The 56,966-nt window shown below is 70.1% G+C and carries 53 protein-coding genes and 2 pseudogenes (2 of these 55 running past the window's edge); 41 read left to right on the top strand and 14 right to left on the bottom strand.

From position 1 onward, the window contains the following. Positions 1 to 608, bottom strand: partial view of an IclR family transcriptional regulator NdgR gene (ndgR, locus tag ACI2LP_RS08925; RefSeq protein WP_026278050.1) — the 5' portion only. It extends 109 nt beyond the left edge of the window; the window shows 608 of its 717 coding nt (coding positions 1-608); it begins with the start codon at positions 606 to 608; its stop codon lies off the left edge, out of view. Between the two features lie 144 nt (positions 609 to 752). On the opposite strand from ndgR, the gene leuC reads away from it, so the two are divergent. The 4 genes from leuC (at position 753) to ACI2LP_RS08905 (ending at position 3,903) form a co-directional block, all read left to right on the top strand. Further along, complete coding sequence (gene leuC, locus ACI2LP_RS08920) at positions 753 to 2,177, top strand: 3-isopropylmalate dehydratase large subunit (RefSeq protein WP_404723849.1); 1,425 nt, start codon at positions 753 to 755, stop codon at positions 2,175 to 2,177. Positions 2,178 to 2,182: 5 nt separating this feature from the next. Beyond that, on the top strand, positions 2,183 to 2,776 hold the full coding sequence (leuD, locus tag ACI2LP_RS08915) for a 3-isopropylmalate dehydratase small subunit (protein ID WP_404723848.1): 594 nt from the start codon (positions 2,183 to 2,185) through the stop codon (positions 2,774 to 2,776). A gap of 104 nt (positions 2,777 to 2,880) precedes the next feature. Further along, complete coding sequence (locus ACI2LP_RS08910) at positions 2,881 to 3,108, top strand: hypothetical protein (protein WP_360877554.1); 228 nt, start codon at positions 2,881 to 2,883, stop codon at positions 3,106 to 3,108. A gap of 153 nt (positions 3,109 to 3,261) precedes the next feature. Beyond that, complete coding sequence (locus tag ACI2LP_RS08905; protein ID WP_404723847.1) at positions 3,262 to 3,903, top strand: HU family DNA-binding protein; 642 nt, start codon at positions 3,262 to 3,264, stop codon at positions 3,901 to 3,903. Between the two features lie 72 nt (positions 3,904 to 3,975). On the opposite strand, the gene ACI2LP_RS08900 is transcribed toward ACI2LP_RS08905, so the two are convergent. Continuing rightward, positions 3,976 to 4,179, bottom strand: a complete 204-nt coding sequence (locus ACI2LP_RS08900) for a hypothetical protein (RefSeq protein ID WP_360877548.1) — start codon at positions 4,177 to 4,179, stop codon at positions 3,976 to 3,978. Positions 4,180 to 4,189: 10 nt separating this feature from the next. Then, positions 4,190 to 4,903 carry a 2-phospho-L-lactate guanylyltransferase gene (gene cofC, locus ACI2LP_RS08895; RefSeq protein WP_404723846.1) on the bottom strand — a complete coding sequence of 238 codons (714 nt, stop codon included), beginning with the start codon at positions 4,901 to 4,903 and terminating at the stop codon, positions 4,190 to 4,192. A 148-nt stretch (positions 4,904 to 5,051) separates the two neighbouring features. On the opposite strand from cofC, the gene ACI2LP_RS08890 reads away from it, so the two are divergent. From ACI2LP_RS08890 to ACI2LP_RS08880, 3 genes are read left to right on the top strand one after another with little or no spacing between them, the layout of a single operon-like run. Next, complete coding sequence (locus tag ACI2LP_RS08890; RefSeq protein ID WP_404723845.1) at positions 5,052 to 5,804, top strand: lysophospholipid acyltransferase family protein; 753 nt, start codon at positions 5,052 to 5,054, stop codon at positions 5,802 to 5,804. Then, a complete protein-coding gene (locus tag ACI2LP_RS08885) occupies positions 5,801 to 6,814 on the top strand; it encodes an NAD(P)H-dependent glycerol-3-phosphate dehydrogenase (RefSeq protein WP_404723844.1) in 1,014 nt (337 codons plus the stop codon). The genes ACI2LP_RS08890 and ACI2LP_RS08885 overlap by 4 nt, the downstream gene beginning before the upstream one ends. Positions 6,815 to 6,848: 34 nt before the next feature. Continuing rightward, positions 6,849 to 8,006, top strand: coding sequence for a D-alanine--D-alanine ligase family protein (locus tag ACI2LP_RS08880; protein ID WP_404723843.1), 1,158 nt, complete (start codon positions 6,849 to 6,851; stop codon positions 8,004 to 8,006). Here the strand turns inward: ACI2LP_RS08880 and ACI2LP_RS08875 are convergent. After that, positions 8,003 to 8,485: a DUF3515 domain-containing protein gene (locus ACI2LP_RS08875; protein WP_404723842.1), complete on the bottom strand. Its 483-nt coding sequence runs from the start codon at positions 8,483 to 8,485 to the stop codon at positions 8,003 to 8,005. The genes ACI2LP_RS08880 and ACI2LP_RS08875 overlap by 4 nt on opposite strands. 20 nt (positions 8,486 to 8,505) lie before the next feature. Next, positions 8,506 to 8,739 carry an Lrp/AsnC family transcriptional regulator gene (locus tag ACI2LP_RS08870; RefSeq protein WP_108152814.1) on the bottom strand — a complete coding sequence of 78 codons (234 nt, stop codon included), beginning with the start codon at positions 8,737 to 8,739 and terminating at the stop codon, positions 8,506 to 8,508. Between the two features lie 227 nt (positions 8,740 to 8,966). Between ACI2LP_RS08870 and ACI2LP_RS08865 the strand changes: the two genes are divergently transcribed. Then, positions 8,967 to 9,929 (top strand): thiamine-phosphate kinase, encoded by a 963-nt coding sequence (locus tag ACI2LP_RS08865; protein ID WP_404723841.1) that lies wholly within the window; start codon positions 8,967 to 8,969, stop codon positions 9,927 to 9,929. After that, a complete protein-coding gene (thiD, locus tag ACI2LP_RS08860) occupies positions 9,926 to 10,714 on the top strand; it encodes a bifunctional hydroxymethylpyrimidine kinase/phosphomethylpyrimidine kinase (RefSeq protein ID WP_404723840.1) in 789 nt (262 codons plus the stop codon). The genes ACI2LP_RS08865 and thiD overlap by 4 nt, the downstream gene beginning before the upstream one ends. A 139-nt stretch (positions 10,715 to 10,853) precedes the next feature. On the opposite strand, the gene rpmB is transcribed toward thiD, so the two are convergent. After that, complete coding sequence (gene rpmB / locus ACI2LP_RS08855; protein ID WP_003957616.1) at positions 10,854 to 11,039, bottom strand: 50S ribosomal protein L28; 186 nt, start codon at positions 11,037 to 11,039, stop codon at positions 10,854 to 10,856. Positions 11,040 to 11,345: 306 nt separating this feature from the next. On the opposite strand from rpmB, the gene ACI2LP_RS08850 reads away from it, so the two are divergent. Next, positions 11,346 to 12,953, top strand: a complete 1,608-nt coding sequence (locus tag ACI2LP_RS08850; RefSeq protein WP_404724428.1) for a DAK2 domain-containing protein — start codon at positions 11,346 to 11,348, stop codon at positions 12,951 to 12,953. 100 nt (positions 12,954 to 13,053) lie between these two features. On the opposite strand, the gene ACI2LP_RS08845 is transcribed toward ACI2LP_RS08850, so the two are convergent. Both ACI2LP_RS08845 and ACI2LP_RS08840 read right to left on the bottom strand, forming a co-directional pair. Further along, positions 13,054 to 15,972, bottom strand: a complete 2,919-nt coding sequence (locus ACI2LP_RS08845) for a tetratricopeptide repeat protein (protein WP_404723839.1) — start codon at positions 15,970 to 15,972, stop codon at positions 13,054 to 13,056. Then, positions 15,969 to 17,771, bottom strand: a complete 1,803-nt coding sequence (locus ACI2LP_RS08840) for an HSP90 family protein (RefSeq protein WP_404723838.1) — start codon at positions 17,769 to 17,771, stop codon at positions 15,969 to 15,971. Before ACI2LP_RS08840 ends, ACI2LP_RS08845 begins: the two co-directional genes overlap by 4 nt. A gap of 164 nt (positions 17,772 to 17,935) precedes the next feature. Between ACI2LP_RS08840 and recG the strand changes: the two genes are divergently transcribed. From recG to mutM, 8 genes are all read left to right on the top strand, one after another. Beyond that, a complete protein-coding gene (gene recG, locus ACI2LP_RS08835) occupies positions 17,936 to 20,122 on the top strand; it encodes an ATP-dependent DNA helicase RecG (protein WP_404723837.1) in 2,187 nt (728 codons plus the stop codon). A gap of 110 nt (positions 20,123 to 20,232) precedes the next feature. Beyond that, positions 20,233 to 20,817, top strand: coding sequence for a 16S rRNA (guanine(966)-N(2))-methyltransferase RsmD (rsmD, locus tag ACI2LP_RS08830; RefSeq protein WP_404723836.1), 585 nt, complete (start codon positions 20,233 to 20,235; stop codon positions 20,815 to 20,817). Between the two features lie 26 nt (positions 20,818 to 20,843). After that, entirely contained in the window at positions 20,844 to 21,323 is a 480-nt protein-coding gene (coaD, locus tag ACI2LP_RS08825; RefSeq protein ID WP_360877510.1) for a pantetheine-phosphate adenylyltransferase, read from the top strand. 95 nt (positions 21,324 to 21,418) lie between these two features. Then, positions 21,419 to 22,510: an ATP synthase F0 subunit B gene (locus ACI2LP_RS08820; RefSeq protein WP_404723835.1), complete on the top strand. Its 1,092-nt coding sequence runs from the start codon at positions 21,419 to 21,421 to the stop codon at positions 22,508 to 22,510. A 191-nt stretch (positions 22,511 to 22,701) separates the two neighbouring features. Then, positions 22,702 to 23,307 carry a YceD family protein gene (locus ACI2LP_RS08815; protein WP_404723834.1) on the top strand — a complete coding sequence of 202 codons (606 nt, stop codon included), beginning with the start codon at positions 22,702 to 22,704 and terminating at the stop codon, positions 23,305 to 23,307. A gap of 2 nt (positions 23,308 to 23,309) precedes the next feature. Further along, positions 23,310 to 23,483 (top strand): 50S ribosomal protein L32, encoded by a 174-nt coding sequence (rpmF, locus tag ACI2LP_RS08810; RefSeq protein ID WP_026165248.1) that lies wholly within the window; start codon positions 23,310 to 23,312, stop codon positions 23,481 to 23,483. A gap of 19 nt (positions 23,484 to 23,502) precedes the next feature. After that, entirely contained in the window at positions 23,503 to 24,417 is a 915-nt protein-coding gene (gene rnc / locus ACI2LP_RS08805) for a ribonuclease III (RefSeq protein ID WP_404723833.1), read from the top strand. Positions 24,418 to 24,541: 124 nt separating this feature from the next. Beyond that, the gene (gene mutM / locus ACI2LP_RS08800; RefSeq protein WP_404723832.1) at positions 24,542 to 25,411 is read left to right on the top strand and encodes a bifunctional DNA-formamidopyrimidine glycosylase/DNA-(apurinic or apyrimidinic site) lyase; all 870 of its coding nucleotides are present in this window, start codon (positions 24,542 to 24,544) and stop codon (positions 25,409 to 25,411) included. Here the strand turns inward: mutM and ACI2LP_RS08795 are convergent. Continuing rightward, positions 25,375 to 25,809, bottom strand: coding sequence for a winged helix-turn-helix transcriptional regulator (locus tag ACI2LP_RS08795; RefSeq protein WP_404723831.1), 435 nt, complete (start codon positions 25,807 to 25,809; stop codon positions 25,375 to 25,377). The two genes, mutM and ACI2LP_RS08795, sit on opposite strands and share 37 nt — an antisense overlap. Positions 25,810 to 25,919: 110 nt before the next feature. Between ACI2LP_RS08795 and ACI2LP_RS08790 the strand changes: the two genes are divergently transcribed. After that, positions 25,920 to 26,510 (top strand): flavodoxin family protein, encoded by a 591-nt coding sequence (locus ACI2LP_RS08790; protein WP_404723830.1) that lies wholly within the window; start codon positions 25,920 to 25,922, stop codon positions 26,508 to 26,510. Positions 26,511 to 26,608: 98 nt separating this feature from the next. Here ACI2LP_RS08790 and ACI2LP_RS08785 read toward each other — a convergent pair whose 3' ends face one another. Beyond that, positions 26,609 to 27,490, bottom strand: a complete 882-nt coding sequence (locus tag ACI2LP_RS08785; protein ID WP_404723829.1) for a CAP domain-containing protein — start codon at positions 27,488 to 27,490, stop codon at positions 26,609 to 26,611. Between the two features lie 150 nt (positions 27,491 to 27,640). Here ACI2LP_RS08785 and ACI2LP_RS08780 point away from each other — a divergent pair, with 150 nt between their 5' ends. From ACI2LP_RS08780 to ACI2LP_RS08765, 4 genes are all read left to right on the top strand, one after another. Continuing rightward, positions 27,641 to 27,922: an acylphosphatase gene (locus tag ACI2LP_RS08780; RefSeq protein WP_404723828.1), complete on the top strand. Its 282-nt coding sequence runs from the start codon at positions 27,641 to 27,643 to the stop codon at positions 27,920 to 27,922. Between the two features lie 392 nt (positions 27,923 to 28,314). Continuing rightward, entirely contained in the window at positions 28,315 to 28,533 is a 219-nt protein-coding gene (locus tag ACI2LP_RS08775; protein WP_313943858.1) for a hypothetical protein, read from the top strand. A gap of 157 nt (positions 28,534 to 28,690) precedes the next feature. Then, positions 28,691 to 32,245 carry a chromosome segregation protein SMC gene (smc, locus tag ACI2LP_RS08770; RefSeq protein ID WP_404723827.1) on the top strand — a complete coding sequence of 1,185 codons (3,555 nt, stop codon included), beginning with the start codon at positions 28,691 to 28,693 and terminating at the stop codon, positions 32,243 to 32,245. Positions 32,246 to 32,472: 227 nt separating this feature from the next. Beyond that, positions 32,473 to 33,888 (top strand): sugar porter family MFS transporter, encoded by a 1,416-nt coding sequence (locus tag ACI2LP_RS08765; RefSeq protein WP_404723826.1) that lies wholly within the window; start codon positions 32,473 to 32,475, stop codon positions 33,886 to 33,888. A gap of 120 nt (positions 33,889 to 34,008) precedes the next feature. Here ACI2LP_RS08765 and ACI2LP_RS08760 read toward each other — a convergent pair whose 3' ends face one another. Continuing rightward, positions 34,009 to 34,980 carry an LLM class flavin-dependent oxidoreductase gene (locus tag ACI2LP_RS08760; protein WP_404723825.1) on the bottom strand — a complete coding sequence of 324 codons (972 nt, stop codon included), beginning with the start codon at positions 34,978 to 34,980 and terminating at the stop codon, positions 34,009 to 34,011. 119 nt (positions 34,981 to 35,099) lie between these two features. Then, positions 35,100 to 35,282 carry a hypothetical protein gene (locus tag ACI2LP_RS08755; protein WP_404724457.1) on the bottom strand — a complete coding sequence of 61 codons (183 nt, stop codon included), beginning with the start codon at positions 35,280 to 35,282 and terminating at the stop codon, positions 35,100 to 35,102. 124 nt (positions 35,283 to 35,406) lie between these two features. Here ACI2LP_RS08755 and ftsY point away from each other — a divergent pair, with 124 nt between their 5' ends. After that, complete coding sequence (ftsY, locus tag ACI2LP_RS08750) at positions 35,407 to 36,630, top strand: signal recognition particle-docking protein FtsY (protein WP_404723824.1); 1,224 nt, start codon at positions 35,407 to 35,409, stop codon at positions 36,628 to 36,630. 196 nt (positions 36,631 to 36,826) lie between these two features. On the opposite strand, the gene ACI2LP_RS08745 is transcribed toward ftsY, so the two are convergent. Beyond that, positions 36,827 to 37,489, bottom strand: a complete 663-nt coding sequence (locus ACI2LP_RS08745; protein ID WP_404723823.1) for a bifunctional DNA primase/polymerase — start codon at positions 37,487 to 37,489, stop codon at positions 36,827 to 36,829. Positions 37,490 to 37,914: 425 nt separating this feature from the next. Here ACI2LP_RS08745 and ACI2LP_RS08740 point away from each other — a divergent pair, with 425 nt between their 5' ends. The 6 genes and pseudogenes from ACI2LP_RS08740 to ftsH form a co-directional block, all read left to right on the top strand. After that, positions 37,915 to 39,387 carry a hypothetical protein gene (locus tag ACI2LP_RS08740; RefSeq protein WP_404723822.1) on the top strand — a complete coding sequence of 491 codons (1,473 nt, stop codon included), beginning with the start codon at positions 37,915 to 37,917 and terminating at the stop codon, positions 39,385 to 39,387. 330 nt (positions 39,388 to 39,717) lie between these two features. Beyond that, positions 39,718 to 41,076, top strand: coding sequence for an ammonium transporter (locus tag ACI2LP_RS08735; protein WP_404723821.1), 1,359 nt, complete (start codon positions 39,718 to 39,720; stop codon positions 41,074 to 41,076). Then, positions 41,073 to 41,411 carry a P-II family nitrogen regulator gene (locus ACI2LP_RS08730; protein WP_084904268.1) on the top strand — a complete coding sequence of 113 codons (339 nt, stop codon included), beginning with the start codon at positions 41,073 to 41,075 and terminating at the stop codon, positions 41,409 to 41,411. Before ACI2LP_RS08735 ends, ACI2LP_RS08730 begins: the two co-directional genes overlap by 4 nt. A gap of 21 nt (positions 41,412 to 41,432) precedes the next feature. Next, positions 41,433 to 43,886 (top strand): [protein-PII] uridylyltransferase, encoded by a 2,454-nt coding sequence (locus ACI2LP_RS08725; protein ID WP_404723820.1) that lies wholly within the window; start codon positions 41,433 to 41,435, stop codon positions 43,884 to 43,886. A 98-nt stretch (positions 43,887 to 43,984) separates the two neighbouring features. Then, the gene (gene ffh / locus ACI2LP_RS08720; protein ID WP_404723819.1) at positions 43,985 to 45,535 is read left to right on the top strand and encodes a signal recognition particle protein; all 1,551 of its coding nucleotides are present in this window, start codon (positions 43,985 to 43,987) and stop codon (positions 45,533 to 45,535) included. A 187-nt stretch (positions 45,536 to 45,722) separates the two neighbouring features. Beyond that, positions 45,723 to 47,075: pseudogene (ftsH, locus tag ACI2LP_RS08715) on the top strand (ATP-dependent zinc metalloprotease FtsH); the annotation flags it as partial. 22 nt (positions 47,076 to 47,097) lie between these two features. Here ftsH and ACI2LP_RS08710 read toward each other — a convergent pair. Next, entirely contained in the window at positions 47,098 to 47,940 is an 843-nt protein-coding gene (locus tag ACI2LP_RS08710; RefSeq protein WP_404723818.1) for a methyltransferase domain-containing protein, read from the bottom strand. 211 nt (positions 47,941 to 48,151) lie between these two features. Between ACI2LP_RS08710 and proS the strand changes: the two genes are divergently transcribed. From proS to lepB (ACI2LP_RS08655), 11 genes and pseudogenes are all read left to right on the top strand, one after another. Continuing rightward, positions 48,152 to 49,564, top strand: coding sequence for a proline--tRNA ligase (gene proS / locus ACI2LP_RS08705; protein WP_404723817.1), 1,413 nt, complete (start codon positions 48,152 to 48,154; stop codon positions 49,562 to 49,564). A gap of 248 nt (positions 49,565 to 49,812) precedes the next feature. After that, on the top strand, positions 49,813 to 50,406 hold the full coding sequence (locus tag ACI2LP_RS08700; RefSeq protein WP_360875272.1) for a hypothetical protein: 594 nt from the start codon (positions 49,813 to 49,815) through the stop codon (positions 50,404 to 50,406). Between the two features lie 261 nt (positions 50,407 to 50,667). Next, positions 50,668 to 51,111 (top strand): 30S ribosomal protein S16, encoded by a 444-nt coding sequence (rpsP, locus tag ACI2LP_RS08695; protein WP_404723816.1) that lies wholly within the window; start codon positions 50,668 to 50,670, stop codon positions 51,109 to 51,111. A gap of 2 nt (positions 51,112 to 51,113) precedes the next feature. Then, positions 51,114 to 51,353 carry an RNA-binding protein gene (locus ACI2LP_RS08690; protein WP_005311361.1) on the top strand — a complete coding sequence of 80 codons (240 nt, stop codon included), beginning with the start codon at positions 51,114 to 51,116 and terminating at the stop codon, positions 51,351 to 51,353. Between the two features lie 190 nt (positions 51,354 to 51,543). Next, entirely contained in the window at positions 51,544 to 52,089 is a 546-nt protein-coding gene (gene rimM / locus ACI2LP_RS08685; protein ID WP_404723815.1) for a ribosome maturation factor RimM, read from the top strand. Further along, the gene (trmD, locus tag ACI2LP_RS08680) at positions 52,089 to 52,910 is read left to right on the top strand and encodes a tRNA (guanosine(37)-N1)-methyltransferase TrmD (RefSeq protein ID WP_404723814.1); all 822 of its coding nucleotides are present in this window, start codon (positions 52,089 to 52,091) and stop codon (positions 52,908 to 52,910) included. Before rimM ends, trmD begins: the two co-directional genes overlap by 1 nt. A gap of 131 nt (positions 52,911 to 53,041) precedes the next feature. After that, positions 53,042 to 53,392: a 50S ribosomal protein L19 gene (rplS, locus tag ACI2LP_RS08675; RefSeq protein WP_360875280.1), complete on the top strand. Its 351-nt coding sequence runs from the start codon at positions 53,042 to 53,044 to the stop codon at positions 53,390 to 53,392. 72 nt (positions 53,393 to 53,464) lie between these two features. Continuing rightward, positions 53,465 to 54,277: a signal peptidase I gene (gene lepB, locus ACI2LP_RS08670; protein ID WP_404723813.1), complete on the top strand. Its 813-nt coding sequence runs from the start codon at positions 53,465 to 53,467 to the stop codon at positions 54,275 to 54,277. Continuing rightward, a pseudogene (gene lepB / locus ACI2LP_RS08665) lies at positions 54,270 to 55,326 on the top strand (signal peptidase I); the annotation flags it as partial. The gene lepB (ACI2LP_RS08670) and the pseudogene lepB (ACI2LP_RS08665), both read left to right, overlap by 8 nt. Next, positions 55,244 to 56,200 (top strand): signal peptidase I, encoded by a 957-nt coding sequence (gene lepB / locus ACI2LP_RS08660; RefSeq protein WP_404723812.1) that lies wholly within the window; start codon positions 55,244 to 55,246, stop codon positions 56,198 to 56,200. The pseudogene lepB (ACI2LP_RS08665) and the gene lepB (ACI2LP_RS08660), both read left to right, overlap by 83 nt. Positions 56,201 to 56,273: 73 nt before the next feature. Then, positions 56,274 to 56,966, top strand: the 5' portion of a protein-coding gene (gene lepB, locus ACI2LP_RS08655) for a signal peptidase I (RefSeq protein WP_404723811.1). Its footprint extends 87 nt past the window's final position; the window shows 693 of its 780 coding nt (coding positions 1-693); it begins with the start codon at positions 56,274 to 56,276; its stop codon lies off the right edge, out of view.

Genomic DNA, 56,966 nt, shown 5'->3' with positions numbered 1-56,966 from the left:
GAGACCGCCGCCACCACACGGTTGGACGGGCCCCGCACCGGCGCGGAGACGGACGCGACGCCCGGCTCGCGCTCGCCGATCGACTGGGCCCAGCCCCGGCGCCGTACGCCGGACAGGGCCGTCGCCGTGAAGCGCGCCCCCTGAAGGCCGCGGTGCAACCGCTCCGGCTCCTCCCAGGCCATCAGGATCTGGGCCGATGAGCCGGCCTTCATGGTGAGCGTGGAGCCGACCGGCACGGTGTCCCGCAGTCCGGACAGCCGTTCCGCCGCTGCCACGCAGATGCGCATGTCTCCCTGGCGGCGGTAGAGCTGTGCGCTCTCGCCCGTCACGTCGCGTAGGTGGGTGAGCACCGGCCCTGCCGTGGCCAGCAGCCGGTCCTCGCCCGCCGCCGCGGCGAGCTCCGCCAGCCGCGGGCCCAGGATGAATCGGCCCTGCATGTCCCTCGCCACCATCCGGTGGTGTTCCAGTGCCACGGCAAGGCGATGTGCCGTGGGTCGTGCAAGCCCTGTCGCCGCGACCAGCCCGGCGAGGGTGGCCGGACCGGACTCCAGAGCGCTCAGTACCAGAGCTGCCTTGTCGAGAACGCCGACGCCGCTAGAGTTGTCCATGCAACGATATTCACGTCTCACACTGTGAAACGCAAGTTCAAATTTCCCGGGAACTTGCGACGCTGTAGTGGCGGCCCGCGGACCAACGGGTTCCGCACAAGATCTCTAGTTGTGTCGGCAGGACAGCCGGCCGGAGGGAAAGCGATGGGTAGGACACTCGCGGAGAAGGTCTGGGACGACCATGTCGTCCGGCGCGCAGAGGGCGAGCCCGACCTCCTCTTCATCGATCTGCACCTGCTGCACGAGGTGACCAGCCCCCAGGCCTTCGACGGGCTCCGTCAGAACGGCCGCCAGGTGCGCAGGCTCGACCTCACCATCGCGACCGAGGATCACAACACCCCGACCGTCGACATCGACAAGCCGATTGCGGACCCGGTTTCCCGTGCCCAGCTGGAGACGCTGCGCAAGAACTGCGCCGACTTCGGCGTACGGCTGCACCCGCTGGGCGATGTCGAGCAGGGCGTCGTCCACGTCGTGGGCCCCCAGCTGGGTCTGACCCAGCCCGGCACCACCGTGGTCTGCGGCGACTCGCACACCTCCACCCACGGCGCTTTCGGCGCGCTGGCGTTCGGCATCGGCACCTCCCAGGTGGAGCATGTGCTGGCGACCCAGACGCTGCCGCTGGCCCGGCCCAAGACCATGGCCATCACGGTCGAGGGCGAACTGCCCGACGCCGTCACCGCCAAGGACCTGATCCTGGCCATCATTGCCCGGATCGGCACCGGCGGCGGCCAGGGCTACATCCTGGAGTACCGCGGCTCGGCCATCGAGAAGCTCTCGATGGAGGCCCGGATGACCATCTGCAACATGTCGATCGAGGCCGGCGCCCGGGCGGGCATGATCGCCCCCGACGGGACCACCTTCGAGTATCTGCGGGGCCGCGACCACGCCCCCGAGGGCGCGGACTGGGACGCCGCCGTCGCGTACTGGCAGACGCTGCGTACCGACGACGACGCGGTCTTCGACGCCGAGGTGTTCATCGACGCCACCGAACTGTCGCCGTTCGTCACCTGGGGCACCAACCCCGGCCAGGGTGCGCCCCTGTCGGCCAACGTCCCCGACCCGGCTTCGTACGAGGACGCTTCGGAGCGCCACGCCGCCGAAAAGGCCCTGGAATACATGGGGTTGAGTGCCGGACAGCGGCTGCGCGACATCAAGGTCGACACCGTCTTCGTAGGCTCCTGCACCAACGGCCGTATCGAGGACCTGCGCTCGGCCGCGGCCATCCTGGAGGGCCGCAAAGTCGCCGACGGTGTACGGATGCTGGTGGTCCCCGGCTCCGTACGGGTCGCGCTGCAGGCCGTCGAGGAGGGCCTGAACACGGTCTTCACCGACGCCGGCGCCGAATGGCGGCACGCGGGCTGCTCGATGTGCCTGGGCATGAACCCCGACCAACTGGCGCCCGGCGAGCGCTCCGCGTCCACCTCCAACCGCAACTTCGAGGGCAGGCAGGGCAAGGGCGGCCGCACCCATCTGGTCTCGCCGCAGGTGGCCGCCGCGACCGCGGTGCTGGGCCATCTGGCCTCGCCCGCCGACCTGTCCGACGCCCGCACCCCCGTGGAGGCCTGAGAACCATGGAAGCTTTCACCACGCACACCGGCCGGGCCGTCCCGCTGCGCCGCAGCAACGTCGACACCGACCAGATCATCCCGGCCCACTGGCTGAAGAAGGTCACCCGCGACGGCTTCGAGGACGGGCTCTTCGAGGCCTGGCGCAAGGACGCCTCCTTCGTTCTCAACCAGCCGGAGCGCCACGGCGCCACCGTGCTGGTCGCCGGCCCCGACTTCGGCACCGGTTCCTCCCGCGAGCACGCGGTCTGGGCCCTGCAGAACTACGGCTTCAAGGCCGTCATCTCGTCCCGGTTCGCGGACATCTTCCGGGGCAACTCGCTCAAGAACGGCCTGCTGACAGTGGTTCTGGAGCAGAAGGTCGTGGACGCGCTCTGGGAGCTGACCGAGGCCGACCCGAGCGCCGAAATCACCGTGGACTTGGAGAAGCGTCAAGTTCTGGCCGAAGGAATCACGGCCGACTTCGAGCTTGACGAGAACGCCCGCTGGCGGCTGCTGAACGGGCTGGACGACATCAGCCTCACCCTTCAGAACGAAGCGGACATCGCGGCTTACGAGGCCACCCGTCCGAGCTTCAAGCCCCGCACAATTGAGGTCTGAGCAGCGCTTTTCCCGTACTGCGCCCCCCACCCTGCGGTGGGGGGCGCAGTCGCTTGTTGAGACCCTGTCGGGCGACAACTCGCCCCAGATGGCACAATCGGTGCATGGAACGCGACAGCCAACTCGAGCTCTACGAGGCAGTCGCGGCCCGATTGAAGGAAGCGCACGCAAGGGTGCGCGCACTGCAAGTCCCGGAGGGCGTAAGGATGGCGCTGTCCCGGAAGCTGCTGGTCGTCACGGCAGCGGCGAAGCACGATCTCCCGGATGCGGCAAGGCGTCTGGACCGCTTGATGAAGGACCTCGACGAGGGCCGATTCCCTGAAGGCGACTGACCACCCGGACTTCCGCGAACGTCGACCTTGGTCGACTTCGTTGCGGCACTAGGGTGATTAGCCCGTTTCGTGTTTGATTTGCGGTATATATCTGCCTAACGTGCGAAAAAGCCTGGACGCATTCGTTCCGGCAATGTCTCCGAAGGGGAAGACGTGAACAAGGCGCAGCTCGTAGAAGCGATTGCCGACAAGGTTGGCGGCCGTCAGCAGGCCGCGGACGCTGTCGACGCGGTACTTGACGCGATCGTCCGCGCAGTTGTCGGCGGAGACCGGGTTTCGGTCACCGGCTTCGGCTCGTTCGAGAAGGTGGACCGTCCTGCTCGTTACGCACGCAACCCGCAGACGGGTGAGCGCGTGCGGGTCAAGAAGACCTCGGTTCCGCGGTTCCGTGCTGGTCAGGGCTTCAAGGACCTGGTGAGCGGCTCGAAGAAGCTCCCCCGTGGTGGTGAGGTCGCCGTCAAGAAGGCTCCGAAGGGCAGCCTCTCGGGCGGCGTTTCCCGCACCACCGTCAAGAAGGCCGCGGCGAAGAAGACCACCGCCAAGAAGGCGGTGGCCAAGAAGGCCGTGGCGAAGAAGACGGTGGCGAAGAAGGTCGCTGCCAAGAAGACGGTGGCCAAGAAGGCCGCCGCCAAGAAGACGACTGCGAAGAAGGCCACCGCCAAGAAGGCCACCGCCAAGAAGGCGGCGGCCAAGAAGACCGCGCCGGCGAAGAAGGCCACCGCCAAGAAGGCGCCGGCCAAGAAGGCCACGGCGCGCAAGACCGCCGCGAAGAAGGCCGTCGCCAGGAGGAAGTAAGCGGCACAAGGGCACACAGCCACTCACGCGCCGGGCCGGGCTCCCCCTGGGGAGCCCGGCCCGCGGCGCGTTTCAGAGGGTCTGCAGCGTCACCAGGGTGATACGGCGGGCGTCGCCCTCGCCCTCGGTCTCGATACGGACCCGCTGGCCCGGCCTGAGCAGCCGCAGGCCGCCGGCGTCGAAGGCCGCGGCGTCGAACGCCACCGGGGTGCCGTCGTCGAGCAGCACGCTCCCGCTGCGGGTCTCGGAGTCGTAGGTGTACGAGGTCGCCTGCATGTCTGCCACCTTAAGGCGTCTCCAGAGTGCGGGCACCGGCCTGGCTGTCCGGCGCATGAGCGCCGGCCGCCCAGCGCTCCGCGGTCCGCGGGCCCACGCCCAGGGCGAGCGCGGCCGCCAGATCGTCCCCGGTGTCCACGTCCTGGCGTACCGAATCCACTCCGCCGAGCAGGATTTCCGCGGCCCCCGACGCCAAATGCCGACGCCGGGAGCGGCCGCCGAAAGCGGGGCGCAATTCCACCCCGGGTGCCGCAGAGAGCAATGTCGTACCGATTCCCGCCGCATCCGTCAGAAATGCCCGGGGAAATACCGAAGCCTGTGCAAGCACCCGCGCCAATTCCGCGGGACGCAATGCGGGCAGATCGGCGTTGAGCGCCGCGACCGCCGCGTCGGGCCGCAGCTCCCGCACCGCCTCAGCCCCGTGCGACAGCGCCGCGTTGAGTCCCGCGGCCGGTGAGTCCGGCACGATCCGCGCCCCCAGTGCCGCGAGCTCGGCGGCGGCCGCCGGGTCGTCCGTGACGACTGCCACATCCCGTACCGCCGGGCAGGCCAGCGCCGCGACCACCGTGTCCTGCGCGAAGGCGAGCGCGAGATGCGGCCGCAGAGTGTCGTCCGCGGCCCTGGCGAGCCTGCTCTTGGCCAGAACGAGGGGCTTCAGCGGCACGACCAGGGACCAGTGGTCCATCGCGTCGGTGTTCGTGGCGAGCTCTCCGTCCATGCGCATCGGGCCCCATTGTGGCCCGGGCCCGCGAGGATCCGGCGGTGTTGGCCGGGAGCCGGGGCGTACGGTGTTCTCGACAGACCAGGGGCCTGGGGCGACACTTGACCCCCAGCAGCCGGGCGGCAGCCCGGCAATAGAGGAAGGTGTCCGAGTGTCCCGCCGTAGAATCGGCTTCTGGTACCGCTTGGCAGCGGTCATCGCCAAACCGCCGTTGTTGGTTCTGTTCAAGCGGGACTGGCGGGGAATGGAACACATTCCGGCGGACGGCGGATTCATCACCGCTATCAACCACAACTCCTACCTCGACATGTTCTCCTACGGCCACTTCCAGTACAACACCGGACGTGTCCCCCGATTCCTCGCCAAGGCCGCGCTCTTCAAGGCGCCCGTCGTGGGGGTCCTGCTGCGAGGTACCCGCCAGATTCCCGTCTACCGCGAGTCCTCCAATGCCGTCGGCGCCTTCCGCGCGGCCGTCGACGCCGTCAACCGCGGCGAATGCGTCGCCTTCTACCCCGAGGGCACGCTCACCCGCGATCCGGGCATGTGGCCGATGACCGCGAAGACCGGAGTCGCGCGTGCCGCCCTGCTGACCAAGGCGCCGGTCATTCCGGTCGCCCAGTGGGGCGCCAACTTGGCGATGCCGCCGTATGCCAAGGAGAAGAAGGTCCGCTTCTTCCCGCGCAAGACACTCAAGGTGCAGGCGGGTCCGCCGGTCGACCTCGACCGCTTCTACGGCCAGGACCCCACGCCCGAGGTGCTGAAGGAGGCGACCGAGGCGATCATGGCCGCGATCACCGGCCAGCTGGAGGAGCTGCGCGGCGAGAAGGCGCCCGAGAAGCCGTTCGATCTGCGCGAAGTTCTCGTGCAGCAGCGCCGCAAGGCCGCCGAGGAGGGCACCAAGTGACCCGCGCCGCCACCAAGGCAGCAGTTTTCGGAACCGGCTCCTGGGGCACGGCATTCGCCATGGTCCTCGCCGACGCGGGCTGCGAGGTGACCCTCTGGGGCCGTCGCCCCGAGCCCGTCGACGCCATCAACACCACCCGCACCAATCCCGACTATCTGCCGGGAATTGAGCTTCCCGAGGCGGTACGGGCCACCACCGACCCCGCCGAGGCCGCGGCCGGCGCCGACTTCACCGTCCTCGCCATCCCCTCCCAGACCCTGCGCGGCAACCTCGCCTCCTGGGCGCCGCTGCTGGCGCCCGACACCGTCCTCGTCTCCCTGATGAAGGGCATCGAACTCGGCACCGCCAAGCGGATGAGCGAGGTCATCGAAGAGGTCGCCAAGGTCTCCGCCGAGCGCGTCGCCGTGGTCACGGGCCCCAACCTCGCCAAGGAGATCGCCCAGCGCCGGCCGGCCGCCGCCGTGGTCGCCAGCCGTGACGAAACGGTCGCCCAGCGGCTCCAGTCCGCCTGCCACACCCCGTACTTCCGCCCGTACACCAACACCGACGTGGTCGGCTGCGAACTCGGCGGCGCCGTCAAGAACGTCATCGGCCTCGCCGTCGGCATCGCCGACGGCATGGGTCTCGGCGACAACGCCAAGGGCTCACTGATCACCCGCGGCCTGGCCGAGACCACCCGGCTCGGCCTGGCGATGGGCGCGGACCCGCTCACCTTCTCCGGGCTCGCCGGTCTGGGCGATCTGGTGGCCACCTGCTCGTCGCCGCTCTCCCGCAACCACACCTTCGGCACCAACCTCGGCAAGGGCATGACCCTGCAGGAGACGATCGCGGTCACCAAGCAGACAGCCGAGGGCGTCAAGTCCTGTGAATCGGTGCTCGATCTGGCGCGCAGGCACGGTGTCGACATGCCGATCACGGAAACGGTCGTCGGCATCGTCCACGAGGGCAAGCCGCCGGTGGTCGCACTCAAGGAACTGATGAGCCGCAGCGCCAAGGCCGAGCGCCGCTGACGTGATTCCGGCCAGCGGGTAGTCTCATCGCGATATGAGCACCGAGAACCTGCCCCAGAGCCATGAGCAGCCGCTCCGCAAACCACGCGTAGCCGTCGTCTTCGGGGGCCGCAGCTCCGAACACGGGATCTCCGTGGTCACCGCCGGCGCCGTGCTGCGTGCCATCGACCGTACGAAGTACGACGTACTGCCGATCGGCATCACTCAGGACGGCCGCTGGGCGCTCACGGCCGACGAGCCGGACCGGATGGCCATCGCCGACCGCAAGACGCCCAATGTCGAGCAGCTCGCCGAGTCGAGCGAGGGCGGCGTGATCCTCCCCGTCGACCCGGCCAACCGCGAAGTCGTCTACAGCGAACCCGGCGCCGTGCCCAAGGCGCTCGGCGAGGTCGACGTCGTCTTTCCCGTGCTGCACGGCCCGTACGGCGAGGACGGCACCCTCCAGGGGCTCCTGGAGCTCTCCGGGGTGCCCTACGTCGGCTCCGGCGTACTGGCCTCGGCCGTCGGCCAGGACAAGGAGTACATGAAGCGCGTCTTCACCTCCTTCGGCCTGCCCGTCGGCCCGTACGAGGTGATCCGCCCCCGCGAGTGGCAGCTCGATGCGCCCGCCGCCCGCAGGAAGATCGTCGACTTCGCGGGCGAGCACGGCTGGCCGCTCTTCATCAAGCCCGCCCGGGCGGGCTCCTCGATCGGCATCACCAAGGTCGACGATCTTTCCGGCCTCGACGAGGCGATCGAGGAGGCACAGCGCCACGACCCCAAGATCCTCGTCGAGGCGCTGCTGCGCGGCCGCGAGATCGAGTGCGGGGTTCTGGAGTTCGAGGACGGCCCGCGGGCCAGCGTCCCGGCCGAGATCCCACCGGTCTCGGCCCATGAGTTCTACGACTTCGAGGCCAAGTACATCGACTCGGCCGCCGGTCTGGTGCCCGCGCCGCTGACCGAGGAGCAGACCGCCGAGGTGCGCCGGCTCGCGGTCGCCGCCTTCGACGCCGCGTCCTGCGAGGGCCTGGTCCGGGCGGACTTCTTCCTCACCGAGGACGGCGAGTTCGTCATCAACGAGATCAACACGATGCCCGGCTTCACGCCGATCTCGATGTACCCGCGGATGTGGCAGGAGACCGGCGTCGGCTACTCCGAGCTGGTCGACCGGCTGATCCAGGCGGCGCTGCGCCGCCCGACCGGCCTTCGTTAGCGAACCTCGAGCCTGGCCGGCACCGTCTTCTCGACGGCGTCGGCCAGCTCGGCGAGCGGCGTGATGTCGTGTGCGTACCGCTTCTCCATCGTGACCTCGACATACGTCCTGCGGTACGTGGTGGTGAAGCGGGGCCCTTCGGCGTCCTGCTCCAGCATCCAGTTCACGCCGTCCGCCTCCACGGCCTTGGCCTGTGGATCGCTCATCCGCTCCGGCCGGGGGACGCCACAGCGCAGTACGATCGCGGCGTCGCCCCAGGCGGCGGTCAGTTCGGAAGCCGGTTCAGGGTCGTTGCGGTCCTGTCCGGCAACGGATTCCGGGAGCTCCTTGTGCAGCGCCCGGCACAGCGGGGCCTGATCCGGCGGCGGACTGGGAACCGTGATCGACGCCGCTGCGTCCGTGGAGGAGCAGCCTGCGACGGTCAGCAGCACCAGGGCGGCGGCGGACAGACAGAAGGGCCGGCGACGGGAAGATGTCACCGGCCAAGCGTAGACGGGGGCTAGAGGTGCACGACCGGGCAGGTCAGGGTGCGGGTGATGCCGTCCACTTGCTGGACCTTGGCGACCACCATGCGACCGAGATCGTCGACCGTCTCGGCCTGGGCGCGCACAATCACGTCATAGGGACCTGTCACGTCCTCGGCTTGGATCACCCCGGGAATCTTTCCGATGGTCTCGGCGACGGTCGACGCCTTGCCCACCTCGGTCTGAATGAGGATGTACGCCTGTACCACGGAACCTCCAGGGCGGCCACGAGGATCATGTGGGGGGAAGGGACGCCACGGTATCGCGTCGCCGCGGGCCGAGGGGAGACCTGCGCGCCGGGTGACGCCCGCAGCGTGGCGTACGGACAGCAGAAGTTGACGTGTCTCTTGACGGTACCCACGGCGCAGACGGCTCGCGACCGGGGGCAAGCAGCACTGCCGGGCCATCCGGCAGAACGACGGAGAGGTGGGACTCGGTGAAGGGCACTGTGGGCGAGTTGGGGGAGTTCGGGCTCATCAGGGAGCTCACCTCCCGGCTCACCTCCACCCCCGCGGTCAGGCTGGGGCCCGGCGACGACGCCGCGGTCGTTGCCGCACCCGACCGGAGGGTCGTGGCGAGCACGGACGTCCTGCTCGAGGGACGGCATTTCCGCCGCGACTGGTCGACCGCTTACGACGTCGGCCGCAAGGCCGCCGCTCAGAACTTGGCCGACATCGCGGCGATGGGCGCGGTGCCGACCGCGCTGCTGCTCGGCCTGGTCGTACCGGCCGAACTCCCGGTCACCTGGGCCACCGAGCTGATGGACGGAATCCGCGACGAGTGCCAGGTCGCCGGGGCGGCGGTGGTCGGCGGCGATGTCGTACGCGGAGACGTGATCACGCTCGCGATCACCGCACTCGGCGATCTGCGCAACCACGAACCGGTCACCAGGGCCGGTGCCCAGCCCGGCGATGTCGTCGCGTACACCGGCTGGTTGGGATGGTCGGCGGCCGGACACGCGGTCCTCTCGCGCGGCTTCCGCTCGCCGCGCGCCTTCGTCGAGGCACACCGGCGGCCCGAGCCGCCGTACCACGCGGGCCCCGCGGCGGCCGGTCTCGGTGCCACCGCCATGTGCGACATCAGCGACGGACTGGTCGCCGACCTCGGCCATATCGCGGAGGCCAGCAAGGTCCGTATCGACCTGCGCTCGGGCTCCATCGACATCCCGTCGCAGATGAACGACATCGGCCAGGCCGTCGGCGTCGATCCGCTGCAGTGGGTGCTGACCGGGGGAGAGGACCATGCGATCGTCGCCACGTTCCCGCCGGACGTGAAGCTGCCCGCCCGCTGGAAGGTGATCGGCGAGGTGCTCAACCCGTCGGCGCTGCCGCAGGTGACCGTCGATGGCGCGCCCTGGCACAGCAAGGGCGGCTGGGACCACTTCGGGGAGGACGCGTGACCGTGCCGCCCCGCGCGTTGACGATCGCCGGGTCCGACTCGGGCGGCGGGGCAGGAATCCAGGCCGACTTGAAGACGATGCTGGCGCTCGGGGTGCACGGCATGAGCGTGATCACCGCCGTCACCGCGCAGAACTCACTGGGCGTGCAGGGCGCGTGGGAACTGCCGGTCGACGCGGTACGGGCCCAGTACCGCAGCGTCGTCGACGACATCGGCGTACAGGCCGTGAAGACCGGCATGCTGGCATCCGCGCCGCTGGTCGAGACGGTCGCCGAGCTGCTGGCCGGAACAGCGGCTCCGGTGGTCGTGGACCCGGTGGGGGTCTCCAAGCACGGGGACCCGCTGCTGGCGGAGTCCGCGCTGGATTCGATGCGTACGAAGCTGCTGCCGCTGGCGACCGTGGCGACGCCCAACCTGGACGAGGTGGCGCAGCTGACGGGCGTACGGGTGGCGGCCGAGGCGGATCTGCGGCGGGCGGCGGACGCGCTGCTGGAGTACGGGCCGCGCTGGGCACTGATCAAGGGCGGGCATCTCGCGGGCGCCGCCGTGGACCTGCTGACGGACGGCGCCGAGGAGCACTGGCTGCGCGCTCCCCGGCACGACAACCGGCACACGCACGGGACGGGCTGCACGCTCGCCTCGGCGGTCGCGGCAGGTCTTGCGAAGGGTCGTGAGGTCCCCGAGGCCGTACGGGCGGCGAAGGAGTACGTCACGGGCGCGATCGCGGCGGGGTTCGCGCTGGGCGCGGGGATCGGCCCGGTGGATCACGGCTGGCGCTTTCGCTGAGCCCTGTGCGGGTACGGCACAAGGGCCGGATACGGCACACGGGCCGACCGCGGCTTCGGGCACAGCGAAAAGCCGGTCCACCGAGGTGGACCGGCTTTCAAGGCAACCGCAGGGGCTGCGCTACGACGAACCGTCGCGGTTAGCGCGAGACCTTGCCGGCCTTGATGCACGAGGTGCAGACGTTGAGCCGCTTCGGCGTCCGACCGACCACTGCACGCACACGCTGGATGTTCGGGTTCCAGCGACGGGACGTACGGCGGTGCGAGTGCGAAATGTTGTTGCCGAAGCCCGGCCCCTTGCCGCAGACGTCGCAGTTGGCAGCCACGGGTCACTCCAAAGACTTCAGATGCACTTACAGTGAAATCCGGCGTGCCGGAAATCAGTTGTCTGATCGGTGGCTTTGCCGGGGGAATGGCCCGACTTTCATCGGGCAACCGGAGCAGCATACAACGACTGCGTCCGAGATACGAAACTACCACGGTCTGCCCCGCCCCCGACCGGGCCAGTGCCCCCGGCAGGGGTCTACCCTGCGGTGCAACCCGCTGCCGACGGCCCGTGCCGGCCGACCGAGGAGGATCACCAGGTGCCAGAGAAGGAGGGGCGGCCCGCAGAGCCTCCCTTGACGGCGGCAGTGCGAGACGGGCGGGCCCTGGACGCCGCAGAGGTTCGCGCCTGGTGCTCACTGGCGCTGGAGGCACTGGGACGGGAGCGCGAGGAGATCGACGCGATCAACGTCTATCCGGTCGCGGACGGTGACACCGGCACGAATCTGTATCTGACCGTGGAATCCGCGGCCCAGGCCGTCGAGGCGGTCTTCGCAGCGCACGAGACCGGGTCGTCCGTGCCCGCGGCGGCCGATGTGGTGCGGGCGATGGCCCACGGGGCACTGCTCGGCGCACGCGGGAACTCCGGGACGATCCTGGCGCAGCTGCTGCGGGGCATGGCGGAGCGGAGCAGTGAAGACGATCACCTGGCCGGTGCGCTGCGTCGGGCCTCGGCGCTGGCACGCGAGGCGGTCGCGCATCCCGTCGAGGGCACGATCCTGAGCGTGGCGAGGGCGGCGGCGGAGGCGGCTGCGAAGGCCGCTCCGGGCTCGCTGGGCGATACGGCCCGTGCGGCGTACGAGGGGGCACGGGCCGCGCTGGACGCGACTCCCGGGCAGCTGGCCGTACTCGGCCGGGCCGGAGTGGTCGACGCGGGCGGCCGCGGGCTGCTCGCGGTGCTGGGGGCGCTGGTCGAGGCGCTTTCGGGGGAGGCCCCGGCGGCTCCGGCGCTCGCCCATGTGCGCCCTGCGGCTGCGGCGGCACTTGCGCAGCCGTGTGCGGACGGAGGCCCGGCCTTCGAGGTGATCTACCTCCTGGAGGCGGACGACGCGGCGGTGGCCAGGCTGCGGACCCGGCTCGACGGGCTCGGCGACTCGCTCGTCGTCGTGGGCGGCGACGGCCTGTGGAACGTCCATGTGCACGTCGACGACGCGGGCGCGGCGGTGGAGGCGGGCGTCGAGGCGGGGCGGCCGTACCGGATCCGTATCACGCACTTCGACACCGCGGCGGCTGAATCGCGGGAACAGGTGCAGCGGGCGGTCGTCGTGGTGGTCCCCGGGGACGGTGTGGCGGGCCTGTGCGCGGAAGCGGGCGCGACGACGGTGCTCGCGCGGCCGGGGGAGCCGCCGGCCAGCGGCGAGCTGATCGACGCGATCCGGCGCGCGCATGCCCGGGAGGTCGTCCTGCTGCCGAACTCGGCGGAGCTGCGGCACACCGCCGCGGCGGCCGCGGAACAGGCTCGCACGGAGGGGGTACGGGTCGCCCTCATCCCCACCCGCGCGGCGGTCCAGGGCATCGCGGCGCTCGCCGTCCACGAGCCGGACCGCCGCTTCGACGAGGACGTGGTCGCGATGACGGCGGCGGCGGGGGCGACCCGTTATGCCGAACTGGCCGTCGCGGAACGGCAGTCGTGGACGTCGGCGGGCGTGTGCCAGGCCGGTGACGTCCTCGGCCTGATCGACGGCGACGTGGCGGTGATCGGCGAGGACCTGCCGGGCACGGCGGAGGCGGTGCTGTCCAGGATGCTGTCGGCGGGCGGCGAGTTGGTGACCCTGATCCTGGGCGATGACGTCCCGGACGGGGACGCCGTGACGGCGCGCCTGGAGAGGTATGTGCGCGAGGGCTACTTGGCGGTGGACACGGTGGTGTACCGGGGCGGTCGGGGGGCGTCGCCGCTGCTGATCGGGGTGGAGTAGGGGGAGCGGCCGGCTGCGATGCGCGGGGGGCCTGGGGTTTCCCCCACCCCGCCCTCCCTCAGAGCTTCGCCGGGGGAGGGCGGGACAGGGGAGCAACCCTCTACCCGCGGCCCAGATACTCCAGCACCGCCGCCGCCTCCTTCCTGCGGTCCGGCGCCGCACCCTCCTCCACCGACTCGTAGCGCGCCAGCACTCCCCGCGCCCGGCCCTCCGCCGTGGCCGTGCGGCCCAGGTCCGCCTCCAGCCAGGCCGCCAGCAGTTCCGACTTCGTGCGTAGGTCGGTGTAGTCCGCGCCCGCCTCCGCGAAGGCCGAGACGGCCTTGTCGGCGCACGACACCGCCTCCTCGTACGCCGCACGGGCCGTGCCGTCCGGGTCCTCGTCGCCCGGCTCTCCCTCGCAGGAGTCCGCGATCAGCTCTGCCGTCTGCCGGTACGTGTCGGCCAGCTCCGCACGCAGGCGGTCGCGAGCCTGAGGGTCGGCCGACGGGACGGCCTGCTCGCACTCGTGCGCCGCCGCGGTCATCAGTTCGCGCGCAGCCTCCGGCCCCGCCTGCCCCTCGCGCACCGCGATCCACGCCCGCACCCGCAGGGTGCGCACCAGCGCGTGGATGTCGCCGAGGCCGCGCCAGAGCTCGCCGGCACGCTGATAGGCGAGCTCCGCCTCGGAGTTGAGCTCGGCCCGGTACAGCGCCTGGCCCGCCAGATTCGCGAGCATCGCGTGGTCGCGCTGCTCCGGCCACCCCTGAGCGATGTCCGCCGCCTTCAGCCAGTGCCCGGCTGCCTCCCGCGGCTCGCCCAGCGAGGTCAGGCAGTCGCCCAGCCACCACAGGGTCTGCACGATCATGCCCTCGCCGTGGTCGTCCGCGGTCAGGTCGGGCAGTACGGCCTCCAGCACCGCCGCGCTCTCGTCCACCCGTCCGAGCTCCAGCAGGAACCCGCCGAGCTTGTGCCGCGCGTATGCGCCGATGCCGGTGCCCTCGCCCGCCTCGTCGGCCCAGTGCGCCGCCTCCAGGGCGTGCTCCGCCGCCTCCTCGGGCTTGCCCGCGTCGGCGAGGGTTTCGACGAGCTGGAGGTGGAGCCTGGCGCGGCCGCCCGGCTCCGGGAAGTGCGCCGCGTGCTCCAGCGCGGCCCGGGACGCGCGCTCCGCGGACTCCAGGTCGCCCAGATGGCGGCTCACTCCGGCGAGCTGGGACTCGGGCTCGACCGCGTACCAGGGCCGGCCCGCCGCCACGTACTCCTCGGCGGAGCGGGCGTACAAATCCGCCGCTCCCTCCGCGCCGCCCCGGAACGCATTGATGTTGCCGAGGAAGGAGAGCGCCTCGGCGACGGCCGTGCGGACGCCGGGCTCCGTGCGGTGCGGCTCGGTGAAGGCGAGGAGCTCGCGCACGGCCTCCTCCAGCTCGGTGACCGCGGCTGCGGTGTCCTCGGCGTGCTGGATACGGTCGCTGAGGATGCGGACCCGGCACAGCAGGGCATGGGCCGCCTGGCGCGCGGTGGCGGAGCCTGCGGCGTGCAGGGCGAGCGCCCGGGCGACCGGTTCGGCCACGGCCGCCAGCGCCTCGTCGGAGCGTTCGTCCAGGCAGATGGCATACGCGGCCCTCGCCCCGGCCGCGGCGGCCTTCCCGGGTTCGCCTGCCGCCTCGTACCGGTCGGCCGCCGAACGGAACAGCTGGGCGGCCTCCGCCCCCGGCACCCGCGGGTCCATCGCCCGGTGCTCGTCGATCTCGGCCCGGTCGCGCTCGCCGAGCTCGGTGTTCCCTTGGCCGGCCGCCCGCGCGACGGCCGCCCATGCGGGCAGCGCGTCCGGGTGCTGAGCCTCGGAGAGCCGGCGGGCCTCGGCCAGCAGGGAGGCGAGATCGGACGCCGCGGGGGCCTGAGCCACGGCCGCGGGGGGCTGCACCGTCGCAGGACGGGCGGACCGTACACCCAGGGGCAGCCGGTCGAGCAGCGGTGCGCGGTCCATGCGTTCGCGGATGGTCGCCGTCGTATGCGCGTTGCCGTTGCGCCCGTCGAAGCGCGCGGCCAGCGCGAGAGCCTCCTCGCGCGCGTGCACGGCGAGTTCGCGTGCGCTCCAGGTGCGGCCGCCCGGACCCGGCAGGCTCTGATCTCCGTGACCGAGCGCCGTGAGCCGGTCCGTGAGCAGCGCCGTGACGGCCAGGAAGGCCAGCAGACTGCTCGGCTCCCCGGTGTCCGTGAAGTACGCGGGACGCTCGGCGAGGATCTCGAGACCGCGTGCCTCATTGCCGGTCAGCGCGCAGAACTCGACGTGCTGGGCGACGGCGCTGCGCATGCTCTCCTTGGGCCGTACGAGGCGGTAGCCGCGCAGATGGTGCGCGCGGGCCTCCTCGGCGCGGCCCAGGCGCAGCAGTGGCAGCAGCGAGGACGAGAGCACCGCATGCGGCTCGTGAGCGCAGCTGAACTCGCCCTCCAGCACCGGCCGCCAGGTCTCCAGTGCGTCCGCCTCGGCACCGCGGTCCGCCTGCCAGGAGCCCTGGTTGCGCAACTCGCAGGCCCGGCAGTCGCTCTTGTCGTCGCGGTCGGCGGCCTGCCAGGCGCCGTAGGCCCGCTCGGCGCGCTCCATGTCGCCGAGGTGGCGTGCGATACGGAGCTCGCCCTGGCGCACGGCACGTTCGGAGTGGCCGGCCACCCGATAGCGGTGCTCCATCTCGGCCTGCCACTTCTCGATGGAGGCGAGCGGAATGTGCGGCTGGTCGATCATGCCGCTGGAGACCCACTTGAACTTCCAGAACAGACTGTGGATCTGCTGGCCGTCGAAGTCCTCGGGCCGCTGCTCCCACATGCGCAGCAGCCGCGCGAACGGGACGAACATCTTGTCCGGCTCGGAGCTGTAGTTGTAGACCTGCATCAGATGGTTCAGGCCGTCGATGAGCAGTTGGGTGTCGCCGTGCTGCTCGATCTCGGCGAAAAGACGCTCCGCGCGGGCGTTGCGCGCCGGCCCCTCCGGCTCCTCGTGGTTGTCCCACAGGGCCTGACGCAGCGTCGTCGCATCAAGGCTCATCGGCCGTTCTCCTGATCGTGGGTGGCCCATTCGAGCAGCCCGATGAAGGCCCGGTTGAGGAGCGCCGAGTCGGCGGGGCGCAGCGGGCGCTGGGCCATCAGCAGGGCCTGCCCGTAGAGCGCCTCCGTCGCCGTCCCGGCGAGCTCCTTGTCGTCGAGTGAACTGATCCTTCGGATCAGCGGGTTGAGGTGGTTCAGCACGAGGCGGGCCCGTGGCGCGCTGCCGCGCAGCGACCCGAGGATGCCCGCCCACAGGTCGTCCGCCTGCTCCTCGGCCTCCGCACGCGCCTGTTCGTGCCGGGCGGCCCGGTCGTCGAGATGCAGCGCGGGCACGGTCAGCGGGTGGAAGGCGCGCAGCGCCACATCGCAGCCGAGCGAGTCGAGCTTGGCGCGGGCAGCGGCCAGAAAGCCCGCAAGAGCGAGCTCCTCGGCCGGATCGACGGCGTCCAGATGCGCGGTGACGGTGTCGGCGTCGAGCTCGGCGACCACTGTGCCGGGACGGACCGAGGGCAGCAGCTCGACCAGCTCGGTGTCGTACGTGTAGCCGCCGTTGATCACCCCGATGCCCTGCGCCGACGCTATCGGGGCGACCTGCCGGTACTCCTCGACCGTGCGCGTGAAGTGCACGACGGGGTGCCGCAGCGCGAACTCCTCGAGCGAGAGCCGGCCGTCCGTGGTCTCGAACGGCAGCCACGGCAGCATCGTGCGCAGCATGTCGGTGTCATGCCTGGCCAGGGACTTCACACCCAGATGATGGACCGACAGGAACTGCGCGAGCCTTTCGGGATCGCCCGCGGCAAGACCCGTCAGCCACTCCCTGATCCGGCCGCCCAGCGCCTCCCGTACGGCCGCGAGCGTCTCGTCCGCGTACAGCGACTCGCGCGACGCGGTGGGCCGCAGCGAGTCGGTGTCGATGACGCAGCGTACGAAGAAGGCCCAGTCGGGCAGGAGTTCATCGGCACGGTCGGTGAGCAGCATGCCCTTCAAGTGCACACGGTGACCGGAGCGCTGGGCCGGGCTGACGGCGGACGGCAGGACATACGCCACCCCGCGCACCCCGGCGACCGGCAGATTGAGGTCGACCGAGTCGAGCGGGCTGAAGCCGAAGAGGTCGTGGCAGTGGCGCGCGAGTGCCACCCGGCGGGCCGATGGACCGGGATAAGGACGGTCCCAGGGCGCCGGCAGCTCGGTCACGGCTGTCTCGCCGACCCGTACGTCGTACGGCAGCAGGGAACCGAAATCGCGGGCGAGCGCCAGCACCCGCTCCTCGGTCAGCCAGTCGCCGCTGCCGGGCCGGGCGGTCAGATGCACGGTCGTCCCCGGCTCGGGGTGCGCGCTGTCCGGCAGGGTCCGCACGGTGTACGAACCGTCGTCGCGCGCCGCCCACTCCACGGGTGGCGCGTCCGGCGTCCGGGCCGATCTGCTGACCACGCGGATCTCCGCGGCGACGACGAAACAGGCGAGCAGCCCGATGCCGAACTGCCCGAGGAACTCGGCCCGCGCCGACTCCAGACCGTCGCGCTTGGAGCTGCGGCCGATGGTGGCGAGCAGGCTGTGCACGTCCTTCTCGGTCAGGCCGATGCCGGAGTCCTCGACGCGCAGCCGTCCGTCGTCGGCGAACAACCGCACCTGCGCGGGCGCGTCCGGCTGTTCGGCGCGCCGGGCCGTGATCGCGTCCACGGCGTTCTGCAGCAACTCGCGCAGATAGACCTTGGGGCTCGAGTAGAGGTGATGGGAGAGCAGATCCACCAGGCCGCGCAGGTCGACCTGGAAGGTGTGCGGTGTCTGATCAGCAGTCATCGTCACAGCGCCGGTGGGGGGACGGACGACGGCGCGGGTCGGGCGATCCCGTGGGCGGTGATCGCGGGGAGACGTGGGAAGTCGCGTCATCCTAGGGGCCGCGGCACGGTGGTGACCAGCGGTTATCCACAGGTGCGCGACGTCTGTCAGTGGTGTGGTGTGCAATGGATCGCGTGCCCGCGCTCGACGAACCCCTCAAGAAGACGCTCGGCCCCGCCACCGCGAAGGTGATGGCCGAGCATCTCGACCTGCACACCCTCGGCGATCTGCTGCACCACTATCCGCGCAGGTATGCGGAGCGGGGCGAGCTCACGCTCCTGTCCGAGCTGCCGCTGGACGAGCATGTCACGGTGGTGGCACAGGTCGCGAGCGCGCGCGTGCTGACCTTCAGCGGAGCCAAGGGCAGGGGCCAGCGTCTTGAGGTCGTCATCACGGACGGCAGCGGTCAGCTGCAACTGGTCTTCTTCGGCAAGGGCGTCCACAAACCGCACAAGGATCTTCTGCCCGGCACCCGCGCGATGTTCGCCGGGAAGGTGTCCGTCTTCAACCGCAGGCTGCAGCTCGCCCACCCTGCGTACGAACTGCTCACCGGAGACAGTGACGAGGCCGTCGACTCCTGGGCCGGAGCCCTCATCCCGATCTACCCGGCCACCACCAAGCTGGAGTCCTGGAAGATCGCCAAGGCGGTCGACGCCGTGCTGCCGAGCGCCCGGGAGGCAGCCGACCCGCTGCCCGAGGCGCTGCGCGCGGGCCGCGGCCTCCTTCCGCTTCCCGAGGCCCTGCTGAAGATCCACCGCCCGCACACCAAGGCGGACATCGCCGGCGCGCGCGACCGCCTGAAATGGGACGAGGCCTTCGTCCTCCAGGTGGCGCTCGCCCGCCGTCGGTACGCCGACACGCAACTGCCCGCCGTGGCGCGCAAGCCCAGGCCGGACGGCCTGCTCGACGCCTTCGACGCCAAGCTGCCCTTCACCCTCACCGAGGGCCAGCAGAAGGTCACCAAGGAGATCTTCGACGACCTGGCGACCGAGCACCCGATGCACCGTCTCCTCCAGGGCGAGGTCGGCTCCGGCAAGACGATGGTGGCGCTGCGCGCGATGCTCACCGTCGTCGACGCCGGCGGTCAGGCGGCCATGCTCGCGCCCACCGAAGTCCTCGCCCAGCAGCACCACCGCTCGATCACCGAGATGATGGGCGAGCTCGCCGAGGGCGGGATGCTCGGCGGGGCCGAGCACGCCACCAAGGTGGTGCTGCTGACCGGCTCGATGGGCGCCGCCGCGCGCCGGCAGGCGCTGCTCGATCTGGTGACCGGTGAGGCCGGGATCGTGATCGGCACGCATGCGCTGATCGAGGACAAGGTGCAGTTCCACGATCTGGGGCTGGTCGTCGTGGACGAGCAGCACCGCTTCGGCGTGGAGCAGCGTGACGCGCTGCGCTCCAAGGGCAAGCAGCCGCCGCATCTGCTGGTCATGACGGCCACCCCCATTCCTCGTACGGTCGCCATGACGGTCTTCGGCGATCTGGAGACCTCGGTGCTGGACCAGCTGCCGGCCGGGCGTTCGCCGATCGCCAGCCATGTGGTCCCGGCGCAGGACAAGCCGCACTTCCTGGCGCGTGCCTGGGAGCGGGTGCGCGAAGAGGTGGAGAACGGCCATCAGGCGTATGTCGTGTGTCCCCGCATCGGCGACGGCGAGGACGAGCCGAAGAAGAAGTCCGCCGAGGACGAGGCCGAGAAGCGCCCGCCGCTGGCCGTGCTGGAGATCGCCGAGCAGCTCGCGGCGGGCCCTCTGAAGGGGCTGCGTGTCGAGGTGCTGCACGGCCGGATGCAGCCCGACGACAAGGACGACGTCATGCGCCGCTTCGCCGCGGGCGATGTGGACGTCCTGGTCGCCACCACCGTCATCGAGGTCGGTGTGAACGTCCCCAACGCCACCGCCATGGTGATCATGGACGCGGACCGGTTCGGGGTCTCGCAGCTGCACCAGCTCCGCGGCCGGGTCGGCCGTGGCGCGGCGCCCGGGCTCTGTCTCCTCGTCACCGAAATGCCCGAGGCCGCTCCGGCCCGGGCCCGGCTCGGCGCGGTCGCCGCCACACTGGACGGCTTCGAGCTCTCCCGTATCGACCTGGAACAGCGCCGTGAGGGCGATGTGCTGGGCCAGGCCCAGTCCGGCGTGCGCTCCTCGCTGCGGATGCTCACCGTCATCGACGACGAGGAGGTCATCGCGGCCGCCCGGGAGGAGGCCGTCGCGATCGTCACCGCGGATCCGGATCTTGAGCAGCTGCCCGAGCTGCGTACGGCGCTGGACGCGTTGCTCGACACGGAGCGCGAGCAGTACCTCGACAAGGGCTGAACTGACGGAAGCGCGATACGAGCGCGCTGAACCTGAGCGACGGCCTATCGTTTAAGCACATCCGCTCGTTCAAGCACATCCGCCTCCGGCTCGAAGGACGTCAGACTCAGATGACCCGCGTGATCGCCGGTGCGGCCGGCGGACGCCGTATCGCCGTCCCGCCCGGCACCGGCACCCGCCCCACCTCCGACCGCGCTCGCGAGGGGCTCTTCTCCAGCTGGGAGTCGCTGCTCGGCACCTTCAGCGGTATCCGCATCGCCGATCTGTACGCCGGCTCCGGCGCCGTCGGCCTGGAGGCACTCTCCCGCGGCGCGTCCCACGCCCTGCTCGTCGAGGCCGACAGCCGAGCCGCCCGCATCGTCCGCGAGAACGTCCGTGCGCTGGGACTGCCCGGCGCCGAAGTCCGTACCGGCAAAGCGGAACAGATCGTGACGGGTCCGGCCCCCGAGGCTCCGTACGACGTGGTCTTCCTGGACCCTCCGTACGCCGTCACCGACGACGATCTTCGCGAGATTCTGCTCACACTCCACACTCAGGGCTGGCTCGCGGACGATGCTGTCGCCACCGTGGAGCGCAGCACCAGAGGCGGCGAGTTCGTGTGGCCACAGGGTTTTGAGCCACTGCGGGCCCGTCGTTACGGCGAGGGCACGCTTTGGTACGGTCGCGCCGCCTCTACGTGCGAAGACGCACGATGAACGGACCGGAGAGCGAGGGACTTCAGTTGCGCCGCGCAGTCTGTCCGGGGTCATTCGACCCCATCACCAATGGACACCTCGACATCATTGCCCGCGCTTCCAAGCTGTACGACGTCGTACATGTCGCGGTGATGATCAACCAGTCCAAACAGGGACTCTTCACGGTGGAAGAGCGGATGGACCTGATCCGCCAGGTCACCGGCGAGTACGGAAACGTCGTGGTGGAGTCCCACCACGGCCTCCTCGTCGACTTCTGCAAGCAGCGCGACATCCCGGCCATCGTCAAAGGTCTGCGGGCCGTCAGCGACTTCGACTACGAGCTGCAGATGGCCCAGATGAACAACGGCCTCTCGGGTGTCGAGACGCTGTTCGTCCCGACCAACCCCACCTACAGCTTCCTCTCCTCCAGCCTGGTGAAGGAGGTCGCCGCGTGGGGCGGTGACGTCTCCCACCTGCTGCCTCCGGTGGTGCACGAGGCCCTGGTCCGGCGCCTCGCCGAGAAGTGATGAACTGACAGTCCATCACCCGGTGTCGGACGGGCGCCGACTGCCCGTACAGTCGTCCCGTCCGGCTCACATCAGGCAGAGAGTGGCGAACCACGGTGGACGTCCAGAAGAAGCTCGACGAGATCGTCGAGGCGGTCGGCAGCGCGCGGTCCATGCCCATGTCGGCTTCCTGCGTCGTGAACCGCGCCGAGCTGCTCGCCATGCTCGAAGAGGTCCGTCAGGCACTCCCGGGCTCGCTGGCCCAGGCCCAGGAGCTGATCGGCGGCCGTGAGCAGCTGGTGGAGCAGGCCCGTCAGGAGGCCGAGCGGATCATCGAGACCGCCCACGCCGAGCGCGGCTCGCTGATCTCGGACACCCAGGTCGCCCGCCAGTCCCAGGAGGAGGCGGACCGTATCCTCGCCGAGGCCCGCCGGGACGCGGAGGAGATCCGCGCCGAGGCCGACGACTACGTCGACTCCAAGCTCGCCAACTTCGAGGTCGTCCTGACCAAGACCATCGGCTCCGTCGACCGGGGCCGCGAGAAGCTGCTCGGCCGCGGCCCCGGGCTGGACGAGCAGGGGTACGCCGACGAGGACGCCCCGGAGTACAGCGCGGACCCGCAGACGCTCATCCAGCGCGCCGACGAGTACGTCGACGCCAAGCTCGGCGCCTTCGAGGCCGTGCTCTCCAAGACCCTCGACGCGGTCGGCCGCGGCCGACAGAAGCTGCACGGCCGCACCACCAGTGACGCCCTCGGCGAGCACATGGCCGCCCAGGACGCCGCGGGCACGCAGCACCACGCGAGCGACGCCGACTATCTGGCCGGTCTCGCGGAGCATGCCGAGCCGCAGCCCCAGGCGCAGGTCCCGGCCCAGCAGCACCAGTACCAGCCGCAGGCCGACCCGCAGCCCCAGATCGCGGCCCAGCAGGATCCGTACGCCGGGGGCACCTCGCATGCCGGAGGCTATGGGGGAGCGCCGCAGGAGGTGTACGCCGGCTATCAGCAGGATCCGTACGCCGCGTACCAGCAGCAGGGCTACGACCAGCAGCTGTACGCCCAGCAGGACCCGTACGTCTACCAGCAGCCGATGCCCGACCCGTCGCAGCAGCAGGTCCAGCAGCAGGGCGCCGCCCTCGACGAGACCAGCCTGTTCGACACCAGCATGATCGACCTGGAACAGCTGCGCCGTTACGAACAGGGGCGCTGAGCCCCGTACCCCTCGGGGCCGGGAAGCACCGGATTGGGTCTCAGGCGGCCCGTCCAGTATCCTGGCTCTTCGGTCGCGCGTACTCCGGCGATCCTGGCTGCCCGTTTCGACTCCGAACCGGGACGGCCCCTCCCCACGATCCGAAAGCAGGAAGAGCCCTGAACGCCCGCCTCGACCACCGCAACCCCCTCGTGTTCGACACGCACGAGCTGGGCCGGCGTCCCGGCGCGCTCCAGCGGCTGACCCGCTCGGCGGATGCCCCCAAGGACTTCGGTATCGAAGGGGTCATCGGCGTGCCGGAAGGCGCGCCCGTGGAACTCGACCTCCGCCTGGAGTCGGTGATGGAAGGTGTGCTTGTCACAGGCACCGCCCGTGCGACGGCCGAGGGGGAGTGCGTAAGGTGTCTGGAGCCGCTGCGCCAAGAGGTCGCGGCGGACTTCCAGGAGATGTTTTCGTACCCCGACGCCGATGACCGGGGCCGCAGTCGCACTGCGGAGCCGGTCGACGACGCCGAGGACGAAGACAGGCTCTTTCTCGAGGACGGCCTGTTCGACCTCGAACCCGTGCTGCGTGATGCGGTGGTGCTCGCACTGCCGATGCAGCCGGTGTGCCGGGAGACCTGTGCCGGCCTGTGCCCCGACTGCGGGATCAGGCTGGACGAGAACCCCGGCCACCACCATGACGCCGTCGACATCCGTTGGGCGGCACTGCAGGGACTCGCCGAGACCATTCAGGACGGCGAGAAGGACAACATGGGCGGCGCCGAAGCGGGCGTCGACGAGAAGCAGGAGAAGTAGCCGTGGCTGTTCCGAAGCGGAAGATGTCGCGCAGCAACACGCGCCACCGCCGGTCGCAGTGGAAGGCTGCGGTCCCCACCCTGGTTTCGTGTGAGCGTTGCCAGGAGCCGAAGCAGCAGCACATCGCGTGCCCGAGCTGCGGCACCTACAACAAGCGCCAGGTCCTCGAGGTCTGAGCGGCTGGTGAGAGGCCCGATGTCTGAGCTGTCCAATGCCAAGAAGCAGGCAGACGCAGTAAACACAGCCAACGCAGCCTCGTCCCACACGCTTCTGGAAGGGCGGCTCGGGTATCACCTCGAGTCCGCCCTTCTGGTGCGTGCGCTGACCCACCGTTCGTACGCGTACGAGAACGGCGGTCTGCCCACCAACGAGCGGCTCGAATTCCTCGGGGATTCGGTGCTCGGCCTGGTGGTCACCGACACGCTGTACCGAACCCACCCCGACCTGCCCGAGGGCCAGCTGGCCAAGTTGCGGGCCGCGGTGGTCAATTCGCGTGCGCTGGCGGAGGTCGGTCGTGGCCTTGAGCTCGGCCTCTTCATCCGGCTCGGCCGGGGCGAAGAGGGCACGGGCGGCCGGGACAAGGCGTCCATCCTCGCCGACACCCTGGAAGCGGTGATCGGCGCGGTCTATCTCGATCAGGGCCTCGAAGCGGCGTCCGAGCTGGTGCACCGGCTCTTCGACCCACTGATCGAGAAGTCCTCGAACCTTGGCGCCGGCCTGGACTGGAAGACCAGCCTCCAGGAGCTCACGGCCGCCGAGGGGCTCGGAGTACCGGAGTATCTCGTCACCGAGACCGGCCCGGACCACGAGAAGACCTTCACTGCTGCCGCCCGCGTCGGTGGTGTCTCGTACGGCACCGGCACCGGCCGCAGCAAGAAGGAAGCGGAGCAGCAGGCGGCGGAGTCCGCATGGCGGGAGATCCGTGCCGCCGCGGACGAGCGCGCGGCTGCCGCGAAGGCCGAAGCCGAGGCCGAAGCCAAAGCTGCCGAGGCCGAGGCTGCCGAAGCCGAGGCTGAGGCCCGGGTGGCGGCCGACGCGACCGCTGCTGATGGCGAAGGGGCCGCCGACGCCCCTTCGACCACCGGTTCCGCGGACCGGGCCACTGCCTGAGTCCACGTTTCCGCTTCCTCCCGTGAGGCCCCTCGCTCCCCAGGAGCGCAGGGGCCTCACTGGTTTCGCTGTCAGTGGCGAGAGGTACGCTGCGGGCGTCATCGCGAGAGTGTGAAGGAGCCCCGTGCCCGAGCTGCCCGAGGTCGAAGTCGTACGTCGCGGACTCCAGCGCTGGGTCAGCGGACGGACGATCGCCGAGGTACAGATCCTGCACCCGCGGGCGGTCCGGCGTCATACAGCCGGCGCCGAGGACTTCGCGGCCCGCCTCAGGGGCCACAGCGTCGGCATCGCCCGCCGCCGCGGCAAATACCTCTGGCTGCCGCTCGCGGACACGGACGCCTCGGTCCTCGGCCACCTCGGCATGAGCGGCCAGCTGCTCGTACAGCCCGAGGACGCCGCCGACGAGAAGCACCTGCGCATCCGGATCCGTTTCGACGACGGTCTCGGCACCGAGCTGCGCTTTGTCGACCAGCGCACCTTCGGCGGGCTTTCGCTGCACGACAACACCCCCGAAGGGCTGCCCGACGTCATCGCGCACATCGCTCGCGATCCGCTCGACCCGGCCTTCGACGACGCGGCCTTCCACACCGCGCTGCGGCTGCGCCGTACGACGATCAAGCGCGCGCTCCTCGACCAGTCGCTGATCAGCGGCGTGGGGAACATCTACGCGGACGAGGCGCTCTGGCGGGCGAAACTGCACTACGAGCGCCCCACGGCCTCTCTCGCCCGCCCCCGCTCCGTCGAACTGCTCTGTCATGTACGGGACGTGATGAACGCGGCCCTGGCTGTCGGCGGCACCAGCTTCGACAGCCTGTATGTGAACGTGAACGGCGAATCAGGCTATTTCGACCGGTCGTTGGACGCGTACGGCCGCGAGGACGAGCCCTGCCGCCGCTGCGGCACCCCGATGCGCCGACGCGCCTGGATGAACCGTTCCAGCTACTTCTGCCCGCGCTGTCAGCGGCTGCCGAGGCCCTCGCGCATCTCGTCGTAACGCTCCCGCGCCGCAAGCACCTCGGGCATCCGGCCCTCCACGAAGTGGATGAGACCCAGTAGCCGCTCGGCGACCTCTTGCCCCAGTGGGGTGAGCTCGTAGTCGACCCGCGGCGGGTTCGTCGGCTGCGCCTCCCGTCGTACGAGACCGTCGCGCTCCAGGGCGTGCAGGGTCTGGGACAGCATCTTCTCGCTCACGCCGTCGACCCGGCGGCGCAGCTCGTTGAAGCGGAACGTGCCGTCGTGCAGCGCTCCGATCGTGAGGCTGCCCCATCTGCCGGTGACGTCCTCCAGCGTGCCGCGCGAGGGACAGCTGCGGGAGAACACGTCAAAGGCGAGATCGCCGTCCGGACAGACTCCGCCGCTCTCTTCCCGGGTGCTGGTCTCGCTCGTCTCCATACAGCAACCATACTCGCGCGCAGCGCTAACCAATGGGTTGCGCTTTCTAAAGGTTAGTGTTTCTCTGGTGTCGCCAACGACGAGCACATCGCCTTCGAGGAGCCCCTACCGTGACCACGCCTGTTGTCTCGATCGCCTATCACTCTGGCTACGGCCACACCGCCGTCATCGCCGAGGCCGTCCGTGACGGTGCGGCCGCCGCCGGCGCCACCGTCCACCTGATCAAGGTCGACGAGATCGACGAGGCCCAGTGGGAGCTGCTCGACGGCTCCGACGCCATCGTCTTCGGGTCACCCACCTACATGGGGACCGCATCCGGCGCCTTCCACCAGTTCGCCGAGGACTCCTCCAAGCGCTGGTTCACCGACGCCTGGAAGGACAAGCTGGCGGCCGGCTTCTCCAACTCCGCCTCCAAGAGCGGCGACAAGCTGCACACGCTGCAGTACTTCGCGACGCTCGCCGCCCAGCACGGCATGCACTGGGTGAACCTCGGACTGAAGCCCGGATGGAACTCCACGGACGGCTCCGAGCACGACCTCAACCGCCTCGGTTTCTCCTTCGGAGCCGGTGCCCAGACGAACTCCGACGAGGGTCCGGAGGGCGTGCACAAGGCCGACATCGCGACCGCGCAGCACCTCGGCGGCCGGGTGGCGGAGACCGCTCGTACGTTCATCGCAGGCCGGGCGGCCGTCGACGCCTGACGCCGAACGCGGCCGTACACATACGCGGCCGTACACAGCAGAAGGGCCCGTCACCCAGGTGACGGGCCCTTCCACTGCGTGTGCTGTGTTCTACGTGTTCAGAAGCCGAAATCCTGGGTCCACCAGGGGCCGCCGTCGCCCATGACCACACCGACGCCCAGCGTCTTGTAGTCGCAGTTCAGGATGTTCGCGCGGTGACCGTCGCTGTTCATCCAGGAGTTCATCACCGCAGCCGCGTCGGCCTGACCACGGGCGATGTTCTCGCCTCCGAGACCCTGGATGCCCACCTGCGCGGCGCGGTCCCAGGGCGAGTCCCCGTCGGGGTCGGTGTGGTCGAAGAAGCCGCGCGTGGCCATGTCCGAGCTGAAGTTCCCGGCGAGGTCGGCCAGTGAGTCATCGGGGCGCACCGGGCTGCAGCCCACCTTCGCGCGCTCCTTGTTCACCAGGGTCAGGACCTCGGCCTCGGCGGCCGTCGCGGTGGAGGTGACGGGCTTGCGCACGGCGGAGCGGACGGGGGCGCGCGTCTCGGTGCGTGTCGGGCTCGCGCTCTTCGTCTTCTGCTCCGCCACCGGGGCCTTCGTCTGCTTCGACGGAGTGGCCGATGGCTTGGTCGGCGTGGGGGAGGGGGTCTTCGACGGTGCCTGCGGGCGCGGCGCGGTCCGGCTCGGGGATGCCGAGACGCTGTTCGTCGGCTCGGCGCTGGCGTCGCCCTGGGTCTGCAGCTTCGCGGAGCCCTCGGTGCGTATCTGCCCGCTCGGCTCGCTGTCGCCGCTGACATTGAATGTGTCGCCGCCAGGCAGCAGGCCGGACGCGACGGCGACAGCGCCTACCGCCATGGCCGCAGACGCACCGAGCAGCCCGGTGCGTACGGGTATGCCCGCCCGCTTCTTCCGGCGTGCACCACCCCGGTGACTGCGTTCCGTACCGTCCGCGTAATCGTGCGCGGCGGGTGCAGCGGTGGAGCGACGATGGCGTCCCATCTGCTGTGCCTTCCTCATGCTCGACGAAGCTCGACGGTCAGACGTCAAACTCACTCACCCATTCGAGTGAGGCTCATTCCGACGGGACTGTACGCCATGACGCGTGGGGACGAAGTGCTTCGAGAGCATTTGGGCCGTTACCTTGCAGCCATGAATGATGTTGCACGGCTCACTGCCTGGGTACGCGGCCGAGTACAGGGAGTGGGCTTCCGCTGGTTCACCAGGGCCAATGCACTGGAGATCGGAAGCCTTACGGGATTCGCCGTCAATCTGGACGACGGCCGGGTGCAGGTTGTTGCCGAAGGGCCACGTGAGAATTGCCACCGTCTGCTGGAGTGGTTGCGTTCCGACGACACACCCGGGCGGGTAGACGGTGTCACGGAGATCTGGGACACCCCGCGCGGCGGCTACGACGGCTTCGCGATCCGCTGAGGTAACCACGCAATTTCATGCCGTGAGCGGCGCTGCTCAGCTGCCGTCGGCACCCGCCGGGGGCGGAAATCGCCTGGTGGTTGCCAAGAAGGGGTTGTCGTGCCAGGCTGCGGCATTAAGAATGATCTCTACGCCCCCAGGGCCCCGCAGATGAGGCTGCGCCGCATGTTCAGCGGCCATATGCCCCCGGGTTTGCCCGTTGATGCCGGGCGTGATCGTGTTGACCGTCAAACTTTTTGGTGAGACTCTGGAAGCCCCGCGCACCTTAGCTGTTTGGCAGTAAGAACCGCAGTGATATCAGCAGTAACAAGCACTGCCGAGCACCGCGGGTGCGAATCCCTCACGACCCACACCGCATTCGGTCGGTCACTCAGTGTGGAGGACCATCCATCATGGCAAAGGCGCTTCTCGGTTACGTCGGCGGTTCCGACCCGCGACTCCTCGCCGAGATGCGACGGCTTCAGCAGCGCGTCCAGGACCTTGAATCCGAGCTTGTACGGATCCAGTCCGAGAATGACGCGCTCAACGCTGCCGTCGCCAAGCACCCTGGAGAGTCGTTGCTTGACGGCATCGACATCGACGTACCTCAGGCTGAGCCTGCGCTCACCTGAGCCGGCGATCGCTGGAGAATCATCGCTCAAGATGTGCAAGGGACGCTTCGGCGTCCCTTCTTTCTTTGCCGTCCCACCCCGGCGGCTCATTCTTAACGTCTGATGTGCCCTGCACGTTCATGGGTGAAACCGCGAGGGAAAGGTAGAGTCCGGCTGCGTGCACCTCAAGGCCATGACCCTGCGCGGGTTCAAATCCTTCGCCTCCGCGACGACGCTGCGCTTCGAGCCGGGCATCACCTGTGTCGTGGGCCCCAACGGCTCCGGCAAGTCGAACGTGGTGGACGCCCTCTCCTGGGTCATGGGCGAGCAGGGAGCCAAGTCGCTGCGCGGCGGCAAGATGGAGGACGTCATCTTCGCCGGGACGACCGGTCGGCCCCCGCTCGGGCGCGCCGAGGTCTCCCTCACCATCGACAACTCCGACGGCGCGCTGCCCATCGACTACGCCGAGGTCACCATCACGCGGATCATGTTCCGCAACGGCGGCAGCGAGTACCAGATCAACGGCGACACCTGCCGGCTGCTCGACATCCAGGAACTGCTGTCCGACTCCGGTATCGGCCGCGAGATGCACGTCATCGTCGGACAGGGCCAGCTCGACTCCGTACTGCACGCCGATCCGATGGGGCGCAGGGCCTTCATCGAGGAGGCCGCGGGCGTTCTCAAGCACCGCAAGCGCAAGGAGAAGGCGCTGCGGAAGCTGGACGCGATGCAGGCCAACCTCGCCCGCGTACAGGATCTGACCGACGAACTGCGGCGTCAGCTCAAGCCGCTGGGGCGACAGGCCGCGGTCGCCCGGCGGGCCGCCGTCATCCAGGCCGATCTGCGCGATGCCCGGCTGCGACTGCTCGCCGACGATCTCGTACGGCTCCGCGAGGCGCTGCGCAGCGAGATCGCCGACGAGGCGGCGCTCAAGGAGCGCAAGGACGCGGCCGAGGCGGAGCTCAAGGCCGCGCTGAGCCGCGAGGCGGAGCTGGAGGACGAGGTACGTCGCCTCGCGCCGCGGCTGCAGCGGGCACAGCAGAGCTGGTACGAGCTCTCCCAGCTGGCCGAGCGGGTGCGCGGCACGATCTCGCTCGCCGACGCGCGGGTCAAGAGCGCCACCGCGGCGCCGTCCGACGAGCGGCGCGGCCGCGACCCGGAGGACATGGAGCGCGAGGCCGCCAGGATCCGTGAGCAGGAGGCGGAGCTGGAGGCCGCGCTGGAGGCGGCCGAGCGCGCGCTGGAGGACACCGTCGCGCACCGCGCCGAGCTGGAGCGCGAACTCCTGGTCGAGGAACGGCGGCTCAAGGATGTGGCGCGGGCGATCGCCGACCGGCGCGAGGGCCTTGCCCGGCTGGGCGGTCAGGTCAATGCCGCCCGTTCGCGGGCCGGTTCCGCCCAGGCCGAGATCGACCGTTTGGCCGCCGCCCGCGACGAGGCACAGGAGCGTGCGGTCGCCGCTCAGGAGGAGTACGAGCAGCTCAAGGCCGAGGTCGACGGCCTTGACGCCGACGACTCCGCGCTCGGCGAGCAGCACGATGCGGCCAAGCGTGAACTGGCCGAGGCCGAGGCCGCGCTGAGTGCGGCCCGTGAGGCGCTCACCGCTGCCGAACGGGGGCGTGCCGCCGTGGCCGCCCGCCGCGAGGCGCTCGCCCTGGGGCTGCGCCGCAAAGACGGCACCGGCGCGCTGCTCGCCGCGAAGGACCGGCTGAGCGGGCTGCTGGGCCCGGCGTCCGAACTCCTCACGGTGGCCCCCGGTCATGAGGTCCCGGTCGCGGCGGCACTGGGCGCGGCCGCCGACGCCGTGGCCGTGTCGAACCCGGCCACGGCGGCCGAGGCGCTGCGGCTGCTGCGCAAGACCGACTCGGGGCGCGCCGCGATACTGCTGGGCGGTGCCCCCGAATCCGTACCGCCGACCGGACATGAGGACGGCGCTGTGTACGCCGCCGATCTGGTGCGCGGGCCCGATGAGCTGATGCCCGCCGTGCGCAGGCTGCTGCGGGGCATGGTCGTCGTCGGGACGTTGGAGGACGCCGAGGATCTGGTCTACGCGCGGCCCGAACTCACCGCGGTGACCGCCGAGGGCGATGTCCTCGGCGCGCACTTCGCACAGGGCGGCTCCGCCGGAGCGCCGAGCCTGATCGAGGTGCAGGCATCCGTCGACGAGGCCGCCGCCGAGCTGGAGGAGCTGGCCCTCCGGTGCGAGGAACTGGCCACCGCGCAGCAGCAGGCCGCCGCCCGGCGCACTGAATGTGCCGCGCTGGTGGAGGAGCTGGGCGAGCGCCGGCGGGCCGCCGACCGCGAGAAGTCGGCGGTGTCCGGGCAGCTGGGGCGGCTCGCCGGGCAGGCGCGCGGCGCCGCGGGCGAGGCCGAGCGGACGACCGCGGCCGTCGCCAGGGCCCAGGAGGCTCTGGAGCGGGCGCGGGAGGAGGCCGAGGAGCTGGCCGAACGGCTGCTCGTCGCCGAGGAGACCCCGGTGGAGGAGGAGCCCGACACGCATGTACGCGACCGGCTCGCCGCCGACGGCGCCAACGCACGCCAGACCGAGATGGAGGCCCGCCTCCAGGTCCGTACGCACGAGGAGCGCGTCAAGGGGCTCGCGGGGCGTGCCGACGCGCTCGACCGGGGAGCGCGCGCCGAGCGCGAGGCACGGGCACGGGCGGAGCAGCGGCGCGCGCGACTGCGCCACGAGGCCGAGGTCGCGTCCGCGGTGGCGAGCGGCGCCCGCCAGCTGCTGGCGCATGTCGAGGTCTCGCTGGTGCGCGCCGAGGCGGAGCGGGCCACGGCCGAAGCGGCCAAGGCCGAGCGCGAACAGAACCTCAGCGCCGCCCGAAACCGGGGCCGCGACCTCAAGAGCGAGCTCGACAAACTCACGGATTCGGTTCACCGCGGCGAGGTGCTCGGGGCGGAGAAGAGGCTGCGGATCGAGCAGCTGGAGACGAAGGCCCTGGAGGAGCTCGGCGTGGAACCGGCCGGGCTGATCGCGGAGTACGGGCCCGACCAGCTGGTGCCGCCGTCACCGCCCGCCGAGGGAGAGGACTTGCCCGATGACCCTGAGCATCCGCGCAACCAGCCGAAACCTTTCGCACGCGGCGAGCAGGAGAAGCGCCTCAAGTCCGCCGAACGGGCCTATCAGCAGCTCGGGAAGGTGAATCCGCTCGCCCTGGAGGAGTTCTCCGCGTTGGAGGAGCGCCACAAGTTCCTCTCCGAGCAGCTCGAAGACCTCAAAAAGACGCGGGCCGACCTCCTCCAGGTGATCAAGGAGGTCGACGAGCGCGTCGAGCAGGTCTTCACCGATGCGTACCGGGACACGGCGCGTGAGTTCGAGGGCGTCTTCTCGCGGCTCTTCCCCGGCGGTGAGGGGCGGCTGATTCTGACCGATCCCGACAACATGCTCACCACGGGCGTGGACGTCGAGGCCCGGCCGCCGGGCAAGAAGGTCAAGCGTCTTTCGCTGCTGTCGGGCGGCGAGCGGTCGCTGACCGCCGTCGCGATGCTGGTGTCGATCTTCAAGGCCCGGCCGAGCCCGTTCTATGTGATGGACGAGGTCGAGGCGGCGCTCGACGACACCAACCTCCAGCGGCTGATCCGGATCATGCAGGAGCTCCAGGAGTCCTCGCAGCTGATCGTGATCACGCACCAGAAGCGGACGATGGAGGTCGCGGACGCGCTGTACGGCGTCTCCATGCAGGGTGATGGTGTTTCCAAGGTCATCAGCCAGCGCCTGCGCTGACACAACCTTCACAAACTCTTCAACTCTTGAACCTGCATCGGTGCAGAGCGGTACAGCTGCGCAGTAAACCGATTCTGGACGAGGGGTTGACTTCGAAACTTGAACGAATAGTCTCTGCAACGTCGCTTTTACCTTCAAGTGGTGAGCGATAGAAGTTGTGCACCACGTGAACGGCTCGCCCCGCCCCTCACGCCCGGCGACGTAGCCGGACGGCCCCAGGAGTAGTTGTGACCAGCATTGCGAAGCCCCCGGCATCGGGAGCCCGAGAGGCTCATCCCGAGCATCTCGGCCATGTCGTCTTCATCACGGCCGCCGCCGCGATGGGCGGCTTCCTCTTCGGTTACGACAGCTCGGTCATCAACGGCGCTGTCGAGGCCATCCGGGACCGCTACGACATCGGCTCCGGAACGCTCGCCCAGGTCATCGCCATCGCCCTGATCGGCTGCGCCATCGGCGCCGCCACCGCCGGCCGGATCGCCGACCGCATCGGCCGCATCCGCTGTATGCAGATCGCCGCCGCGCTCTTCACCATCAGCGCGGTCGGCTCCGCCCTTCCCTTCGCCCTCTGGGACCTCGCCTTCTGGCGCATCATCGGCGGCTTCGCGATCGGCATGGCCTCGGTCATCGGCCCGGCCTATATCGCCGAGGTCTCTCCCGCCGCCTACCGCGGCCGGCTCGCCTCCTTCCAGCAGGCCGCCATCGTCATCGGCATCGCCATCTCCCAGCTGGTGAACTACGCCATCCTGCAGTTCGCCGACGGCGAGCAGCGCGGTGTCATCGGCGGGCTCGAGGCATGGCAATGGATGCTCGGCGTCATGGTCGTACCGGCGGTGCTCTACGGACTGCTGTCCTTCGCGATCCCCGAGTCCCCCCGCTTCCTGATCTCCGTGGGCAGGAAGGACAAGGCCAAGGAGGTGCTCAACGAGGTCGAGGGCAAGCACGTCGACCTGGACGCCCGGGTCGCCGAGATCGACCTCGCGATGCGCCGCGAGCACAAGTCGACCTTCAAGGACCTGCTGGGCGGCTTCGGCTTCCTGCCCATCGTCTGGGTCGGTATCGGACTCTCCGTCTTCCAGCAGCTCGTCGGCATCAATGTCGCCTTCTACTACTCGTCCACGCTGTGGCAGTCCGTCGGCATCGACCCGACCGACTCGTTCCTCTACTCGTTCACCACATCGATCATCAACATCATCGGCACCGTGATCGCAATGGTCCTCGTCGACCGGGTGGGCCGCCGTCCGCTCGCCCTCGTCGGCTCGGCCGGAATGGCGATCGCCCTCGCCTTCGAGGCCTGGGCCTTCTCCGCCAACCTGGTCGACGGCAAACTGCCGACCACCCAAGGCGTCGTAGCCCTGGTCGCCGCGCATGTTTTCGTGCTCTTCTTCGCCCTCTCGTGGGGCGTGGTGGTCTGGGTCTTCCTGGGCGAGATGTTCCCCAACCGCATCCGCGCCGCGGCGCTCGGCGTCGCCGCGTCCGCGCAGTGGATCGCCAACTGGGCCATCACCGCGAGCTTCCCGAGCCTCGCGGACTGGAACCTCTCGGGCACGTACATCATCTACACGGTCTTCGCCGTGCTCTCGATCCCCTTCGTGCTCAGGTACGTCAAGGAGACGAAGGGCAAGGCGTTGGAGGAGATGGGCTAATCCCCGCTGCCCCTCTCCTCACCACGGAACTGCCCCGGCTCAGCCCTTGAGCCGGGGCAGTACCGATGTGCCTGCGCCGGGCCGCGAGGTCGCGGCGCCCGAGCGGCGACTGCCGACGGCTCAGCCGCCCAGCCGGGGGAGCACACTCTCCGCGAAGAGCTGGATGCTGCGCCAGCCCTCGTCCACCGGCATGCCGCCGCACAGCGGATGCAGCACCAGACTCTCCGCGCCGAGCGCCACGCACTCGTCCGGCGTGACGATCCGGTACACACCCTCCGTGCGCAGCTCCTCGACCGTCGTCGCCTTCGAGCGCACGGCGGAGCGGATGTCCTTCGACTGCCAGGAGGCGTACGTGCGCGCCTCGTGCAGGAAGTGTTTCCCGTACTCGGCCCAGGTGCCGTCCGGGTCCTCACTGACATGCAGGAGAGGCGTCTTCTCGGCGGGCATCATGGTCCAGCCCTCGGTGCCGTATTCGGCGAGCTTGTCCTGGTAGTACGCCTGAAGTTCCGGCAGATGCGCGCTGGGGAAGAAGGGCAGCCCGAGCCGGGCGGCGCGGCGGGCGGCGGCCTGCGAGGAGCCGCCGACGAGCAGCGGCGGATGCGGCTGGGTGTAGGGGCGCGGGGTCACCCGGACCGTGCGACCCCGATAGCTGAAGGGCTCACCGGTCCACGCCTTGAGCAGCGTCTCCAGCAGCCGGTCCTGGAGCTTGCCGCGGCTGCCCCAGTCGACGCCGTGGGCCTCGTACTCCTCGGGCCGGTAGCCGATGCCCGCGACCGTGACAAGCCGTCCCTTGCCGATCAGATCGAGTACGGCGATGTCCTCGGCGAGCCGCAGCGGATCGTAGAGCGGACCGATGATCGCGGAGACCGTCACCGCGATACGGCGCGTGGAGCCGAGGACGGAGCCCGCGAAGACGAAGGGGGAGGGGAGCCAGTTGTTGTCGGCGCCGTGGTGCTCCTCGGTCTGGATCGTGTCGATGCCGCGGTCGTCGGCGTACGTGGCCATCTCCAGGGCGGCGCGGTAGCGGGCCGCAAGGGTCTCGGGCGCCGCGTCGGGATCGACGAGATTGAAGCGGGCCACTGTGAATGCCATGGGAACGTCCCCCTCCGCCGGGTGGCTGTGTCGTCCCGGGGTCAACCCCCGGCCCCCCGGCCGAAATGCAGGCCGGCGGGGCTGAACGGGCAGCGGAGGGAACGGTAGCTGACGTAGCATCAGATGGAAATGGACGCGGGCTCGCATTCTGCGGTCGCGGGCTCGGTGGACTCCGCGGGCCGGGTGCGCCGCAGCGCCGCGTAGAGCAGAGCCGCTGAGACCGGGTCACCGGCGCTCGCCAGGTCCGGGGTCGAGACCGCCATCACGGCGCCCATCAGCACCATCGGCAGCACGATGATCATCGCGCCGCCGACCGTCGAGCGGCATCGTATGGATCCCCCAAAAGGTGCAAATGGTGCCGTAGGCCCTTGTGGGATCCTCCTAGGCCGCTGCGGCGGGGCGGTCGTGGCCGATACTGGGTGGGTTATGGACATCGTCATCCTTGCTGTAGTCATCGCCCTGGTCGCGGTCGGCGCGATCAGCGGGCTCGTGGTCAGCAGCCGCAAGAAGAAGCAGCTGCCGCCCTCGGCGCCGTCGAGCACGCCGACCATCACTGCCCCGCCCGCCGAACCTCAGGTCGGCGAGGACGCCGCGCCGACGGTCGAGGAGCCGCGCCGCACGATCGAGGAGGTCGACCTTCCGTCGGCCAAAGAGGCGGTCGAGACCCCGCCCGCCGTCGAGGATCCGGTCGTCGCGGCGCCGCTGGTCCCCGCGATCGAGATTCCCGAGCCGACCGCCGGCCGTCTGGTCCGGCTGCGCGCCCGCCTCGCCCGCTCCCAGAACTCCCTCGGCAAGGGGCTGCTCACGCTCCTGTCGCGCGACAACCTCGACGAGGAGACCTGGGAGGAGATCGAGGACACCCTGCTCACCGCCGACGTCGGCGTCGCACCGACCCAGGAGCTGGTCGAGCGGCTGCGCGAGCGGGTGCGGGTCCTCGGCACCCGTACGCCCGACGAGCTGCGCGGTCTGCTGCGCGAAGAGCTGCTGCAACTGCTCGGCACGGACTTCGACCGCGCGGTGAACACCGAGAGCGGTCTGGACACCCCGGGCGTCGTGATGGTCGTCGGTGTCAACGGCACCGGCAAGACCACGACCACGGGCAAGCTGGCGCGGGTACTCGTCGCGGACGGCCGCTCGGTGGTGCTCGGCGCGGCGGACACGTTCCGCGCGGCCGCCGCGGACCAGCTCCAGACCTGGGGCGAGCGGGTCGGCGCACGCACGGTGCGCGGTCCCGAGGGCGGCGACCCGGCGTCGATCGCGTTCGACGCGGTCAAGGAGGGCATCGCCGAGGGCGCGGACGTCGTACTCATCGACACGGCGGGCCGGCTGCACACCAAGACGGGCCTGATGGACGAGCTCGGCAAGGTCAAGCGAGTCGTCGAGAAGCACGGTCCGCTGGACGAGATCCTGCTGGTCCTGGACGCGACGACCGGCCAGAACGGCTTGGTGCAGGCGCGGGTGTTCGCGGAGGTCGTGGACATCACCGGCATCGTGCTGACCAAGCTGGACGGCACGGCGAAGGGCGGCATCGTGATCGCGGTCCAGCGCGAACTGGGCGTACCGGTGAAGCTGGTGGGCCTGGGAGAGGGCCCGGACGACCTGGCGCCGTTCGAGCCGGAGGCGTTCGTCGACGCATTGATCGGCGACTAGCCGCTCTGTAACCGGGGCTCCGCCCCGCCCCCCGTACGCGCTTCGCGCGTGTCCTCAATCGCCGGTGGGGCTGGTTGTGCGGCGGGGCCGCACAATCCAGCCCCACCGGCGATTGAGGCGTGGGGGTCCCCCACGCCCCGCAGGCCGTAGGGGGAGGGCGGGCAGGAACAAGCCCGCCGCAGGCGAGACCCGCGCGTCAGGGAAACGTGCGGTGGCAGACGTACGCCAGCGTCCCCAACAGCAATCGCGCCTGAGGCGGCGCCGCCGCCCTGTCCAGAGACGGCGGCCGCAGCCAGTCCACCGGCCCCAGGCCCGCGTGGTCCGACGGCGGGGCCGTGATGTGGCTGCCCGGGCCCAGGCACTGCAGATCCAGGTCCGCGTCGTCCCAGCCCATCCGGTAGAGCAGCTGCGGGAGTTCGTCCGCGGCGCCGGGAGCCACGAAGAACTGGCACCGCCCGTCCGGCGTGGCGGTCACCGGGCCCAGCGGCAGACCCATCCGCTCCAGCCGCACGAGCGCCCGGCGGCCCGCCGGGGCGGCGACGTCAAGGACGTCGAAGGTGCGGCCGACCGGCAGCAGAACCGCCGCACCCGGCACCTCGGCCCACGCCTCGGTGACCTCGTCCAGCGTCGCGCCCGCGGGGACCTCGGGGGCGAAGCCGAGCGGATGGGCCCCCGGCGACGCGCAGTCCGCCGCGCCGCAGGAGCACTCCGCGGACGCCGCGCGCGCCCCCGGCACCACGTCCCAGCCCCACAGCCCTGTGTACTCGGCCACCACGGTGCACTCCGCGGTGCGGCCGCGGCGCCGTGAGCCGGGCCTGATCTCCCTGATTCCCCGGCTGCCGCCGATCGTGAAGCCCATGCCCCCTCCAACGGGTCGAAATCGCCGGTGGTTACGACCTGAAGTCTTCTCGTTACACAGCGTCGCAATCAGTAAGTAATGGCGGCGCACGGTGGCGAGAGGGGTGGTGCGGACCGAAGTGCGCGCCTCCGTGCGCACCGCTCCGCCGCCTCCTGATCGTCGTGTGTCAAGTGAATCGCGCCCGGCGGCAAGGGAGTTCATTCGAAGGGGTGGCGAATGGTGGCGATTCTTGAATCGCCCTCGCTGGAGGGGTGATCGTGGGATTACGTTGAGTACACGAGCCCTTGAGTTCTGCGCACCCGCGGGTATGCCGGAGGCAACTCGGTTTCCCGTTCGAGGGGTGCAACCGTCATACGGAGAGCCGTAATTCGCGGCATTCTGGTAGGGGTCTCGTGCGACAAGGCTCAGCGGATGGGAGCGTTCCAGTGGGCGGCAACGGCGCAGGCGGTACGCATACCGGCAAGCGCCCGAACGAGCAGTTGAGCTCGTGGTTCGTGCGCAGTGGTTGGTCGAAGGGCGAACTGGCGCGTCAAGTGAACCGCCGGGCGCGCCAGATGGGCGCACACCACATCAGCACCGACACCTCACGCGTACGCCGCTGGCTCGACGGCGAGCAGCCGCGCGAGCCCATTCCGCGCATCCTCTCCGAGCTGTTCTCCGAGCGTTTCGGCAGCGTCGTCGCCATCGAGGACCTCGGTCTGCGCTCGGCGCACCAGTCACCCTCGGTGTCCGGGGTCGATCTCCCCTGGGCGGGTCCGCAGACCGTCGCCCTGCTCGGCGAGTTCTCGCGCAGCGATCTGATGCTGGCGCGGCGCGGTTTCCTCGGGACCTCGCTCGCCCTCGCCGCGGGGCCCGCCCTCGTCGAGCCCATGCAGCGCTGGCTGGTGCCGTCCCCCGGCCCGGAGCCGGGAGCCAAGGCACCGGCCGCCCTGCGCAGGTCGGCCCGGCTCTCCAAGCCCGAGCTCGATCTGCTGGAGTCCACCACCGCGATGTTCCGCCAGTGGGACGCACAGTGCGGCGGCGGACTGCGGCGCAAGGCCGTCGTGGGCCAACTCCACGAGGTCACCGACCTGTTACAGGAGGCGCAGCCCGAGGACACGTCCCAGCGGCTGTTCAAGTGCGCGGCCGAGCTCGCCGAGCTGGCCGGCTGGATGAGCTACGACGTCGGCCTGCAGCCCACCGCGCAGAAGTACTTCGTGCTGGCGCTGCACGCCGCCAAGGAGGCGGGCGACAAGCCCCTCGGCTCGTACATCCTGTCCTCCATGAGCCGCCAGATGATCCACCTCGGGCGGCCCGACGACGCCCTGGAGCTCGTCCATCTCGCGCAGTACGGCAGCCGCGACTGCGCGACTCCGCGCACCCAGGCGATGCTGTATGCGATGGAGGCCCGCGCGTACGCCAACATGGGCCAGCCGAGCAAGTGCAAACGAGCCGTGCGGATGGCCGAGGACACCTTCGCCGACGCCGTTCTCGACGGCGAGCCCGAGCCCGACTGGATCCGCTTCTTCTCCGAGGCCGAGCTCAACGGCGAGAACGCCCACTCGTACCGCGATCTGGCCTATGTGGCCGGCCGCAGCCCCACCTACGCCTCGCTCGCCGAGCCCGTGATGCAGCGCGCGGTCGAGCTCTTCGGCAAGGACGACGAGCACCAGCGGTCGTACGCACTCAATCTGATCGGCATGGCCACCGTCCATCTGCTCAAGAAGGAGCCCGAGCAGTCGACGGTCCTGGCCGGACAGGCTCTCAAGGTCGCCAAGCGGGTCCGCTCCGAGCGGGTCAACACCCGGCTGCGCAAGACAGTCGACACGGCGGCACGGGACTTCGGTGACGTCGCCGAGGTCGCCCACTTCACCGACCTGCTCACATCCCAGCTGCCCGAGACCGCCGAAGCGGTCTGAGGCGGCGCCCACCAGGCCCCGGCCGCGACGCTCACCCCGAACAGCCCGACTCGGCTCCCCTTACGCCAGGTCAGCGGGTGACGTCGCGGTCGGTTCTTGATGTCGGTCGGTGATGTCGGATTGTGATGTGGGCAGAGGATACTCCCGGCGCCGATCATGAGCGGGCAGTTCATCGCGGCGTAACACGCCAGACCTCTTCGTCACGGCCGCGAAACATCGTGCGGCATCTACCGAAACCGCGCTGCGCCAATCTCAGGGCCCATAACCGGCCCGCACGAACCGCTTCAGGCTCCGCCCGCACGCGGCCGCACCGACGACGAGGAGACGCCGATGCCTCAAGGCATCTCGACGCTTGCCGCAGACACACCCACGCTGTCTGCAGCCAACACCGGCTTCATGCTCATCTGCTCCGCCCTGGTGATGCTGATGACGCCCGGCCTGGCCTTCTTCTACGGAGGCATGGTCCGCGTCAAGTCCACCCTGAACATGCTCATGATGAGTTTCATCAGCCTCGGGATCGTCACCATCCTGTGGGTGCTGTACGGATTCAGCCTCGCGTTCGGCACCGACTCGGGCTCCATCATCGGCTGGAGCTCCGACTACGTGGGCCTGAGCGGCATCGGCCTCACCGAGCTGTGGGACGGCTACACCATCCCGGTGTACGTCTTCGCCGTCTTCCAGCTGATGTTCGCGATCATCACGCCCGCGCTGATAAGCGGTGCGCTCGCGGACCGCGTGAAGTTCACCGCCTGGTCGCTGTTCATCGCCCTGTGGGTCACCGTCGTCTACTTCCCGGTCGCGCACTGGGTCTGGGGCGCCGGCGGCTGGCTCTTCGAGCTGGGCGTCATCGACTTCGCCGGCGGTACGGCCGTCCACATCAACGCCGGAGCCGCGGCCCTCGGCGTGATCCTCGTCATCGGCAAGCGCGTGGGCTTCAAGAAGGACGCGATGCGGCCGCACAGCCTGCCGCTGGTGATGCTCGGTGCCGGTCTGCTGTGGTTCGGCTGGTTCGGCTTCAACGCCGGCTCGTGGCTGGGCAACGACGACGGCGTCGGCGCGGTGATGTTCGTCAACACCCAGGTCGCCACGGCCGCCGCCATGCTCGCCTGGCTGGCGTACGAGAAGATCCGCCACGGCGCCTTCACCACCCTGGGCGCGGCCTCCGGCGCGGTCGCCGGCCTGGTCGCCATCACCCCGTCCGGCGGCTCCGTCAGCCCGCTCGGCGCGATCGCGGTCGGCGTCATCGCCGGTCTGCTCTGCGCCATGGCGGTCGGCCTGAAGTTCAAGTTCGGCTACGACGACTCCCTCGATGTCGTCGGCGTCCACCTCGTCGGCGGTGTCGTCGGTTCGCTGCTGGTGGGCTTCTTCGCCACCGGCGGTGTCCAGTCCGACGCCAAGGGCCTGTTCTACGGCGGCGGCCTCGACCAGCTCGGCAAGCAGGCCATCGGTGTCGGCGCGGTCCTGGCCTACTCTCTGGTTGCCTCGGCAATCCTCGCCTTCGCCATCGACAAGACGATGGGCATGAGGGTGGAGGAGGACACCGAGGTCTCCGGCATCGACCAGGACGAGCACGCCGAGACGGCGTACGACTTCAGCGGTGCGGGCGGCGGTGCAGGCTCCCGCAAGGCCGTGTCCGCGCCGGGCGAGACCGTGGCAGCCGCAGCTCAGAACAAGAAGGTGGACGCATGAAGCTCATCACCGCAGTCGTGAAGCCACACCGGCTGGACGAGATCAAGGAGGCCCTGCAGGCCTTCGGAGTCCAGGGGCTCACGGTCACGGAGGCCAGTGGCTACGGTCGGCAGCGCGGTCACACCGAGGTCTACCGGGGCGCCGAGTACACCGTCGACCTGGTACCGAAGATCCGTATCGAGGTGCTGGTCGAGGACGACGACGCCGAGCAGCTGATCGACGTGGTGGTCAAGGCGGCCCGCACCGGCAAGATCGGCGACGGCAAGGTGTGGAGCGTCCCGGTCGACACGGCAGTACGGGTGCGGACGGGCGAACGCGGCCCGGACGCGCTGTAACTCAGAAAGGGAGCTGCTGGGGTGACGAGCCTCGAAGAGACGACCGAAGCGGAAGACTCGCGACCCAGCGGCTATGCGGCGGCCCGGCTGCGCCTTCTCAACGAGAAGGCGCAGTCCGGGCCGCCGCGCCGTGCGGCCCTGGCCAGACTGACCGACGACTGGCTCTCCGCGCTGTTCAGCACCGCATGCCTGGAGGCCGGGGTCCGCGGCGCGGCGCTCGTCGCCGTCGGCGGTTACGGACGCGGGGAGCTGTCCCCGCGCAGCGATCTCGATCTGCTCCTGCTGCACGACGGTTCCGCGGACGCGGCCGCGCTCGCCGGCCTCGCCGACCGGATCTGGTACCCGGTCTGGGACCTGGGGCTGGCTCTCGACCACTCCGTACGCACCCCGGGCGAGGCCCGCAAGACGGCCGGCGAGGACCTGAAGGTGCAGCTGGGGCTGCTCGACGCCCGCCATGTCGCGGGCGACCTGGGCCTGGTCGCGGGGCTGCGCACCGCCGTACTTGCCGACTGGCGCAATCAGGCCCCCAAGCGGCTGCCCGAGCTGGACGAGCTCTGCCGGGAACGGGCCGAGCGCCAGGGCGAGTTGCAGTTCCTGCTCGAACCGGACCTGAAGGAGGCGCGCGGCGGGCTGCGGGACGCCACCGCGCTGCGCGCCGTCGCCGCCTCCTGGCTCGCCGACGCGCCGCGCGAAGGGCTCGCCGAGGCGCGCCGGGCGCTGCTGGACGCCCGCGACGCGCTGCATCTGACGACCGGCCGGGCCACCGACCGGCTCGCTCTGCAGGAACAGGACCAGGTCGCCGCCGAACTCGGTCTGTTGGACGCCGACGCACTGCTGCGGCAGGTCTACGAGGCGGCGCGCACCGTCTCGTACGCCACCGACGTCACCTGGCGCGAGGTGAACCGGGTGCTCAAGGCGCGCTCCGTACGGCCCCGGCTGCGCGCCATGCTGGGCGGCGGACGCGGCCCGCAACCCGAGCGCAGCCCGCTCGCCGAGGGCGTCGTCGAGCAGGACGGCGAGGTGGTGCTCGCCCGCGCAGCGCGGCCCGAACGCGACCCCGTGCTGCCGCTGCGGGCCGCTGCCGCCGCCGCTCAGTCGGGCCTGCCGATCTCCCTGCACGCGGTACGGCGGCTCGCGGCCACCACCCGCCCGCTGCCCGTGCCCTGGCCCGCCGAGGCCCGCGAGGAGCTCGTCACGCTGCTCGGCGCGGGGGAATCGACCGTCGGGGTGTGGGAGGCACTGGAGGCCGAGGGGCTGATCACCCGGCTGCTCCCGGACTGGGAGCGCGTCCGCTGCCGGCCGCAGCGCAACGCCGTGCACACCTGGACCGTCGACCGGCATCTCGTCGAGGCAGCGGTCAAGGCCTCCGCGCTGACCCGTCGCGTCGGCCGCCCCGATCTGCTGCTGGTCGCGGCCCTGCTGCACGACATCGGCAAGGGCTGGCCCGGCGACCACTCGGTCGCCGGCGAGACCATCGCGCGCGATGTCGCCACCAGGATCGGATTCGACCGCGCCGACGTGGCCGTCATCGCCACGCTCGTACGCCACCATCTGCTGCTCGTCGAGACGGCCACCCGGCGCGATCTGGACGACCCGGCGACGGTCGCGTCCGTGGCGGAGGTCGTCGGCTCGGTCGGCACCCTGGAGCTGCTGCACGCCCTCACCGAGGCCGACGCGCTCGCCACCGGGCCCGCGGCCTGGTCGTCCTGGCGCGGCTCGCTGGTGGCCGACCTGGTGAAACGGGTCGCGGCCGTCCTCGCGGGCGACGCAGTGGCGGAGCCGGAGCCCGCGGCCCCCAGCGCCGAGCAGGAGCGGCTCGCCATCGAGGCGCTGCGCACCGGCGAACCGGTGCTGGCGCTGCACGCCCAGACCGAACCGGCCGCGGGCGAGGAACCCGAACCTGTCGGCGTCGAGCTGCTGATCGCGCTGCCCGACCAGCCGGGCGTACTGCCCGCGGCGGCCGGTGTGCTCGCCCTGCACCGGCTCACCGTCCGCGCCGCCGACCTGCGCTCCATCGAGCTGCCCGGCGAACTCGGCGGGCCCACCGGCGTACTGCTGCTGAGCTGGCGCGTTGCGGCTGAGTACGGCTCACTGCCGCAGGCGGCCCGGCTCCGCTCCGATCTCGTACGGGCCCTGGACGGCTCGCTCGACATCCCCGCCAGGCTGGCCGAGCGCGAGGCCGCCTATCCGCGCCGCCGTGGGGTCAAGGCCCCGCCGCCGCAGGTGACGGTGGCCGCCGCGGGTTCGAGTCTGGCCACGGTCATCGAGGTGCGTGCCCAGGACGCCCCGGGCCTGCTGCACCGGATCGGCCGGGCGCTGGAGGGCGCGGCGCTACGGGTGCGCAGCGCCCATGTCTCCACACTGGGTGCGAACGCTGTGGACGCCTTCTATGTGACGGGCCCCGAAGGGACACCGCTGCCCGCCGAAGAGGCCGTCGAGACGGCCCGTGCGCTGGAGGCGGTACTGCGCGCCTGACGTGAGCCCCCCCCACGGTGCAGACCCCACCGCGTGCGTCCGGATACCCTGGGGGGCACTGTCCGCCTGCCCACCTAGCCCGAGGATCCGCGACCACCGTGTTCGACACCCTCTCCGACCGCCTTGCCGCGACATTCAAGAACCTCCGGGGCAAGGGCCGCCTGTCCGAGGCGGACATCGACGCCACGGCGCGCGAGATTCGTATCGCGCTGCTCGAAGCGGACGTGGCGCTGCCCGTCGTCCGCGCCTTCATCAAGCAGGTCAAGGAGCGCGCGGCCGGTGCCGAGGTCTCCCAGGCGCTGAATCCTGCCCAGCAGGTCATCAAGATCGTCAACGAGGAGCTCATCGGCATCCTCGGCGGCGAGACCCGCCGGCTGCGCTTCGCCAAGCAGCCGCCGACCGTGATCATGCTCGCGGGTCTGCAGGGTGCCGGTAAGACGACGCTGGCCGGAAAGCTCGGCCTCTGGCTCAAGGGCCAGGGCCACTCGCCGCTGCTCGTCGCCTGTGACCTGCAGCGTCCGAACGCCGTGAACCAGCTGAGCGTCGTCGCCGAGCGCGCGGGCGTCGCGGTCTACGCGCCGGAGCCCGGCAACGGCGTCGGGGACCCGGTCAAGGTCGCCAAGGACTCCATCGAACACGCCAGGGCGAAGCAGTACGACGTCGTCATCGTCGACACCGCGGGCCGCCTCGGCATCGACACCGAGATGATGCAGCAGGCCGCGGACATCCGGGACGTGATCAGCCCGGACGAGGTCCTGTTCGTCGTCGACGCGATGATCGGTCAGGACGCGGTCAACACCGCGGAGGCCTTCCGCGACGGCGTCGGCTTCGACGGCGTGGTGCTCTCCAAGCTCGACGGTGACGCCCGCGGTGGTGCGGCGCTCTCCATCGCGCATGTCACCGGCCGCCAGATCATGTTCGCCTCCAACGGCGAGAAGCTGGACGACTTCGACGCGTTCCACCCGGACCGTATGGCGTCCCGAATCCTCGGCATGGGCGACATGCTCAGCCTGATCGAGAAGGCCGAGCAGACCTTCAGCCAGGAAGAGGCCGCCAAGATGGCCTCCAAGCTGGCGAGCAGCCAGGGCAAGGACTTCACGCTCGACGACTTCCTGGCCCAGATGGAGCAGGTCAGGAAGATGGGCTCCATCTCCAAGCTGCTCGGGATGCTGCCCGGCATGGGGCAGATCAAGGACCAGATCAACAACATCGACGAGCGCGATGTGGACCGCACCGCCGCGATCATCAAGTCGATGACTCCGGGCGAGCGTGCGGATGCGACGATCATCAACGGCTCGCGCCGGGCCCGTATCGCCAAGGGCTCCGGAGTCGAGGTCAGCGCGGTGAAGGGCCTGGTGGAGCGGTTCTTCGAGGCCCGCAAGATGATGTCGAGGATGGCGCAGGGCGGCGGGATGCCGGGAATGCCCGGGTTGCCAGGGATGGGCGGCGGTCCCGGCCGGCAGAAGAAGCAGGTCAAGCAGGCCAAGGGCAAGCGCAAGAGCGGCAACCCGATGAAGCGGAAGGCCGAGGAGCAGGCGGCCGCCGCGCGTCGTGAGCAGGCCGCGCAGGGCGGAGCCTTCGGTGTGCCGGCCGGTGAGCCGGGCAAGGACTTCGAGCTGCCGGACGAGTTCAAGAAGTTCATGGGCTGACACTTCGTACGGTTCGTACTGCTTTCCTGCGACTCGTACTGGTCTGGTCTCGTACGTCGACGTGGGCACCCGCCGAGCGGGTGCCCACGTCGCTTTTCTGGCTTAACGTCCGGATATGAGCAACCCCGTGCCGCCGCGTGAGACCCCGGACAAGCCGTGGCGCTCCGAGGGTGCGCCGCCGTCCCCTCCGCCCAGGCGCACCACCTTCGACGACGTCGCCGGGATCGACGAGATCAAGGGCGAGCTCAATGATGTCGTCGACTTCCTCAGGAACCAGCAGGCGTACCGGAGGATGGGCGCGAGAATGCCGGGCGGCGTTCTGCTGGCAGGGCCGCCCGGGACCGGGAAGACGCTGCTGGCGCGGGCGGTGGCGGGCGAGGCAGGGGTGCCGTTCTTCTCGGCGGCGGCCTCCGAGTTCATCGAGATGATCGTCGGCGTCGGGGCGGGCCGGGTCCGCGAACTCTTCGCCGAGGCACGCAAGGTGGCCCCCGCGATCATCTTCATCGACGAGATCGACACGATCGGGCGCGCACGCGGCGCCGGCGCGGGTCTGGGCGGGCACGACGAGCGCGAGCAGACGCTCAACCAGATCCTCACCGAGATGGACGGCTTCAACGGCTCCGAGGGCGTGGTCGTGCTGACCGCGACCAACCGGGCCGACATCCTCGACCCCGCCCTGACCCGGCCCGGCCGCTTCGACCGGGTCGTCCGGGTCTCGCCGCCGGACAGGGACGGCCGGGAGGCCATCCTCAAGATCCACACCCGGGCCATGCCGCTCGCCAAGGACGTCGACCCGGGCGAGATCGCGGGTGCCACACCGGGGATGACGGGCGCGGATCTGGCCAACCTGGCGAACGAGGCGGCACTGCGCGCGGTCAAGCACAAGCAGCCGGAGGTCACCCAGGCCGACTTCTGGGCCGCCCTGGAGAAGGTCCAGCTCGGCGCGGAGCGCCCGCTGGTCATGCCGGAGGAGGACCGCCGGCGCACCGCCTACCACGAGAGCGGCCACGCGCTCCTCGGCATGCTCCAACCGGGGGCGGACCCGGTCCGCAAGGTCACGATCGTGCCGCGCGGCCGGGCGCTGGGCGTCACGCTCTCCACTGCGGACGCCGACAGATACGCGTACACCGAGGAGCATCTGCGCGGCCGCATCACCGGCGCGCTCGGCGGCATGGCGGCCGAACACGTCGTCTTCAACGTCGTCACGACGGGCTCGGAGAGCGACCTGGAACAGGTCACCCACCTGGCCCGCGGCATGGTCGCCCGCTGGGGCATGAGCCAACGGGTCGGCCGCCTGACGGCGATCCCGAACGAGGCCCAACAGCCGTACGGTCTCTCGGCCGCGCCCGCGACGCTGGACGCCGTGGAGCACGAGATGCGGCGCATCGTCGACGAGTGCTACGAGAGCGCCTGCCGCCAACTCCGCGACAACCGCGACCGCCTGGACGCGCTGGCCAGGGCCCTGCTCGCCGACGAGACCCTGGACGAGCAGGCGGCGTACACCGCGGCGGGCATCCCCCGTCCGGACAACGACGGGTAGCGCCTGCGGCGGAGGAGCGGGCTCAACGTGTGCGGGCGATCAGATAGCGGAACACGTTCGGCATCCACACCGTCCCGTCCCGCCGCACATACGCCTGCAGCGCCTCGGCGATCTCCTTCTCCACCTGCCCCTGATCCGTCGCCCGTACCGCCGCCGCGTACAGCCCCGTCGACAGCAGCCCGCGCACCGCACTGTCCAGGTCCGCGTAGCCGAAGGGGCACGCCACCCGGCCCGAGCCGTCGGGCTTCAGGTCCGCCTGGGCCGCGACGTCCTCCAGGTCGTCGCGCAGTGCCGCGCGCCAGCCGCCGCTCGTGCGCAGGCGGTCCGTCAGGCGGCTCGCCACCCGCAGCGCCCCGGACGTGGCACACCGTTCAGGCGGGCCCCAGCCCGTCAGGACCACCGCGCTGCCGTGCTCCGCCAGCTCGACGGCCGCCGACAGCGCCGGTCCGAGCCCCTCGGAGTCGCCGGCCGCACAGCCGATCGGCTGAAAGACCGTGATCAGGTTGTACGGCGGCCGCGCGGCATCCGCCGCCGCCCTGGCATCCCCCTCCAGCAGCTCGACATCACCCCCGCCGCTCTCCTGCGGAGCCATCCGTTCCCGAGCCAGCGCCAGCCGCTCGCGGTCGGTGTCGCAGCCGGTCACGCGCGCGCCGCGCGCCGCCGCGATCAGCAGCGCCAGACCGGACCCGCAGCCCAGGCCCATCAGCCGCGTCCCTCCGCCGACCTCCAGGCGCTCGTAGACCGCCTCGTAGAGCGGTACCAGCATCCGCTCCTGGATCTCGGCCCAGTCACGGGCGCGAGCACCCGCCTGAGCCGGTGCCGCAGACGCCGTGTGGGGTCGGTGCTGGACGAGCGTTGGTGTCATCGAAAGCTCCCCAATCCGCCGAGAGGTCAGCCGAGCTCTGAAGGACAGCCCCCCGTGTGCGTACGCCTGCGCGCTCCCCCGTATGCCAGAGAACTGCGCATGCGCCCCCGCGTCCAGGGGTTGAATGGCAATGCTTGCGCCCCTCTGGTGTACGCCCTCGAGACGCAGAACGATTCACGTTCCGTACCGGTGTCGCCGTACGATGCGCGCCATGGCTAAGGCACCCGTTCTCACGCCCCAGGCGGAAGACTTCCCGCGCTGGTACCAGGACCTGATCAACAAGGCCGAGCTGGCGGACAACGGCCCGGTGCGCGGCACCATGGTCATCCGACCGTACGGATACGGCCTGTGGGAGCGGATGCAGCAGGAGATGGACGCCCGAATCAAGGACGCGGGTGCCCAGAACGCCTACTTCCCGCTCTTCATCCCACAGTCTTACCTGACACGGGAAGCTGAGCACGTCGAGGGCTTCGCACCCGAGCTCGCGGTCGTCACACACGGTGGCGGCAAGGAGCTCGAGGAGCCCGTCGTCGTACGTCCCACCTCCGAGACGATCATCAACGAGTACTTCTCGAAGTGGGTGCAGAGCTACCGGGATCTGCCCCTGCTGATCAACCAGTGGGCCAACGTGGTCCGTTGGGAGATGCGCCCGCGCGTCTTCCTCCGTACGACGGAATTCCTCTGGCAGGAGGGCCACACCGCCCACGCCACCTATGAGGACGCCCGCGACTACGCCGCCCACATCCACAAGAACGTCTACGCGGACTTCATGACCAATGTCCTCGGCATCGACGTGGTGCTCGGCCGCAAGACCCCCAGGGAGCGCTTCGCCGGCGCCATCAACACCCTCACGCTCGAAGGCATGATGGGCGACGGCAAGGCCCTCCAGATGGGCACGAGCCATGAGCTCGGCACCAACTTCTCGAAGGCCTTCAACACCACGTACCTGTCCAAGGACGGCAAGCAGGAGCTGGCCTGGCAGACCTCCTGGGGCACCTCCACCCGGATGGTCGGCGGCCTGATCATGTCGCACGGCGACGACAACGGACTGCGTGTCCCGCCGCGTCTCGCAGCCGTCCAGGTGGTCGTCATGGCCATCAAGGGCGACGAGGCCGTTGCCAAGGTCCGCGAGATCGGCGACCGGTTGAAGGCCGCGGGACTGCGCGTGCAGATCGACGACCGCATCGACACCCCCTTCGGCCGCCGCGCGGTCGACTGGGAGCTCAAGGGCGTACCGGTGCGCATCGAGATCGGCCCGCGCGACCTGGAGGCGGGCACCGCGATGCTGGCCCGCCGCATTCCCGGAGGCAAGGAGCCGGTGCAGATCGACTCGCTGGCGGATCTGCTGCCCACGCTCCTCGAAGAGGACCAGGCACAGCTGCTCAAGGAGTCCCGCGAGCGCCGTGAGTCGCGTACCAGCGAGGTGACGACGATCGAGGACGCCGCCGAGGCCGCTGTCGCCGGCGGCTGGGCGCGTATCCCCTGGTCGACGCTGGGCCAGGAGGGTGAGGCCGAGCTCGCCGAGCAGGCCGTGTCCGTACGGTGCCTGGTCGCCGAGGACGGGTCGGTGCCCGACGCCGACGACGCCCCCGGTACCGTCGCGATCGTGGCCCGCGCCTACTGATGCCCCGCCCGCGCCGGCCAATGGCGTGGCCGCCCCGGAATCGGGCGGCCGCCCCGGCGCGCGGACCTTGTCTACGCGCTGGGGCGTACGCGCCGCTACGTACCACCTTGGTGTGAGCTGTGAAGCTTCTCCACAGATCAGCGCACCCGCCCTCGTCAGGACGCATCAATGGCAACTGACTGGTACGTGCAAATTATTTGGGATGCCCCGGAATGGAACCCGCGAGCGCTTCGGCTCGTTATCACGACGTGAGCACGACACCACCTGTTCTCGCCGCAGAGCTGGCACAGGCGTGGGCCGATATTCAGCGGCACCACCCCGAGCTGCCGGACCTTGCCGCGCCCGAGTCCCTGATTGGAGAGTCCTCGTCCGCCTGCGGCGCCGAGCTCTCCTTCGAGCGACTGCTCCACGAGGCAGTCCACGGCATCGCCGCCGCCCGAGGTGTCCGCGACACCTCCCGCGCCGGCCGCTATCACAACCGCCGATTCCTGGCGATCGCCGAGGAGATGGGCCTGGACCATAGCGACGAGCCGCACCCCAGCAGCGGCTTCTCGCTGGTCACGCTCAATCCCGAGGCCAAGAGGCGGTATCGACCCACCATCGAGAGACTCCAGCGCGCCCTCAAGGCGCACACGGCGGCGACGGCCTCCGACACCAAGCGCAGCTTCCGCGGGCCGGCCGCCCGGCACGGCTCGTCCGGCGGCGGAGTGCGGGTCAAGGCCGTCTGCGACTGCGGGCGCAATGTCCGGGTCGTACCGTCCGTCCTCGCGCAGGCCCCCATCGTCTGCGGCGGCTGCGGCAAGCCCTTCCGTATCCCGGAAGCGGTCGCCGCGGCGAGCTGATGGCTCCCGCCCACGAGGTGGTGCCGCCGACGGGGCGAAAGCAGGTCAGGGTCGACCCGGCCGCGTTCGCGAGGTGTTTCTCGGTGAACCGGTCGGGTGCGAGCCCGCTGCCGCCGTGTGGCACAATGGCTAGCTGTACTCGACAGCCGCACAGGAACCCTCTCGCCTCCGGCTGACGCGTCCATCGGGCACCCGAGTACCGCAACCCCACGTGGCATCTCGTTGTGCCCAACCACGTCAAGACCAGGAGACACCACTTCCGTGGCAGTCAAGATCAAGCTGAAGCGTCTGGGCAAGATCCGTTCGCCTCACTACCGCATCGTCGTCGCCGACTCCCGTACCCGCCGTGACGGCCGGGCCATCGAGGAGATCGGCCTGTACCACCCGGTGCAGAACCCCTCGCGCATCGAGGTCAACTCTGAGCGTGCGCAGTACTGGCTGTCCGTCGGCGCCCAGCCGACCGAGCCCGTCCTCGCGATCCTGAAGCTCACCGGTGACTGGCAGAAGCACAAGGGCCTGCCGGCCCCGGCGCCGCTGCTCGTCGCGGAGCCGAAGGACAAGCGCGCCGCGTTCGAGGCCTTCACCAAGGCCATCGAGGGTGACGAGCCGAAGGGTGAGGCGATCACCCCGAAGGCGAAGAAGTCCGACAAGAAGGCGGACGAGGCTGCTGAGGCCGCCGCGTCCACCGAGTCGACCGAGGCCTGAGCATGCTCGAGGAGGCTCTCGAGCACCTCGTGAAGGGCATCGTCGACAACCCGGACGATGTGCAGGTCGCCTCGCGCAACCTGCGCCGCGGGCGTGTGCTCGAGGTCCGGGTCCACCCCGACGACCTCGGTAAGGTGATCGGCCGCAACGGCCGCACCGCGCGCGCCCTGCGCACCGTCGTGGGCGCCATCGGCGGCCGTGGCATCCGCGTCGACCTCGTCGACGTGGACCAGGTTCGCTGACACGTTGTTGAACACCGGCTCGGGCCGGGGGGCCTGAGGGCTCCCCGGCCCGAGCTGTTTCAAGCCACCGCAACAGCAACCATCAATCGAGCAACCGCGACGGCGATGTGCCACATCCGCGAGAGCGGGGGCACCTCCGAGCCCGCTGGGGCGGGGGAGGTTCAGCCGGAAAGAATGGGGAGAAGCAAGCGTGCAGCTGGTAGTCGCGCGGATCGGCCGCGCCCACGGGATCAAGGGCGAGGTCACCGTCGAGGTGCGTACGGACGAGCCGGAGCTGCGGCTCGGGCCCGGCGCCGTACTCGCCACCGAGCCGGCGTCGGTGGGACCGCTGACGATCGAGACCGGCCGGGTGCACAGCGGCCGGCTGCTGCTGCGCTTCGAGGGCGTACGCGACCGGAACGCCGCCGAGGCCCTGCGCAACACCCTCCTCATCGCCGAGGTCGACCCGCAGGCGCTGCCGGAGGAGCCCGACGAGTACTACGACCACCAGCTGATGGACCTCGATGTCGTCCTCGCCGACGGCACCGAGATCGGACGGATCACCGAGATCTCGCATCTGCCCTCGCAGGACCTCTTCATCGTCGAGCGGCCCGACGGCAGCGAGGTGATGATCCCCTTCGTCGGGAAGATCGTGACCGAGATCGACCTCGAGCGGCAGCGTGCGGTCATCGACCCGCCGCCCGGCCTGATCGACGACAGCGAGGCGGAGATCGCTTCGTCGAGGGACGAGAACTGATGCGGCTCGACGTCGTCACGATCTTCCCCGAGTACCTCGAACCGCTGAATGTCTCGCTCGTCGGCAAGGCACGCGCGCGTGGGCAACTTGATGTTCACGTGCACGACCTGCGCAGGTGGACGTACGACCGGCACAACACCGTCGACGACACCCCCTACGGCGGCGGCCCCGGCATGGTCATGAAGACCGAGTCCTGGGGCGACGCGCTCGACGACGTGCTGGCGAGCGGTTACGAGGCGGGAGCGCACGGCCCTGTCCTGGTCGTTCCCACCCCGAGCGGGCGCCCCTTCACCCAGGAGCTCGCCGTGGAACTCTCCGAGCGGCCGTGGCTGATCTTCACGCCCGCCCGCTACGAGGGCATTGATCGCCGGGTCATGGACGAGTACGCGAGCCGGATGCCGGTCCACGAGGTGTCCATCGGCGACTACGTCCTGGCCGGCGGCGAGGCTGCCGTACTGGTGATCACGGAGGCCGTGGCCCGGCTGCTGCCCGGCGTCCTCGGCAATGCCGAATCCCACCGGGACGACTCCTTCGCGCCCGGCGCGATGGCCAATCTGCTTGAGGGCCCCGTCTACACCAAGCCGCCCGAGTGGCGTGGGCGCGCCATTCCGGAGGTGCTGATCAGCGGGCACCACGGGAAGATCGCGCGCTGGCGGCGGGACGAGGCACTGCGCCGTACCGCCCTCAACCGGCCGGACCTGATTGAGCGTTGTGACCCCGACACCTTCGACAAGAAGGACCGGGAGATGCTGTCCATCCTGGGCTGGGCGCCGGAGCCGGGCGGCCGATTTTGGCGCAGGCCCCAGCCCGTGGAAGAATAGGCCGCTGCTGTGCGTCCGGCCGGCGCCCCTGCCACAGGGGGAACGACGCCCGCTCGACGCGGACAGCACCCTGAACCTCATCTCGATCATTCCGCTGATGACCTGTGGCATCGGCGAGGAAGCAGACCACCATGTCTCACCTGCTCGACAACGTCAACGCGGCTTCGCTGCGCGGCGACCTTCCCGCGTTCCGTCCCGGCGACACCGTGAACGTCCACGTGCGCGTCATCGAGGGCAACCGCTCGCGTATCCAGCAGTTCAAGGGCGTTGTCATCCGCCGCCAGGGCTCGGGCATCAGCGAGACCTTCACGGTCCGCAAGGTCTCCTTCTCCGTCGGCGTCGAGCGCACCTTCCCGGTGCACAGCCCGATCTTCGAGAAGATCGAGCTCGTCACCCGCGGTGACGTCCGTCGCGCGAAGCTGTACTACCTGCGTGACCTGCGCGGCAAGGCTGCCAAGATCAAGGAGAAGCGCGACAACTGAGCTCCGGCTCACACTCGCGCACAGCTTCGTCTTAACCGCAGTCATAGGGCGGCCGGATAGGCTCTGCCCTCGATGGACACCGAAGCGAAGCACACCGAGCGCGACCGCTCTTCCGCCCCTGAAGCCGGGGATGAGGGAGAGGGGTCGCGCTCCGTGCGTTCTTCGCGCCGCTCAGGGCGTCTTGGTGGCCTGGGTACACCTCTCTCCGGGATGTCGCTGCGCAGGGCCGGGCTGCTCGGCGTGGCCTGCACCCTGCTCGTGCTGCTCTTCAGCCACTTCGTGATACAGCCCTTCCAGATCCCCAGCAGTTCCATGGAGCCCACCCTCGAGGTCGGGGACCGGGTGCTGGTGAACAAGCTGGCGTACCGTTTCGGTTCGGAGCCCGAGCGCGGGGACGTCGTTGTGTTCGACGGCACGGGATCCTTCGTACAAGAGGGACTTGAGGAGAATCCGGTCAGCTCCCTGACGCGCGGCGTGTTCGCGGCGCTGGGGCTGGCCGAGCCCGCCGAGACCGACTTCGTCAAGCGCGTGGTCGGGGTCGGCGGTGACCGCGTGGTCTGCTGCGACAAAGGGGGCAGGGTCGAGGTGAACGGCGTACCCGTCGACGAGAGATATCTCCATCCCGCCGACGTCCCTTCAGAGGTCCCCTTCGACATCGTCGTCCCCCAGGGCACCTTGTGGGTCATGGGAGACCACCGGAGCAACTCCCGTGACTCCCGCGACCATCTCGGCGAGCCCGGCGGCGGCATGGTGCCCGTGGACAAGGTGATCGGCCGCGCGGACTGGATCGGCTGGCCGATCGGCCGCTGGACCTCCCTGGAGCGCACCGACGCCTTCTCCCGCGTACCGGAGGCGGAGCGAATGCCGGACGGCGCCCATGGGTAACCGAGGGCGTCGTGCAAGCCACCGGGCGGACACCCGGCTGCCGACCGGGACCCGGCCGACGGACGGCGGCCGGACGCTGCCCGGACGCGCCGAGCGGCGCAGGCTCGCACAGAAGGTCAAGCGCAAGCGCCGCCGGTCGGCCGTGAAGGAGATACCACTCCTGATCACCGTGGCGCTGATGATCGCGCTGGTTCTGAAGACGTTCCTGGTGCAGGCCTTTGTGATCCCGTCCGGCTCGATGGAGCAGACGATACGAATCCAGGACCGCGTCCTGGTGGACAAGCTCACCCCGTGGTTCGGCTCGAAGCCGCAGCGCGGGGACGTCGTCGTGTTCAACGACCCGGGCGGCTGGCTGCCGCCGAGCGAGCAGCAGAAGGAAGACCCGGTCGGCGTCAAGCAGGTCAAACAGGGTCTGACCTTCATCGGACTGCTGCCCTCGGACGACGAGCAGGACCTGATCAAGCGCGTGGTCGCGGTCGGCGGGGACACCGTGAAGTGCTGCGACAAGGACGGCCGGGTCACCGTCAACGGCGTACCTCTCATCGAGCCGTATCTGAACCCCGGAAACGTTCCCTCGACGCTGAAGTTCGAGGTCAAGGTGCCCGCCGGGCGGATCTTCGTGATGGGGGACCACCGGGCCAACTCCGCGGACTCGCGTTTCCATCTCGACGAGAGGGACCACGGCACAGTCTCGGAGGAGCAGGTCGTCGGGCGCGCGGTCGTCATCGCCTGGCCGATCGGCCACTGGCGCAAACTGGAAGAGCCGGAGACGTACGCCTCCGTCCCCAACGCGCGCGCCGGGTCGACCGCAGCACTCTCCGTGTCGAATAGGGTGTCCCTTCAGGATCTGAACGGAATGGTCCTGCTCCCGAGCCCTGCGGAACTCCCGCTCGTTATGGGAGTGGTGGGCCTGCGCCGTCTTCGGGGCAGGCGGTTCGCACGGAGTGAGGAGTGGATGTGGGGGATGTGGCCGTCGGCGCACGATCCGGACACGACGATCCGGAGGAAAGGCCGGGGAAGCTCGCCGAGTCACCCGCAGCCGTGACGGACGATTCGGCGACGCGGACGCCGGGGACGGCGGGAACCATGGACGCCGAGCACACTCAGGACGATTCTTCCGAGGGTGGTTCGTCCGAGAGCAGTGGTACGGGACAGAAGAAGCAGCGATCCTTCTGGAAGGAACTGCCGCTCCTGATCGGTATCGCGCTGCTTCTCGCGCTCCTCATCAAGACCTTCCTGGTGCAGGCGTTCTCGATCCCCTCGGACTCGATGCAGAACACTCTGCAGCGGGGTGACCGGGTGCTGGTCGACAAGCTCACCCCGTGGTTCGGCTCGGAGCCAGAGCGCGGCGAGGTCGTCGTCTTCCACGACCCGGGCGGCTGGCTGGAGGGCGAGCCCACCCCGAACACGAACGCCGTGCAGGACTTCCTCAGCTTCATCGGCCTGATGCCCTCGGCCGAGGAGAAGGACCTGATCAAGCGGACGATCGCGGTCGCCGGCGACACGGTGGAGTGCAAGAAGGGCGGTCCGGTCAAGGTCAACGGCAAGGCGCTCGACGAGCCGTACATCTTCCCCGGCAGTACCCCCTGTGACGACCAGCCCTTCGGACCCTTCAAGGTGCCGAAGGACCGGATCTGGGTGATGGGCGACAACCGTCAGAACTCCCGCGACTCCCGCTACCACATGGAGGACGTGAACGGCGGATTCGTACCGGTCGACAAGGTCGTCGGACGCGCTGTCGTGGTGGCCTGGCCGCTCAACCGCTGGGCGACACTGCCGATCCCCGACACCTTTGACCAGCCCGGCATCAACGCCGCTGCTGCCGCCGCCTCGGCCGCTCCGATGGCGATGGGCGCCGCGGGCGCGCTGCCGATCGTGCTCTGGCGCAGGAGGAGGCTGACCTCCGGGCGTACCGCCGGGTAGGGTGCCGTCCCAGATCGCCGATCCCCGGGACTGGATTCCCGGGGACCGAATCTCCGAAGTGGGGAGCGCTGGGATGAGCGGAAATGGACGTACGGAAGACGGCCGCGGCCGGCTCGGCAATGCATTGTCGGGTCTGGCCGTGGCCGTCGGCTGTGTGCTCTTCCTCGGCGGGTTCATCTGGGGAGCCGTCGTCTACCAGCCGTACACCGTGCCGACCGACTCGATGACCCCGACCGTGATGGCGGGGGACCGGGTGCTGGCGGAGCGGATCGACGGCGACCAGGTGCGGCGCGGGGACATCGTGGTCTTCCGCGACAAGCAGTGGGGCGACATGCCGATGGTGAAGCGTGTGGTCGGCGTGGGCGGCGACAGGATCGCCTGCTGCGGCGACGGCGGCAGGCTCACCATCAACGACAAGGCGATTGCGGAACCGTATCTGCTCAACAAGGGGCCCGCCTCGAACAGCTTCACGGCGACGGTGCCCCAGGGTCAGCTGTTCCTGCTCGGTGACGAGCGCATGGGCTCGCTGGACTCCCGCGTACACCTTCAGGACCCCGGGCACGGGTCGGTGCCGCGCTCGGCCGTGGAGGCGCGGCTGGACGCCGTGGCATGGCCCCTGAACGGCGGCCTGGTGGAGCGGCCCGAGGGATTCGCGGCGCTGCCGGGCGGGGTGTCACAGCCGGGTCCGGTGAAGCTGATGGTCGGGTCGGTGGTGGTCGGGGCCGTACTGATCGTCGGGGGAGCGGCGTACGGGCCGCTCGCGCGG

It is taken from the genome of Streptomyces sp. NPDC019890 (genome assembly GCF_044903445.1).
Lineage (GTDB): Bacteria > Actinomycetota > Actinomycetes > Streptomycetales > Streptomycetaceae > Streptomyces.
The sequence above is the reverse complement of the archived record's forward strand: the minus strand, read 5'-3'. Positions and strand labels throughout refer to the sequence as shown.

Excerpts from the sequence above, each read along its gene's own strand:
- leuC (WP_404723849.1), top strand. The coding sequence starts at position 753 with ATGGGTAGGACACTCGCGGAGAAGGTCTGGGACGACCATGTCGTCCGG.
- cofC (WP_404723846.1), bottom strand. The coding sequence starts at position 4,903 with ATGCGCATGGACGGAGAGCTCGCCACGAACACCGACGCGATGGACCAC.
- proS (WP_404723817.1), top strand. The coding sequence starts at position 48,152 with ATGGCTAAGGCACCCGTTCTCACGCCCCAGGCGGAAGACTTCCCGCGC.
- ftsY (WP_404723824.1), top strand. The coding sequence starts at position 35,407 with ATGGACATCGTCATCCTTGCTGTAGTCATCGCCCTGGTCGCGGTCGGC.
- trmD (WP_404723814.1), top strand. The coding sequence starts at position 52,089 with ATGCGGCTCGACGTCGTCACGATCTTCCCCGAGTACCTCGAACCGCTG.
- ACI2LP_RS08735 (WP_404723821.1), top strand. The coding sequence starts at position 39,718 with ATGCCTCAAGGCATCTCGACGCTTGCCGCAGACACACCCACGCTGTCT.
- ACI2LP_RS08730 (WP_084904268.1), top strand. The coding sequence starts at position 41,073 with ATGAAGCTCATCACCGCAGTCGTGAAGCCACACCGGCTGGACGAGATC.
- ACI2LP_RS08840 (WP_404723838.1), bottom strand. The coding sequence starts at position 17,771 with ATGACTGCTGATCAGACACCGCACACCTTCCAGGTCGACCTGCGCGGC.
- ACI2LP_RS08745 (WP_404723823.1), bottom strand. The coding sequence starts at position 37,489 with ATGGGCTTCACGATCGGCGGCAGCCGGGGAATCAGGGAGATCAGGCCC.
- ACI2LP_RS08775 (WP_313943858.1), top strand. The coding sequence starts at position 28,315 with ATGGCAAAGGCGCTTCTCGGTTACGTCGGCGGTTCCGACCCGCGACTC.
- ACI2LP_RS08795 (WP_404723831.1), bottom strand. The coding sequence starts at position 25,809 with ATGGAGACGAGCGAGACCAGCACCCGGGAAGAGAGCGGCGGAGTCTGT.
- ACI2LP_RS08900 (WP_360877548.1), bottom strand. The coding sequence starts at position 4,179 with ATGCAGGCGACCTCGTACACCTACGACTCCGAGACCCGCAGCGGGAGC.
- ACI2LP_RS08710 (WP_404723818.1), bottom strand. The coding sequence starts at position 47,940 with ATGACACCAACGCTCGTCCAGCACCGACCCCACACGGCGTCTGCGGCA.
- ACI2LP_RS08880 (WP_404723843.1), top strand. The coding sequence starts at position 6,849 with ATGAGCACCGAGAACCTGCCCCAGAGCCATGAGCAGCCGCTCCGCAAA.
- ACI2LP_RS08785 (WP_404723829.1), bottom strand. The coding sequence starts at position 27,490 with ATGGGACGCCATCGTCGCTCCACCGCTGCACCCGCCGCGCACGATTAC.
- leuD (WP_404723848.1), top strand. The coding sequence starts at position 2,183 with ATGGAAGCTTTCACCACGCACACCGGCCGGGCCGTCCCGCTGCGCCGC.
- lepB (WP_404723813.1), top strand. The coding sequence starts at position 53,465 with ATGGACACCGAAGCGAAGCACACCGAGCGCGACCGCTCTTCCGCCCCT.
- ACI2LP_RS08760 (WP_404723825.1), bottom strand. The coding sequence starts at position 34,980 with ATGGCATTCACAGTGGCCCGCTTCAATCTCGTCGATCCCGACGCGGCG.
- rnc (WP_404723833.1), top strand. The coding sequence starts at position 23,503 with ATGTCTGAGCTGTCCAATGCCAAGAAGCAGGCAGACGCAGTAAACACA.
- ACI2LP_RS08780 (WP_404723828.1), top strand. The coding sequence starts at position 27,641 with ATGAATGATGTTGCACGGCTCACTGCCTGGGTACGCGGCCGAGTACAG.
- recG (WP_404723837.1), top strand. The coding sequence starts at position 17,936 with ATGGATCGCGTGCCCGCGCTCGACGAACCCCTCAAGAAGACGCTCGGC.
- ACI2LP_RS08845 (WP_404723839.1), bottom strand. The coding sequence starts at position 15,972 with ATGAGCCTTGATGCGACGACGCTGCGTCAGGCCCTGTGGGACAACCAC.
- rplS (WP_360875280.1), top strand. The coding sequence starts at position 53,042 with ATGTCTCACCTGCTCGACAACGTCAACGCGGCTTCGCTGCGCGGCGAC.
- ACI2LP_RS08755 (WP_404724457.1), bottom strand. The coding sequence starts at position 35,282 with ATGATCATCGTGCTGCCGATGGTGCTGATGGGCGCCGTGATGGCGGTC.
- ACI2LP_RS08910 (WP_360877554.1), top strand. The coding sequence starts at position 2,881 with ATGGAACGCGACAGCCAACTCGAGCTCTACGAGGCAGTCGCGGCCCGA.
- ACI2LP_RS08690 (WP_005311361.1), top strand. The coding sequence starts at position 51,114 with ATGCTCGAGGAGGCTCTCGAGCACCTCGTGAAGGGCATCGTCGACAAC.
- rsmD (WP_404723836.1), top strand. The coding sequence starts at position 20,233 with ATGACCCGCGTGATCGCCGGTGCGGCCGGCGGACGCCGTATCGCCGTC.